Annotated in this window: 47 protein-coding genes and 2 pseudogenes (2 of these 49 cut by a window edge); 25 read left to right on the forward strand and 24 right to left on the reverse strand. The window is 67.1% G+C overall.

Annotated elements, in window-relative coordinates; genetic code table 11:
* Positions 1 to 555, reverse strand: the 5' portion of a protein-coding gene (locus LH400_RS15400) for a pyridoxamine 5'-phosphate oxidase family protein (RefSeq protein WP_229153625.1). 78 nt of this gene lie to the left of the window's left edge; 555 of the gene's 633 nt are visible here — the first part of the coding sequence; its start codon is at positions 553 to 555; its stop codon lies beyond the left edge, outside the window.
* A gap of 68 nt (positions 556 to 623) precedes the next feature.
* Positions 624 to 1169: a carboxymuconolactone decarboxylase family protein gene (locus tag LH400_RS15405; RefSeq protein WP_229153626.1), complete on the reverse strand. Its 546-nt coding sequence runs from the start codon at positions 1167 to 1169 to the stop codon at positions 624 to 626.
* 134 nt (positions 1170 to 1303) lie between these two features.
* Here LH400_RS15405 and LH400_RS15410 point away from each other — a divergent pair, with 134 nt between their 5' ends.
* The 3 genes from LH400_RS15410 (at position 1304) to LH400_RS15420 (ending at position 3420) form a co-directional block, all read left to right on the forward strand.
* The gene (locus LH400_RS15410; RefSeq protein ID WP_229153627.1) at positions 1304 to 2206 is read left to right on the forward strand and encodes a LysR family transcriptional regulator; all 903 of its coding nucleotides are present in this window, start codon (positions 1304 to 1306) and stop codon (positions 2204 to 2206) included.
* A 120-nt stretch (positions 2207 to 2326) separates the two neighbouring features.
* Positions 2327 to 2884, forward strand: coding sequence for a helix-turn-helix domain-containing protein (locus tag LH400_RS15415; RefSeq protein ID WP_370638399.1), 558 nt, complete (start codon positions 2327 to 2329; stop codon positions 2882 to 2884).
* Positions 2885 to 2889: 5 nt separating this feature from the next.
* Positions 2890 to 3420, forward strand: a complete 531-nt coding sequence (locus tag LH400_RS15420) for a GNAT family N-acetyltransferase (protein WP_229153629.1) — start codon at positions 2890 to 2892, stop codon at positions 3418 to 3420.
* Positions 3421 to 3503: 83 nt separating this feature from the next.
* Here LH400_RS15420 and meaB read toward each other — a convergent pair whose 3' ends face one another.
* Positions 3504 to 4499, reverse strand: a complete 996-nt coding sequence (meaB, locus tag LH400_RS15425) for a methylmalonyl Co-A mutase-associated GTPase MeaB (RefSeq protein ID WP_229153630.1) — start codon at positions 4497 to 4499, stop codon at positions 3504 to 3506.
* 227 nt (positions 4500 to 4726) lie between these two features.
* Between meaB and pqqA the strand changes: the two genes are divergently transcribed.
* The 4 genes and pseudogenes from pqqA to pqqE all read left to right on the forward strand — a co-directional run bounded on the left by pqqA (position 4727) and on the right by pqqE (position 7951).
* Positions 4727 to 4804: a pyrroloquinoline quinone precursor peptide PqqA gene (gene pqqA / locus LH400_RS26385; RefSeq protein ID WP_369695419.1), complete on the forward strand. Its 78-nt coding sequence runs from the start codon at positions 4727 to 4729 to the stop codon at positions 4802 to 4804.
* A 42-nt stretch (positions 4805 to 4846) separates the two neighbouring features.
* A complete protein-coding gene (pqqB, locus tag LH400_RS15430; RefSeq protein ID WP_229154406.1) occupies positions 4847 to 5761 on the forward strand; it encodes a pyrroloquinoline quinone biosynthesis protein PqqB in 915 nt (304 codons plus the stop codon).
* Positions 5758 to 6803, forward strand: a pseudogene (gene pqqC / locus LH400_RS15435) (pyrroloquinoline-quinone synthase PqqC). Before pqqB ends, pqqC begins: the two are co-directional and overlap by 4 nt.
* 44 nt (positions 6804 to 6847) lie before the next feature.
* Positions 6848 to 7951 (forward strand): pyrroloquinoline quinone biosynthesis protein PqqE, encoded by a 1104-nt coding sequence (gene pqqE / locus LH400_RS15445; protein ID WP_370638422.1) that lies wholly within the window; start codon positions 6848 to 6850, stop codon positions 7949 to 7951.
* Between the two features lie 73 nt (positions 7952 to 8024).
* Here the strand turns inward: pqqE and LH400_RS15450 are convergent, their stop codons facing one another.
* The 8 genes from LH400_RS15450 to LH400_RS15485 form a co-directional block, all read right to left on the reverse strand.
* Positions 8025 to 8789, reverse strand: a complete 765-nt coding sequence (locus tag LH400_RS15450; RefSeq protein ID WP_491014612.1) for an N-acyl amino acid synthase FeeM domain-containing protein — start codon at positions 8787 to 8789, stop codon at positions 8025 to 8027.
* Positions 8790 to 9047: 258 nt separating this feature from the next.
* Complete coding sequence (locus tag LH400_RS15455) at positions 9048 to 10985, reverse strand: putative bifunctional diguanylate cyclase/phosphodiesterase (protein ID WP_229153635.1); 1938 nt, start codon at positions 10983 to 10985, stop codon at positions 9048 to 9050.
* A 151-nt stretch (positions 10986 to 11136) separates the two neighbouring features.
* Entirely contained in the window at positions 11137 to 12189 is a 1053-nt protein-coding gene (locus LH400_RS15460; RefSeq protein ID WP_229153636.1) for a magnesium transporter CorA family protein, read from the reverse strand.
* Entirely contained in the window at positions 12186 to 12572 is a 387-nt protein-coding gene (locus LH400_RS15465; protein ID WP_229153637.1) for a type II toxin-antitoxin system death-on-curing family toxin, read from the reverse strand. The genes LH400_RS15460 and LH400_RS15465 overlap by 4 nt, the downstream gene beginning before the upstream one ends.
* Complete coding sequence (locus LH400_RS15470) at positions 12569 to 12790, reverse strand: AbrB/MazE/SpoVT family DNA-binding domain-containing protein (protein ID WP_229153638.1); 222 nt, start codon at positions 12788 to 12790, stop codon at positions 12569 to 12571. Before LH400_RS15470 ends, LH400_RS15465 begins: the two co-directional genes overlap by 4 nt.
* A gap of 77 nt (positions 12791 to 12867) precedes the next feature.
* Entirely contained in the window at positions 12868 to 15030 is a 2163-nt protein-coding gene (scpA, locus tag LH400_RS15475) for a methylmalonyl-CoA mutase (protein WP_229153639.1), read from the reverse strand.
* The gene (locus tag LH400_RS15480; RefSeq protein WP_229153641.1) at positions 15027 to 16454 is read right to left on the reverse strand and encodes a methylmalonyl-CoA mutase family protein; all 1428 of its coding nucleotides are present in this window, start codon (positions 16452 to 16454) and stop codon (positions 15027 to 15029) included. The genes scpA and LH400_RS15480 overlap by 4 nt, the downstream gene beginning before the upstream one ends.
* Before the next feature lie 158 nt (positions 16455 to 16612).
* Positions 16613 to 18370 carry a sensor histidine kinase gene (locus LH400_RS15485; protein WP_229153643.1) on the reverse strand — a complete coding sequence of 586 codons (1758 nt, stop codon included), beginning with the start codon at positions 18368 to 18370 and terminating at the stop codon, positions 16613 to 16615.
* A 492-nt stretch (positions 18371 to 18862) separates the two neighbouring features.
* Here LH400_RS15485 and LH400_RS15490 point away from each other — a divergent pair, with 492 nt between their 5' ends.
* The 4 genes from LH400_RS15490 to LH400_RS15505 all read left to right on the forward strand — a co-directional run bounded on the left by LH400_RS15490 (position 18863) and on the right by LH400_RS15505 (position 24274).
* The gene (locus LH400_RS15490) at positions 18863 to 20098 is read left to right on the forward strand and encodes a quaternary amine ABC transporter ATP-binding protein (protein WP_229153645.1); all 1236 of its coding nucleotides are present in this window, start codon (positions 18863 to 18865) and stop codon (positions 20096 to 20098) included.
* 107 nt (positions 20099 to 20205) lie between these two features.
* Positions 20206 to 21138 carry an ABC transporter permease gene (locus tag LH400_RS15495; protein WP_229153646.1) on the forward strand — a complete coding sequence of 311 codons (933 nt, stop codon included), beginning with the start codon at positions 20206 to 20208 and terminating at the stop codon, positions 21136 to 21138.
* 175 nt (positions 21139 to 21313) lie between these two features.
* Positions 21314 to 22354, forward strand: coding sequence for a glycine betaine/L-proline ABC transporter substrate-binding protein ProX (gene proX / locus LH400_RS15500; protein ID WP_229153647.1), 1041 nt, complete (start codon positions 21314 to 21316; stop codon positions 22352 to 22354).
* Positions 22355 to 22528: 174 nt separating this feature from the next.
* A complete protein-coding gene (locus tag LH400_RS15505) occupies positions 22529 to 24274 on the forward strand; it encodes a helicase HerA-like C-terminal domain-containing protein (RefSeq protein ID WP_229153648.1) in 1746 nt (581 codons plus the stop codon).
* Between the two features lie 138 nt (positions 24275 to 24412).
* Here LH400_RS15505 and LH400_RS15510 read toward each other — a convergent pair whose 3' ends face one another.
* Positions 24413 to 25051, reverse strand: a complete 639-nt coding sequence (locus tag LH400_RS15510) for a nucleoside triphosphate hydrolase (protein ID WP_255617593.1) — start codon at positions 25049 to 25051, stop codon at positions 24413 to 24415.
* Positions 25052 to 25265: 214 nt separating this feature from the next.
* Between LH400_RS15510 and LH400_RS15515 the strand changes: the two genes are divergently transcribed.
* From LH400_RS15515 to LH400_RS15550, 8 genes are all read left to right on the forward strand, one after another.
* Positions 25266 to 26213: a ring-cleaving dioxygenase gene (locus LH400_RS15515; protein ID WP_229153649.1), complete on the forward strand. Its 948-nt coding sequence runs from the start codon at positions 25266 to 25268 to the stop codon at positions 26211 to 26213.
* Positions 26214 to 26259: 46 nt separating this feature from the next.
* On the forward strand, positions 26260 to 26916 hold the full coding sequence (locus LH400_RS15520) for an alpha/beta hydrolase (RefSeq protein WP_229153650.1): 657 nt from the start codon (positions 26260 to 26262) through the stop codon (positions 26914 to 26916).
* A 251-nt stretch (positions 26917 to 27167) separates the two neighbouring features.
* Positions 27168 to 32747, forward strand: a complete 5580-nt coding sequence (locus tag LH400_RS15525) for an alpha-2-macroglobulin family protein (RefSeq protein ID WP_229154409.1) — start codon at positions 27168 to 27170, stop codon at positions 32745 to 32747.
* Between the two features lie 228 nt (positions 32748 to 32975).
* Positions 32976 to 35048 (forward strand): penicillin-binding protein 1C, encoded by a 2073-nt coding sequence (gene pbpC / locus LH400_RS15530; protein ID WP_229153651.1) that lies wholly within the window; start codon positions 32976 to 32978, stop codon positions 35046 to 35048.
* Between the two features lie 243 nt (positions 35049 to 35291).
* A complete protein-coding gene (locus LH400_RS15535) occupies positions 35292 to 36761 on the forward strand; it encodes a sensor histidine kinase (RefSeq protein WP_229153652.1) in 1470 nt (489 codons plus the stop codon).
* A 41-nt stretch (positions 36762 to 36802) separates the two neighbouring features.
* Positions 36803 to 37225, forward strand: coding sequence for a response regulator (locus LH400_RS15540; protein ID WP_255617810.1), 423 nt, complete (start codon positions 36803 to 36805; stop codon positions 37223 to 37225).
* A gap of 5 nt (positions 37226 to 37230) precedes the next feature.
* The gene (locus tag LH400_RS26390; RefSeq protein WP_229153654.1) at positions 37231 to 38250 is read left to right on the forward strand and encodes a response regulator; all 1020 of its coding nucleotides are present in this window, start codon (positions 37231 to 37233) and stop codon (positions 38248 to 38250) included.
* Positions 38251 to 38469: 219 nt separating this feature from the next.
* Positions 38470 to 39453: a CAP domain-containing protein gene (locus tag LH400_RS15550; RefSeq protein WP_229153655.1), complete on the forward strand. Its 984-nt coding sequence runs from the start codon at positions 38470 to 38472 to the stop codon at positions 39451 to 39453.
* Positions 39454 to 39487: 34 nt separating this feature from the next.
* Here the strand turns inward: LH400_RS15550 and LH400_RS15555 are convergent, their stop codons facing one another.
* From LH400_RS15555 to LH400_RS15580, 6 genes are all read right to left on the reverse strand, one after another.
* The gene (locus LH400_RS15555) at positions 39488 to 40492 is read right to left on the reverse strand and encodes a branched-chain amino acid ABC transporter permease (protein ID WP_229153656.1); all 1005 of its coding nucleotides are present in this window, start codon (positions 40490 to 40492) and stop codon (positions 39488 to 39490) included.
* A gap of 1 nt (position 40493) precedes the next feature.
* Complete coding sequence (locus LH400_RS15560) at positions 40494 to 41381, reverse strand: branched-chain amino acid ABC transporter permease (protein ID WP_229153657.1); 888 nt, start codon at positions 41379 to 41381, stop codon at positions 40494 to 40496.
* A 6-nt stretch (positions 41382 to 41387) separates the two neighbouring features.
* Positions 41388 to 42110, reverse strand: a complete 723-nt coding sequence (locus LH400_RS15565) for an ABC transporter ATP-binding protein (RefSeq protein WP_229153658.1) — start codon at positions 42108 to 42110, stop codon at positions 41388 to 41390.
* The gene (locus tag LH400_RS15570; RefSeq protein ID WP_229153659.1) at positions 42103 to 42867 is read right to left on the reverse strand and encodes an ABC transporter ATP-binding protein; all 765 of its coding nucleotides are present in this window, start codon (positions 42865 to 42867) and stop codon (positions 42103 to 42105) included. Before LH400_RS15570 ends, LH400_RS15565 begins: the two co-directional genes overlap by 8 nt.
* Positions 42868 to 43117: 250 nt before the next feature.
* Positions 43118 to 44326 carry an ABC transporter substrate-binding protein gene (locus tag LH400_RS15575; protein ID WP_370638423.1) on the reverse strand — a complete coding sequence of 403 codons (1209 nt, stop codon included), beginning with the start codon at positions 44324 to 44326 and terminating at the stop codon, positions 43118 to 43120.
* A gap of 107 nt (positions 44327 to 44433) precedes the next feature.
* Positions 44434 to 44949 (reverse strand): hypothetical protein, encoded by a 516-nt coding sequence (locus LH400_RS15580; RefSeq protein ID WP_229153662.1) that lies wholly within the window; start codon positions 44947 to 44949, stop codon positions 44434 to 44436.
* A gap of 210 nt (positions 44950 to 45159) precedes the next feature.
* Between LH400_RS15580 and LH400_RS15585 the strand changes: the two genes are divergently transcribed.
* Positions 45160 to 45645, forward strand: a complete 486-nt coding sequence (locus tag LH400_RS15585; RefSeq protein ID WP_229153663.1) for a helix-turn-helix domain-containing protein — start codon at positions 45160 to 45162, stop codon at positions 45643 to 45645.
* A gap of 32 nt (positions 45646 to 45677) precedes the next feature.
* Positions 45678 to 46166: pseudogene (locus tag LH400_RS15590) on the forward strand (DUF6456 domain-containing protein); the annotation flags it as partial.
* 60 nt (positions 46167 to 46226) lie between these two features.
* Here the strand turns inward: LH400_RS15590 and LH400_RS15595 are convergent.
* Both LH400_RS15595 and LH400_RS15600 read right to left on the reverse strand, forming a co-directional pair.
* Positions 46227 to 46649: a SufE family protein gene (locus tag LH400_RS15595; RefSeq protein ID WP_229153667.1), complete on the reverse strand. Its 423-nt coding sequence runs from the start codon at positions 46647 to 46649 to the stop codon at positions 46227 to 46229.
* 98 nt (positions 46650 to 46747) lie between these two features.
* Entirely contained in the window at positions 46748 to 47383 is a 636-nt protein-coding gene (locus tag LH400_RS15600) for a DUF5330 domain-containing protein (protein WP_229153669.1), read from the reverse strand.
* 393 nt (positions 47384 to 47776) lie between these two features.
* On the opposite strand from LH400_RS15600, the gene LH400_RS15605 reads away from it, so the two are divergent.
* From LH400_RS15605 to LH400_RS15615, 3 genes are read left to right on the forward strand one after another with little or no spacing between them, the layout of a single operon-like run.
* Positions 47777 to 49573, forward strand: coding sequence for a sensor histidine kinase (locus LH400_RS15605; RefSeq protein WP_229153671.1), 1797 nt, complete (start codon positions 47777 to 47779; stop codon positions 49571 to 49573).
* Positions 49551 to 50360: a peptidoglycan-binding domain-containing protein gene (locus tag LH400_RS15610; RefSeq protein ID WP_229153673.1), complete on the forward strand. Its 810-nt coding sequence runs from the start codon at positions 49551 to 49553 to the stop codon at positions 50358 to 50360. Before LH400_RS15605 ends, LH400_RS15610 begins: the two co-directional genes overlap by 23 nt.
* A gap of 37 nt (positions 50361 to 50397) precedes the next feature.
* Complete coding sequence (locus LH400_RS15615; RefSeq protein WP_229153674.1) at positions 50398 to 50733, forward strand: DUF1491 family protein; 336 nt, start codon at positions 50398 to 50400, stop codon at positions 50731 to 50733.
* A 61-nt stretch (positions 50734 to 50794) separates the two neighbouring features.
* On the opposite strand, the gene LH400_RS15620 is transcribed toward LH400_RS15615, so the two are convergent.
* Complete coding sequence (locus tag LH400_RS15620; RefSeq protein ID WP_229153676.1) at positions 50795 to 51400, reverse strand: LysE/ArgO family amino acid transporter; 606 nt, start codon at positions 51398 to 51400, stop codon at positions 50795 to 50797.
* 137 nt (positions 51401 to 51537) lie between these two features.
* The gene (locus LH400_RS15625; RefSeq protein ID WP_229153678.1) at positions 51538 to 54747 is read right to left on the reverse strand and encodes an EAL domain-containing protein; all 3210 of its coding nucleotides are present in this window, start codon (positions 54745 to 54747) and stop codon (positions 51538 to 51540) included.
* Between the two features lie 281 nt (positions 54748 to 55028).
* On the opposite strand from LH400_RS15625, the gene LH400_RS15630 reads away from it, so the two are divergent.
* A complete protein-coding gene (locus tag LH400_RS15630) occupies positions 55029 to 55244 on the forward strand; it encodes a hypothetical protein (protein ID WP_229153680.1) in 216 nt (71 codons plus the stop codon).
* Between the two features lie 626 nt (positions 55245 to 55870).
* Here the strand turns inward: LH400_RS15630 and LH400_RS15635 are convergent.
* Entirely contained in the window at positions 55871 to 56209 is a 339-nt protein-coding gene (locus LH400_RS15635; RefSeq protein WP_229153682.1) for a response regulator, read from the reverse strand.
* 311 nt (positions 56210 to 56520) lie between these two features.
* On the reverse strand, positions 56521 to 57671 hold the 3' portion of the coding sequence (locus tag LH400_RS15640) for a putative bifunctional diguanylate cyclase/phosphodiesterase (RefSeq protein ID WP_229153684.1). The gene runs 844 nt beyond the window's last position; 1151 of the gene's 1995 nt are visible here — the last part of the coding sequence; its start codon lies off the right edge, out of view — the gene reads right to left on this strand; it ends in the stop codon at positions 56521 to 56523.

Genomic DNA, 57671 nt, shown 5'->3' on the forward strand with positions numbered 1-57671 from the left:
GAGCACCCGAGCCGCCTCGGCGACTTCCCTTTCGCTGAATCGCCGCGTGATGTGCTGCGGGCAGTTCCAGTCGAACGCCTTGAGATGCAGCCGGAACATTCGTTCCGGTTTTGCCCGGTAGCCCGGCACGGCGACGAGGTCGGCGAGGACCGGGTCGGCATCGAGGGCGAGCGTTTCGACCTCGGCGTAGATCTTCAGGCGCATGCGCTGCGCGTAGTCCATCAGAAACAGAGACGCGCGATTGTTGGCCGAGAGATTGCCGGCGCTGATATACTGGCGATTGCCGCGATAATCGGCAAAGGCGAGGGTGCGATCGTTGACCAGGTTGAGGAAGCCGGCGGGCCCGCCGCGGTGCTGGACATAGGGCCAGCCGGTCTCCGAGACGGTCGCCAGATAGAAGCTGTCGCGCTCGGCGATGAACGCGGCTTCGGCCTCGGTGAAGCGATCGGACGGCCGGTCGCCGTCGAATGTCCGCCACATGCGATCCGCCCCCATCTGCGCCTGCACTTCGCGGACGCTGGGCGTCGTGGCGATATCGAGAAATCCGTATGACATGGCGGCTCTCCTTGGAGGGTTCTGGCGAAAAGGGCGGACCGGCGTACGACCACCGGTCCGCTTGCATGTCAGGCGGCCTCGCGCGCCGAGACGACCGGGAAGTCGATCTCGGTGGCGGCGACGGTGTTGAGGAGATTGGTGAAGACGTTCTCCGCCGCGACCGCGACGATCTCCACGATCTCGCCGTCGCTGAAGCCGGCCTGTCGGACCGCCTCGACGTCGGCGTCGGTGACATGTCCGCGCTCGCGCACGATTTTCGCCGCGAAGCTGACGGCGGCATGGGCCTTGGCGTCGCCGGATTCGCCCCGGCGATTTCGCGCGACCTCCTCCGGTGTCAGCTTGGCGAGATTGAGCGCGAGATAGCTGTGCGCCGAAAGGCAGTAGTCGCAGCCATTCGCCTCGGCGGCGGCGAGCGCGATCCGCTCGCGCGTCCTGACGTCGAGCGTCTTCGCGAGCGCTGCGTTGTTGCCGGCAAATCCCTGCAGCGCAGCCGGGCTCGTCGCGAGAAGCCGGAACATGTTCGGGACGGTGCCGAGCTGCTTGTTCATGGCGTCGAGGATGGGCTGCGATGCCTCGGGAACATCGTCGCGGGCGGGAATGGCGATACGGGACATGGGTTTTTCCTTCCGTGTTGGGGGCCGGCGATCTGGCTGGCTGGAGCCGGCTGACAGGGAGAGAGGTATTGCGTTCCGCTCTGGAAGATAATCAGCTGATTTCGGGAATGATACTTCCATAAAATGGAGCAATCATGGACAGGCTGGACTCCATGGCGATCCTGCTGCGGGTGGTCGACAGAGGCGGGTTCTCGGCCGCCGGCCGCGATCTCGGGGTGCCGCTGGCGACCGTCAGCCGCAAGGTCAGCGAGCTCGAGGCGCATCTGGGGACACGGCTTCTCGTCCGCACCACCCGCAAGGTGGCGCTGACCGATGCCGGAGCCGCCTATGTGGCCTCCGCCCGCCGCATCCTCGACGAGATCGACGAGGCGGAACGCACGGCCGCCGGCGAGTTTCACGCACCCCGCGGGGAACTGCTTCTGACCGCGCCGGTGTTCTTCGGGCGCCTGCACATCCTGCCGCTCGTCACCGAATTCCTCCGGCTCTATCCCGAGATCGACGTGCGGCTGATCCTGTCCGACCGTAACCTGCATCTGGTCGAGGACCATCTCGACGTGGCGCTGCGGATCGGCCGGTTGCCGGACAGCGCCATGGTCGCCACCCGGGTCGGCGCGATGCGCACGGTCGTCTGCGCCAGCCCGGCGCTGCTGGCGGAACGGGGCGAACCGCGCTCTCCCGAGGATCTCGCCGGCCTGCCCTGCGTGAACTTCGAATTCCTGTCGTGTGGCGCGGCCTGGACGTTCTCGGTGCCGGGCGGCATGGGAACCGCCGATGTGCCGATCCGCCCGCGCCTCTCGGTCAGCACGGCAGAAGCGGCGGTCTCGGCCGCCGCCGAAGGGGTCGGCGCGACCCGCGTGCTCCACTATCAGTGCGCCGACGCGATCGCCGCGGGATCGCTGGAGATCATCCTCGCCGGCTTCGAGGTCGACCCGCTTCCCGTCCATCTGCTTCATGGCGGCGGCACGCTCGCCTCCAAGGTGCGGGTCTTCCTGGACTTCGCGACCGGCCGGCTGAAGAGGCGGCTGAGCGCGCTCTGATCGCTCAGCGAGGGGCGGTTCAACGGACGTTCCGGTACGGGTCCGGCCGGTCTGCCCGGCGGGGGTAGTGCTTGCGCGCCTTGTCATTTCTGGGATAAATTCTCGAATATGAGAGAGATCTTGAGCGACGACAGCATCGATCAGCGCATCGCAGTCCGGCTCCGGGCCCTGCGGTCCGGCCGCGGCTGGTCGCTCGACGAGCTGGCCGGCCTGAGCGGGGTCAGCCGGGCGACGCTGTCGCGCCTGGAAAAGGCCGAGGTGAGCGCGACGGCGAGCGTCCTCGGCCGGCTCGGCGCGGCCTACGGGCTGACGACCTCGCGGCTCCTCAGCATGGTCGAGGACGATTTCACCCCGCAGCTCGATCAGGAGCAGCAGGCGGTCTGGGTCGATCCCGAGACGGGCTTTCGCCGCCGCTCCGTCTCGCCGCCGGCCGCGGCGCTGGCGGGCGAAGTGATCGAGGGCACGTTCGCGCCGGGCCGTCGCATCGCCTATGAAGCGCCGGCTCGCGGCGGCCTCGAGCATCACCTCGTTCTGATCGAGGGCCGGCTGTCGGTCACGATCGAGGATCGGGTCCATGATCTGACGCCCGGCGACTGCCTGCGCTACCGACTGTTCGGACCGTCCGCCTTCGAAACCCCCGATGATTGCGGGGCACGCTACCTCTTGTTCATGGTGTGATCGACATGCTTTCCGACGTCGTGATTTCGCAGCTTCCGGCCGAAGACCTCGACCGCCGTATTCCGGATCTTGCCGCGCTGCTGCATGCCTGCGTCCATGCGGGCGCGAGCGTCAATTTCGTCCTGCCCTTTCCCCTTGAAGAGGCGGAGGCGTTCTGGCGCTCGAAGGTCCTGCCGGCCGCGCGAGAGGGCACGCGGCTGGTGCTGATCGCCGAGGCCGGGGGCCGGATCCTCGGCACGGCGCAGCTGTCGACCGACACGCCGCCGAACCAGCCGCACCGGGCGGACGTCTCCAAGGTCCTCGTCCATCCGGAGCATCGCCGCCGTGGGATCGCGCGGGCGCTGATGGCCGCGATCGACGCGTACTCCGTGGAAATGGGCCGCCGGCTCCTGACGCTCGACACACGCACGGGCGACGCCGCCGAACCGCTCTACCGCTCTCTCGGCTTTCAGGTCGTGGGCACGATCCCCGGCTATTCACGCGCGCCGCAGGGGGATGCGCTCGAGGCGACGACCATCATGTACAAGCATCTCTGACGACACCCACGCGGGCAGAGGGCCCGTCGCGGCATGTCTGACAGCCCGCCGGCTCATACCAGTAGGCGTTGGAAATGCTGGTATCAGCCTCCCGCGGGGAGGCCGAGCGCGTCGAGCACCGCGTCCGCCATGGCCTCCGGGGCGCGGTCGCCGGAACGCACCGCAGCTTCGGCCTCGGCAAGGCTCGCGCGGGCCTCCCGGCTGCCGAGGACCCGGCGGCGCAGCTCCTCGTCGAGCCTTGCGCGGAACCAGGCGACCCGCTGCTCGGCGCGCCGCTTCTGCCAGGCGCCGTTCTCGCGGTGGATCCTGCGGAACTCTTCGACCCTTTCCCAGAGATCGGCGAGACCGCCGCCGGTCGCTCCCGAGACGCTCGTCACCGGCACCCGCCAGTCGGGGGAGGGCGGCGCGAGAATGTTCAGCGCCGAACGTAATTCGGATGCGGCCGTCTCCGCACGTGACCGGTTCTCGCCGTCCGCCTTGTTCAGCGCGACGATGTCGGCGATTTCGAGGATGCCCTTCTTGATCCCCTGCAACTCGTCGCCGCCGCCGGCGATCATCAGGAGGATCACCAGATCGACCATGCCGGCGACCGTCGTCTCGGCCTGGCCGACGCCCATCGTCTCCACGATGACGACGTCGAAGCCGGCGGCCTCGCAGAGAAGCATGGTCTCGCGGGTCTTGGCCGCGACGCCGCCGAGCGTTCCGGACGAGGGGGAGGGGCGCACGAACGCCGCCGCGTCGGTGGAAAGCCGGCCCATGCGGGTCTTGTCGCCGAGGATCGAGCCGCCGCTCCGGACTGAGGAGGGGTCGACCGCGAGGACCGCGACCTTGTGGCCGCGCGCGGTCAGGCTGGAGCCGAGCGCGTCGATCAACGTCGACTTGCCCGCTCCCGGCACGCCGCTGAGGCCGATCCGGATCGTCGAGGCCGGCGTCGGGGAAAGCCGATCGAGCACGGCGGCAGCGAGCAGGCGGTGGTCGGCGCGCGTCGATTCCACCAGCGTGATCGCGCGGCTGAGCGCCGCGCGCCCGCCGCTGCGGATCCCGGCTGCCAATGTCTCTGCGTCGGGTGCCTCTGCCATGGCCCTGCCATAGAGCCGCCGGCGGCCCCTGTCGACCGGGCGTGGTCTTGCGCGCACTGCGCGCGACGGGTCCGGGTTGGGAAACATTCCCGATATTGCGAAGAAGCAACCAAAGCGGGTCGGCCGGGGTTTTGCGACAGGGTGCCCCATGGTATCAAATCGCCTTCGTGGGCATCGAAAGCAAAGGCCGATTTATCGGTCTCGCTCAACCCTTTGGGAGAAGTACTATGGCCTGGAACAAGCCCGTCGTCACCGAAGTCTGCGTCGCCATGGAAATCAACGGCTACATGCCGGTCGAATTCTAATTGACGATGCAAGAAGACGACCGCAGGCGAGGTGATCCTCGCCTGCGGCTTTTTGTTCTTGGATCTGCGGCGGGTGGCGGCTTTCCGCAGTGGAACTGCCTTTGCCGTGTTTGCCGGCTGTACTGGGAGGGTGATGAGCGGGTCGAGGCCCGGTCGCAGTCTTCGATTGCGGTGACAGCGGACGGCCAGCACTGGCTGCTCCTCAATGCCTCCCCGGACCTGCGCCAGCAGATCCTGAATTCGCCGCCGATGATGCCGACCGCCTGCGATGCGGACGGCTCGGGGCGAGCAAGCCCGATTTCCGCGGTCCTCGTGACGAATGGCGATGTCGACCATGTGGCGGGGTTGCTGACGCTGCGCGAAAAGCAGGACTTTTCGCTGTATGGCACGGCCGGTGTCCTCGACGTGATCGCCCAGAACGACGTCTTTGCGGTCCTCGATCCAGCGCATGTCTCGCGCCAGCCTGTCGAGTTGAACCGCGCCTTCACGCCTGTGCCTGGGCTCGAAGTGGAAATATTCTCGGTGCCGGGCAAAGTGCCGCTCTATCTTGAGCGCGGCGAGGTCGATGTCGGCGAGGAGGGCGAGATGACGGTCGGTGTCCGGCTCTCCGCCCACGGGCGGACCGCCTTCTACATTCCCGGCTGTGCCCGCGTGAGCGACGCCCTGCGCGATCGTGTCAGAGGCGCCGACGCATTGTTGTTCGACGGCACGGTGTTCGAGGACGAGGAAATGAAGAATGCCGGCGTCGGTGTAAAGACCGGCCGGCGCATGGGCCACATCCCGATCTCGGGATCGGGCGGCAGCATCGACGCCTTCGATGATCTCGGCATCGGCGCGCGCGCCTATATTCATATCAACAATACGAACCCGATCCTGATCAGGGGTTCGCAGGAGCGAGACGCGGTGGAGGCCGCCGGCTGGACGGTCACCCGCGATGGGATGGAGATCGTGCCATGACGGCATCCGCACCGGCAATGATGGACAGGCAGGAATTCGAGGCGGCGCTGCGGCAGATCGGGGCCGAGCGTTATCATTCGCTGCATCCCTTCCAGATCAAGCTGCAGAACGGCGAACTGACCCGCGAGCAGGTGCAGGCCTGGGCGCTGAACCGCTACTACTACCAGGCGAACATCCCGGTGAAGGATTCCTACATCCTCGCCCGGCTCGATACGCCCGAGCTTCGGCGCGAATGGCGCCAGCGCATCATCGACCATGACGGCGAGGAAGGGCAGCGCGGCGGCATCGAGAAGTGGATCGCTCTCACCGACGGCGTCGGCCTCGATCGCGACTATGTCGTCTCGGGCCGCGGCATCCTGCCGGGAACGCGCTTCGCCGTCGACGCCTATGTCCATTTCGTGCGCGAGCGCACGCTCCTGGAAGCCATCGCCTCCTCGCTGACCGAACTGTTCTCGCCGAACGTGATCGGGGTCCGCACCAAGGGCATGCTCCAGCACTACGACTTCATATCGCGGGAGACACTGGCCTATTTCGACAAGCGTCCCGTGCAGGCCAAGCGCGACAGCGACTTCGCGCTCGAGTACTGCCTGGAACATGCCAGGCGGCCAGAGGAGCAGCAGGCGGTGCTTGCCGCCCTGCGCTTCAAGTGCCACGTCCTGTGGGCACAGCTCGATGCGCTCCATTTTTCCTATGTCGAGCCGGGTCTGATCCCGCCCGACGCCTGGCGGCCGGGAGAGGCCCTGGTCGCGGTCGGAGCGGCCGCATGACAACGATTGCCGACGGCACCGTTCCGAAACTCCCGCACGGGGTGAAGTTCCGCGAGGACAAGGCCCGCGGCGGGTTCATCCTCGTCGGGCCGGAGCGGATCTTCAATGCCGACGGCGTCGCGACCGAGATCCTCAAGCGGATCGACGGCAAGACCGACTTCGCGGGGATCGTCCGGCAGCTGACCGAGGTCTTCACCGCCGACGAGGCGACGATCCGGCCGGACGTGGAGAGCTTTCTCCTCGACCTCGCCGACAAGCAGATGGTGACGCTATGAGCGAAACCCTTCTCGACGACCGACCGGCGGCTCGCGAGGGCCCGATCGAAAGGCCGAGGCCGGCACCGCCGCTCGGCCTCCTTGCCGAGCTGACGCATCGCTGCCCCTTGCGCTGCACCTATTGCTCGAACCCGCTTCAGCTCGACCCGCGCTCCTCCGAGCTCGATACCGAGACGTGGAAGCGCGTCTTCTCCGAAGCCGCCGAGCTCGGCGTCATCCATCTGCATCTGTCCGGTGGCGAGCCGACGGCGCGCAAGGACATCGTCGAGCTGACCCGGCATGCTGCCGAGGTCGGGCTCTACACCAACCTCATCACCTCCGGCATCGGGGTCTCCGAGGCGCAGCTCGACGCCCTGTTCGATGCGGGCTGCGATCATATCCAGCTGTCGCTGCAGGGCGCCGATGCCGGGATCACCGAACTCGTCGGCGGCTATCGCGGTGGCTTCGAGAAGAAGGAAGCCTTCGCCCACGCCGTCGTGGCGCGCGGATTCCCGCTGACGCTGAACGCCGTCATCCACCGGATGAACATCCATCAGGTCCCGGCGATGATCGACAAGGCCGTCGCCTTCGGAGCCAAGCGCCTGGAGATCGCCCATACGCAATACTACGGCTGGGCGCTGAAGAACCGGGCGCAGCTGATGCCGGCGCGCGAGGATGTCGACCGCACGATCGGCGAGGTCGAGGCGGCCCGCGAACGGCTGAAGGGCAAGCTCGTCATCGACGCGGTCTTCCCCGACTATTACGCCCGCTATCCGAAGCTCTGCAACGGTGGCTGGGGGGCGCGCACCTTGAGCGTTACTCCGTCCGGCAAGGCGCTGCCCTGCCATGCCGCCGAAACGATCAAGCATCTCGATTTCTGGACGGTGCGGGAGCATTCGCTGGCCGACATCTGGCAGTCCTCGCCGGCCTTCGAGGCCTATCGCGGCACAGACTGGATGAAGGAGCCCTGCCGCTCCTGCGAGCGCAAGCACGTCGATTTCGGCGGCTGCCGCTGCCAGGCCCTGGCGCTGACCGGGGATGCGGCCAATACCGATCCGGCCTGCATCAAGTCACCGCTGCACGAGCGGCTCGGCGAGATCGCGACGACGGAAGCCTCGGCAGTCGTCGATCCCGGCGCCGCCACCTATCGCGGCTTCCGGGCCGGCTGACACATCTTCCGATTGCCGCTGCCTTCGCCCCTCGCCCCTCGCACCGGGGGGCGCGAGAGGCGGCGCTTTCGTCTCAGGCGCTGCGCGGGCTCTTGGAGTCCTGCCAGTCCTGATGCGCGCCGGACGGCGAGCCCGCGGCCGCGACCGGACGATTGCGCATCGAGCGGTCGGTGGACGGGCCGTAGAGCATGGCCCGCTCGGCCGGCGTCGACGGAAAGATCGGGACGCGGCGATACGACTTCTCGCGGATGTCGCTCATATAGCCCGCCATCATGCAGATCGGCTTCTTGAGCGAGGGATAGTCGCGTTCCCCGCACAGCATGGTCATGCCGAACAGGCGTTTGTAGAACGGCGCGTGCTCGAGCCGGACCGTCGCCAGGATCTGGTCGAGGCCGAAATGGTCGCAGGCCATGGAGCCGAGGCGCAGGCCGAAATGCGGCATCAGCGGCGTCTCGGCGCGGATCTTCGGGTCCATGACGAAGCGGGTGGGGTCGGAAAAGCTCTCGCCCGCCTCGAGCAGGGGTTCGAGAATGTCCGAAAACACCTCCAGGCCCGGCGCATAAGGCATTTCCGGCGAGCAGACGTGAACGCGGATCGAGCCGGCCAGCCAGCCGTCGAACTCGATGCCGAAGATGAAAGCGTTCGGGTCCTCGTCATGCGCATCGTAGAACATACGCTCGGGATTGGGATCGATTGCGCCTTCCGCTAGGTAGGCATCATATCGAAGTCTGAAAATCCTCTCGCGGTCTAGCGCGTCATCTGCCCGGAAATATCGCACACGAGAAGCAATATCGGTGAGATGTGTTTGGAATGAACTCGGTTTAACCTGCATGTTCATCAGCGCGCCCCTATCGCTTATGCACAAACAGACTGGACGAGCATCGCAACAATTTCAAGAAAGTTTGACTTAAATTGTATAGGAATTAGGGTTAATCAATCCCTATAGTTAATTGCAATTATCCTCTCCCGGCTGTCAGGCGCGCGAGAGACGTCGGGAAAGCCTGGCGATACCAGCATGTATGGCCGCCGGAGATGTCCGGGCCTTCGAGATGAGGGAAAAGCCTTGAGCGGCGCTGGAGAGGCGGTCGTGCCGCTCTCAGCGGCTCCGCGCGTCGGCCGAGGTCGAGGCGCGCAGGCGCGGTTCCAGGTCGTTCCGGCCGGTTCGGCCCTCGGCCTTCGCGAGCAGCGCGGCGATCCCTTGCGCGGGTAGCGGAAAGCCGTAGACGAAGCCTTGGATGGCGGTCACCGCCTTCTCGCGATGCAGCATCTCCAGCTGGCCGACCGTCTCGACCCCCTCGACGACGATGTCGAGGCCGAGCGAGGCAATGAAGCCGATCGCGCCCTTCAACAAGGCGTGCTGGCGCTCGTCCATCTCGATCTGGGTCACGAAGCTGCGGTCGATCTTGATCTTGTCGATCGGCAGTCGGCCGATGCGGCCGAGATTGGAGTAGCCCGTCCCGAAATCGTCGAGCGACAGCCGAATACCCAGCGCTTTCAGCCGCATCAGGCTTTCGAGCACGCAGCCGTCGAAATTGACCGTCGACTCCTCGGTGATCTCGATCTCCAGCCGCGACAGCGGAAGCCCGGCCTTGCGGCAGACGCGCTCGACCATGTCGACGAGGTCGATGCGGTGAAGCTGTCCCGGCGACAGATTGACCGCGACGCCGACATTGCCCGGCCAGCTTGCGGCCGTTTCGCAGGCCAGTGCGAAGACATGGTCGGTGAGAAGGGTCATCAGACCGGCTTCCTCGGCGACCGGGAGGAACTTGGCGGGTGAAACGGCGCCCTTGCCGGGGATCGTCCAGCGCGCGAGCGCCTCGCATGTCACGATGGTGCCGTCCGGCGCCAGCATCGGCTGGAAGGCGAGGCCGAGCTCGCCCCGCGCCAGCGCCGCCCGCAGATCGGTCTCCAGCGACAGTCGCTCCTCCTCCATCTCCGCCATCTGGGTGGAGAAGGCGCTGTGGTGGCCCTTGCCGATCCGCTTGGCAGCAAACAGCGCCGTGTCCGCGCGCTGGGTGAGGATCGCCGCGTCGGCGCCGTCGCGCGGGTAGAGCGCCGTGCCGACGCAGCAGTCGATCACCACGGCGATGCCGCCGAGCTCGATCGGCGTGGCAAGCGACTCAATCAGCCGGGCGGCGAAGGCTTCGGCCTCGGCGAGCGTTCCGACCCCCCGGTGCAGGATCACGAACTCGTCGCCGGCAAAGCGGGAGACGACTGCGCGGTCCCCGGCGACCGCCGTGAACCGCCGGGACACCTCGATCAGCATGCGGTCGCCCGCGGCATGGCCGAGCGAATCGTTGATGTGCTTGAAGCGGTCGAGATCGACGAAATGCAGGGCGAAGGGCATGCCGCGGTCGGCAGTCGCCTCCTCGATGATGAAGCGCATGGCCGCCCGGTTCGGCAGGCCGGTGAGAAGATCGGTCTCGGCCAGCTTCTTGTTGGCTCTGGCGGCGCTGACCGCCGCCGAGAAGGTCTCGTTCATGCGCTGCGACGTGCGCAGGATCGACAGGACGAAGAGCAGGAAGAAGAGGGCGAGCGCCGCGTAGGCCAGCGATCCCTTGACCATCAGCGCGAGAACCATCGGCACCGCGGCGGCGATCAATTGCAGCCGCACGATGATCTCGCTGGAGAAATTGCGCCCCTGGACGCCGACCAGATAGCCGACGCAGATCGCGAACGACATCAGCTCGGAGAACTGGCTGTCGGCGGACCAGAAGATCGAAAGGGCCCAGCATCCGAGCACCAGGACATGCGCGGTTCCGACGATCGCATAGACCTGCCGCCAGTACCGCGTGTCGAGGCTGCCCCGGCCTGCGCGCTTCAGGAAGGACGCCATCGTGGCGAAGCGGACGAGTGTGACGGCTGCGACGGCGATCCAGACCCAGAGCGTGTCGGAGTAGAATCCGGTCAGCACGGCGCCGGCCAGCGCCGAAATGGCGCCTAGCGTAAAAGAGGGAAGATCCCCGAAGAGCGAGCGGACGACAGCCTCGTCGTCCATGTCTTCGGCGGGATCTGTCGCGCCATATTCCGTCATTCAGCCAACTTGTCGCAGGCGAGAGTCAGAGCACCCTACGACGCTGGCGATAACGAAGTCTTACCTTCGGCTAATATGAGCACGCGTGTCAGCATTGAAGGCGCGCTCCCGCCTTAAGTGTCTACCTCGACAGTCCTGATTATTCCTTAATTCACAACCAATGTTTGTATCGGAAGAAGATAAGCGGGACGATTGCCGAAAAGACCATCAGGACCAGTGCGTAAGGATAGCCATAGGCCCAGTTCAACTCAGGCATGTCCTTGAAGTTCATGCCGTAGATCGAGGCGATCAGGGTCGGTGGCAGGAAGGCCACTGCGGCGACGGAGAAGATCTTGATGATCGCGTTCTGCTCGATCGAGATCATGCCGACCGTGGTGTCGAGCAGGAAGGTCGTCTTGTTGGAGAGGAACGAGACGAAGTCGTTGAGCGAATGCACGTCGCGGATCATCGCCTTGACCCGCAGCTTGGCGTCCTTCGTCGGCTTGCGCCGGTCAAGCACCAATTGCATGAAGGGCAGGAGCCGGTCGATCGTCGCAAGGCTTTCGCGAACCCTCGAGGTGAGGTCGCCGGCCGCGCCGATCCGCCGCAGCAGCGACTTGAAATCGTCGGTCTCTGTCGGCCGCTTCTGCTTCGAGGAGTTGAAGACGTCGTCGCCGATCCGGTCGAGATCCGCCGAGATCGCCTCCAGAAGATCCGCGACGCGGTCGATCACCGTTTCGAGGAGGCCGATCAGGATCGCCTGGGCGTTCGTCGGGCGTTCCTCGGAAGCGTTGATCGCCGGGCCGAGCGGGGGTGGCGTCACCCCGCCATTGCCGTTTGCCCGGGCGACCGATGCCGTGTCGCGGCACAGCTTCGCCGAGAAGATCGCGAAGCTCTTGGGTTCGCTGTAGCGCAGGGTGATCAGGCGCCCGTGCACCAGGATGAAGGTCACCGGCGCGAAGGAGGGCTTGCCGCTGTCGAGGCCGTAGACGACGGCGGCGGTCATGAAATCGGCGCCGTCCTCCGAATAGAGCCGGCTCGAGACCTCGATCTCGCGCATCTCCTCGCGCGTCGGCACGTCGATGCCGCATAGCGCCTCGATCGCCGCGACCTCCTCCACAGAGGGATCGAGGAGGTCTAGCCAGATGGCGGTCTCTGGGATGTCGCCGGGCGCAACCTTGCGGCGGCGGGCGCGCACGCCCTCGGGCTCATAGGCTTCGATCAAGCCGCTTTCTCCGTGAAATCCCTGAACCAGCGCGCCGCGCTTTCTTCGCTCACCGCGCCCGCGGCAACGTCCATGACGAACTGGTAGACCATCCCGTTGTCGGCGGTGATCCGATAGTCGTGCTTCATCAGGAAAACAGCCGCGACGACGATCGCGGTTCGCTTGTTGCCGTCGACGAACGGATGGTTGCGCGCGATGCCATAGAGGTAGGCAGCGGCGAGATCGAAGGCGTCCGGCTCGCCATAGGCGGCCTTGTTCTGCGGCCAGTCGAGCGCCGATTGTAGCATGCCGAGGTCCCGTAGGCCGCGGGCTCCGCCAAACCGCTCGATCTGTTCGCTATGGAAAACCTCGACGCTCGCCTGCGAAATCCAGCGCCAGGTCATTTGGCGAGTTTGCTGAGCGCGTCGCGGTACTTGTCCATGAAGGTCCGCGCATGGGCCAGTTCCTCATCGAAGTCCGAATCGGCCTTGACCAGCCGGATCTCCTGTTCGGACACGATCGCGGTCAACCGGTCTCCGGTGACCAGCCCGGCCTGCTCGAGGATCTCCTTCGGCAGGATGACGCCCTCGGAATTGCCGATCTTGCGCACGACGGTGTTCATGCCTGGAGCCCTCATGACGATGCGGACGCGGTCCGCATCGTTATAACTAGCGTTCCATCATGACTCCCGCAAGACGCTCACTCGGCCGCGAGCTTGTCATGGCCGAGGCGGCGCGACAAATCGCGGATCAGGCTTTCCGCGGCCTCCGCGATGACCGTGCCCGGAAAGAAGATCGCCGCGGCGCCGGCCTTCTTCAGCGCCTCGACATCCTGGGGCGGGATGACGCCGCCGACGACGATCATGATGTCGCCGCGCCCCTCCGCTTCGAGCGCGGCCTTCAGTTCGGGCACGAGCGTCAGATGGCCGGCGGCGAGCGAGGAGGCGCCGACGATGTGCACGTCGTTCTCCACGGCCTGGCGCGCCACTTCCTCCGGCGTCTGGAAGAGCGGACCGATATCGACGTCGAAGCCGAGATCGGCGAAGGCGGAGGCGATGACCTTCTGGCCACGGTCGTGGCCGTCCTGCCCCATCTTGGCGACGAGGATGCGCGGGCGACGCCCTTCTGCCTCGGCGAAGGCCTCGCTCAGCGCCTGCACTTTCTCGATCCGATCCGACATCGTGCCGGCCTCCCGCTTGTAGACGCCGGAAACGATCTGGCTCGTCGCCACATGGCGGCCGAACACGGTCTCCAGCGCCGCCGAGATTTCGCCGACGGTCGCCTTGGCCCTCGCGGCCGCGATCGAGAGCTCCAGGAGATTGCCGTCTCCCCTCGCGCCGTCGGTGAGGGCGGCGAGCGCCCGTTCCGTCTCGGCCGGGTCGCGCTCGCGCTTCAGCCGGTCGAGCTTGGCGATCTGCTGGCGACGCACGTCGGCATTGTCGACGCGCAGGACGTCGATCTCGCTCATGTCGTCGCTGACGAACTTGTTCACCCCGACGACCGTCTGCGCGCCGGAATCGATGCGGGCCTGGGTGCGGGCGGCAGCCTCCTCGATTCTGAGCTTCGGCAGGCCGCGTTCGATCGCCCGGGCCATGCCGCCCATCGCCTCGACCTCCTCGATGTGAGCCATCGCCTTTTCGGCGAGCACATGGGTCAGGCGCTCGACATGGGCCGATCCGCCCCAGGGATCGATCAGCCGCGTCGTCGCCGTCTCGTGCGCGAGGATGAGCTGGGTGTTGCGGGCGATCCGGGCGGAGAAGTCCGTCGGCAGCGCCAGGGCCTCGTCGAAGGAATTGGTGTGCAGCGACTGGGTATGTCCCTGCGTCGCCGCCATCGCCTCGACGCATGTCCTGACGACGTTGTTCATCACGTCCTGCGCGGTCAGCGACCAGCCGGAGGTCTGGCTGTGCGTGCGCAGTGACAGCGAGCGCGGATCCTGCGGCGAGAAGTGCTTCTGCATGAGCTTCGCCCAGACGAGGCGCGCGGCGCGAAGCTTGGCCACCTCCATGAAGAAGTTCATGCCGATCGCCCAGAAGAAGGACAGGCGCGGCGCGAACTTGTCGATCGCAAGGCCGCTGGCGACACCCGCCCGGGCGTATTCGATGCCGTCGGCGATCGTATAGGCGAGTTCGAGATCCGCCGTCGCTCCCGCCTCCTGCATGTGGTAGCCGGAGATCGAGATCGAGTTGTATTTCGGCATGTGCTTCGAGGTATAGGCGAAGATGTCCGAAATGATCCGCATCGATTGCTTCGGCGGATAGATGTAGGTGTTGCGGACCATGAACTCCTTCAGGATGTCGTTCTGAATGGTCCCGGCAAGATCGGCCTCGGCGACGCCCTGTTCCTCGGCGGCGGCGATGTAGAGCGCGAGCACCGGCAGGACCGCGCCGTTCATGGTCATCGACACCGTCATCTCGGCGAGCGGGATGCCGTCGAAGAGTTCGCGCATGTCGATGATGGAGTCGATCGCGACACCGGCCATGCCGACATCGCCGGCAACCCGGGGATGGTCGCTGTCATAGCCGCGATGGGTGGCGAGGTCGAAGGCGATCGACAGGCCCTTCTGCCCGGCCGCGAGGTTGCGGCGGTAGAAGGCATTGGACTCCGCCGCCGTGGAGTAGCCGGCATATTGCCGGATCGTCCAGGGCTTCTCGACATACATCGTCGGATAGGGCCCGCGAATATAGGGGGCGATGCCGGGAAAGGTGCCGAGATGGGGCAGATCGGCGAGGTCGGCGCCGAAGCTCGCCCGCGGCACTTCGATGCCTTCGGGCGTCTCGACGACCTCGCGCCGCGAGGGGTCGGCGAAGCCTGTCGCCGGACGCTTCCAGGCGAGGGCGGCGAAATCCGGAATGGCGCTCATCGGGCGGTCTCCAGACTGGCGGCAAGGCGGCAAGGACGGAGCGGCTCCAGCGACACGCCGCCGCCCCCGGTCGTCGTTTCCACGACCGGCTCGGCCTCGAGGAGCGGATGGGATCGCTCGTCCTTCGGCGGATAGAGATTGGTGCCGACGATCGGCGGCTGGCCGGCCTCGAGACGATGTTCGGCGGCAAGGCGCGCATCCGCGATGCGGCTCTGCAGGGCGCCGGACACAAGGCTTGCCGCAAGGCCGCCTTCGGCCTCGATCTTCTGGAACTCGCTCCAGGCGACCTCGGCGGTGAGCTCGGTCAGCGTCTCGATGGCGCCCGAGCCGGCGGCCGGATCGAGCACCCGCGCAAGCCCGGTCTCCTCCTGCAGGATGACCTGCACATTCCGGGCGAGCCGACGCGCCGCCGGGTCGGCAAGGCCGAGCGCCAGGGTGTGCGGCAGGACCGTCAGGCTGTCGGCACCGGCCGCCCCCGCCGAAAAGGCTGCGATCGTCGCCCGCAGGACGTTGGTGTGCGGGTCCATCGCCGCCATCATGCGGAACGAAGTCTCGGCGTGGATGCGGGCTGGCGCCGGCCGGGCCTCGCCGCAGGCCTCGAGGACGCGCGCCCACAAGAGGCGCAAGGCCCGCAGCTTGGCGATCTGCTCGAACTGGGTCTGGTCGACGGAAAGGGTGAATCCGATCGCCGCGGCGGCCTCGGCAACGGACCATCCGGCCGCTTCGCCCGAGCGCAAATGCTCGACGGCCGCGGCGAGGACGGCGCCGAGTTCCTGGCCCGCTGTCGCGCCTGCATCGTGGAAGATGCGGGCGTCGGCCTCGGCGAGCCGACCGGAAAAGCCGATCTCCCGCCACCTGCGGAAGTGCTGGGCAGCCGCGCTGCGGACGCTCGCCCCGTCGCCGGAAAGGTGCCCGGTGAAGGCCGCGACCCCCAGCGGATCGTGGCAGAGATCGATCGCCAGATTTGGAAGTGCCTGGCCGCGCGCCTCGACGAGCTTGGCGATGGCCTCGGCCGCAGCCTCCGTGTCGCGGCAGGGCTCGAGGCGCAGCGTGACGAGATCGAGCGCGACGCCTTCCAGCGCCTTGGCCACCGTATCGGCGTCGGGGGAGAGGCCGAAGCCCCGCGCGGCGAGCGACCCCGCAAAGCACAGCGACAGGGCACCGGCGCCGCCTTCGAGATCCGTCCGGGCCTGCCGGCCGGCGCGCTCCGCATCGGGATCGTCGACCCGCTGGTGGATGATCCAGGGCCCGTCGCTGCAGTGGGCGAGGGGAGACGCTTCCGCCATGCGAGGATAGAGTGGTCCGTAGACGAAGCCGTCGGCGGCGCGCGTCGAGAGCGTCTCGAAACTCCGTCCCTTCAGCGACCGCTCGACGAGAGTGCGCCACGCCGCCTCGTCCGCGCTCGGAAAAGCCTCGTCATCCATGCCGAATCCGCCCTCCCGACGCGTTCACGATCCGTCCGCGGAAATCGCGACTGCGGGCTTCGCCGCCGCGCGTCGCGGTTCGCGGATGATCTGCATAGGACACATTGCGGCGAGAGAAAATGCCGCCTTCGGATGAGGCAGCGACAGAACCGCCGCCGTCAGCTGTGCTCCGGCTGCGGCCGGATGGCGTCGGAGGGTGCCGTCAGCGTCCAGACGACGCCGTCCCGCGCATAGTTCATATCCACTTGGCCGCCGAGCCCGCGCGCGGTCATCTTCTGCGTCACCAGCGTGCCGAATCCGGAGCTCTTCGGCTCGATCACCGGCGGCCCGCCACTTTCGCGCCAGACCAGGGTGAATTCGTCGCCGAGCGACCAGGAGATGCGCACCCGTCCCTCGGAGCTGGACAAAGCGCCGTATTTGGCGGCGTTGGTGGCGAGTTCGTGCAGGGCAAGGCCGATCGTCTGCGCCGCTGCCGCATTCAGGGGCGTGTGTGGTCCGCAGCTTTCGATCTGATCGGTATCGGCGCCGAAGGGCTTCAGCTGCATCGCGACGAGATCGTCCATGTCGACGCTCTGCCAGCCACGGCCCGCCAGGAGATCGGCCGAACGTGCCAGCGATGCGAGGGCGTCGGACAGGGTCGCCAGGAACTTGTTGGTGTCCGAGCTTTCCTTGGCGGCGCGGCGCGCAATCGCCGCGACCAGCGCATACTGGTTCTTGGCCCGGTGCGTCATCTCGCGCATCAGGAAGCGGTTCTGCTCCTCCGCCTCGCGGCGCTCGCGGGAGGCCTGGGCGAGGACCTTGGAGACCTGTCCGACTTCCGCGATGTCGGTCGAGATGGTCGTCGCGGGCAGGCCCTTACCGATCAGCTCCGCCTGCTGGGCGAGCGACAGGATCGGCTCGGCGATGCGCCGGCCGAAGATGATGCCGAGCGCGACGCTGAAGGCGAGGAGCAGGAAGCCGGCGCCGAAGAGGAGGATCCAGGAGCGGTAGGTCGGGCCGTCGATGACCGCGCTCGGAACCGCGACCGTCGTCGTCCAGCCGGACAGGCTCGACACGGTCGATGCCTCGATGAGGTCGGTGCGGGTGCCGGAGCCGATCGCCTCGATGATCGAGGGATTGTCGTAGGAAATCCCCTGCCGCGATTGCATCTTGCCGCCGCTGGTCACCGCGGCGAAGACCCGATGGCCCTCGGAATCCTTGATGATCGCCGACCATTCCCGCGGCAGGTTGCGGTCGGCGATGACCGCCTCGAAGGAGGTCGCGGCCTTGGTCAGGGCGAGCACGTAGCGGGCGGTCGAGCCTTCGACCACCGGCACGGCGACGTGATAGACGAAATTGCCGCTTTCCTTCCGGAACGAGACGCCGGAGACCACCGGCCGCATGGTCGAGAAGGCCCGCTCGATTGTCGCGGAATCGTCGAAGGTCGGCGGGACGCTCGACTGTGCCGGCTGGGTGGCGACCACGACCTGCATCGACCGGTCGACCAACTCGGCGCTGGTCTGCGTATTGCGCAGCGCCGCCGCCGTCCGCTCCTGAAAGGCGTCGAGGCGTTCGTTCGGAATGGCCGGGGACGCCGCCAGGACGCGGCCCATCGTGATCAGCCCGTAGATTTCCCGGTCGACCGCATTCGAGACGATCTCCGCCGTGTCGTTCACCTGCGCTGCCGCGATCTGCTGCTGCTGCTCGGAGAATTGCAGGATCAGGAAGGCGCTGAACAGCAGTGCCGGCACGAGAACCGTCAGCGCGAAGAGAACGAGATGGGCGATGAGCGGCGGCCGCCGCAGGAGGCGCGAAAGCGTCGCCGAGCGGATCTTCGCCCTGCCGCCCTCGTCCCGCTCGCCAGGTGCTGCATGCACCGCATCCGCCTCGAACGCCATCGCCTCACCGCCTTCCGCAATGCCCTGCCTCGTCGGCATCGCGGCTCCCGTCGGTTCGATCCTCGTTACTTTCTGGGGCCACCTTATGACAGCGCCCGACGTTTTTCCATCATTGACCGTAAATGAAACAGTTTGATGCCGAATTGGTCTGCGGTGACGCAGGACGGAGCGCCCGGCCGCTCCAGGGCGGTCATTTCCGGACACCCGTTTCCCATAATCTGGCGCCGCGGTAGCCGTCGCCGGCCTTTGGCCGCCGGAGCCGCGACGATGCCGCACGTCCTGGCGGGGGCTGTATCGGCACCTTCTGTCCGCGATGTCGCTAACCCTCCGGTGTGAAAGGCATTCGTGTCGGTAAACTGGCGAATATCGCCGCTGGAACGCAGAAAATGGCGAAATTTAGGTAGCCATGGGGGTTGCCATACCCGGTTGGATCGTCAAGTTTGGGGCTAGCTGCCGAGCCGGACGCACAGTTCTGGCTCGTGCAGATCGTAGCGCTTGGCTTTCGCGACGTGTCGCAGGCTCAGTGCTCAGATGAAATCCAGATTTCACGGGTCCATGGAAGCCAAGCTCAGCATTCGAAACCTGTACAAGATCTTCGGGGATTCTCCGGACGAGGCGCTGCGACTTCTGAACGCGGGCCGTACGAAGGAGGAAATCCTTGCCGAGACCGGTAATACGGTCGGCGTGCAGGACGTCAATTTCGACATCGAGCCAGGCAAGATCTTCGTGGTGATGGGACTGTCTGGTTCCGGCAAGTCGACCCTGATCCGGATGCTGAACGGACTGATCCCGCCGACGTCGGGAGACATTTTGATCGACGGCGCCAATGTGGCGAAGGCCTCGGATGAGGAGATCCGGTCGATCCGCCGCGAGAAGATCGCGATGGTCTTCCAGCATTTCGCGCTGTTTCCCCACAAGAGCGTCATCGACAACGTCGCCTTCGGCTTGAAGATCAAGGGCGTCGGCGCCAGTGAGCGGCACGAGCGCTCGATGCGGGCGCTGGAGCAGGTCGGGCTCGGCGCTTATGCCGACAGCTATCCCGAACAGCTTTCGGGCGGCATGCAGCAGCGCGTCGGCCTGGCGCGCGGCCTTGCCGCGGAGCCGGAAGTCCTGTTGATGGACGAGCCCTTCGGCGCGCTCGACCCGCTGATCCGCCGCGACATGCAGGACGAGCTGGTCCAGCTGCAGAAGACGCTGAACAAGACCATCGTCTTCATCACCCACGACCTCAACGAGGCGCTGATCCTCGGCGACAAGATCGCCATCATGAAGGGTGGGCGCTTCGTCCAGGTCGGCACCGCCGAGGACATCGTCGGCAACCCGGCCGACGGCTATGTCGCGGCCTTCACCAAGGACATCGACCGCTCGCGCGTCTTCAAGGCACGTCGCGTCGCGCGCCCTGCCAATCCGGTGGAGCGCGCGAGCCTGACCCGGTCTTCGGCGCTGTCGGCGATGGATGCGGCGGGCCGCGACGCCGTCTATGTGGTCGAGGACGGCAAGCCCGTCGGCATCCTCACCTATCGCGACCTTGCCGGTCTCGAACCCTCCGCGGACGTCTCGGGCGCGATGATAGCCAATTTCCCCTCGACCCGCGAGACGACGCCGATCAGCGATCTTTATCCGCTGGCGAAATCGGGCCTGCCGATCGCGGTCCTGTCCGAGGACGGAAGGCTGGCGGGTGTCGTCGAAAGCAAGGCGATCTTCGCCGAGCTCGGCCGCGGGCCGAACGAGGACGAGGTGGAAGACACACCGGTGGCGGCCGAATAGGCGCCGCGAAGAAGACCGGCCGGCCCGACCGGCCATTGCCGCCGCGCCCCTGTCGGCGCGGCCGCCCAATGACCTGACACGTTCCGACACGGAGAGCGACGATAGCGATGTTCAGTCCTTCGGACTACGTCCATATTCCTTTCGACGACTGGGTGCAGAGTTTCGTGCGAGGCTTCCTCGTGCCGAATTTCCGACCGTTCTTCCGCGCGGCGCAGGAACCGGTCCACATCGTGATGAACAATCTCGACTGGTTGCTCAACACCGTCCCGATGCTGCTCATCACCGCGATCTTCGCCTTCATCGCCTGGCGCGCCGCCAGCCGCGGCGTCGCGATCTTCACCGTGCTGGCCTTCTTCTTCGTCGACATGATCGGCCTGTGGTCGGACATGATGACGACGCTTTCGATGATCGTCACCTCGGTGGTGTTCTGCGTCATCATCGGCGTGCCGGTCGGAATCGCCGCGGCCGGCAGCGATCGGTTCCTGGCGGTCATCCGGCCGGTCCTCGATGTGATGCAGACGATCCCCTCCTTCGTCTATCTCGTGCCGATCGTGATGCTCTTCGGCGTCGGCATGGTGCCGGGCGTCATCGCGACCATCATCTTCGCCCTCCCGCCGATCATCCGCCTCACCAATCTCGGCATCCGCAATGTACGCGGCGATCTGATCGAGGCGGCCAATTCCTTCGGTGCGACGCGGAGCCAGACGCTCTGGGAGGTCCAGCTTCCGCTGGCGCTGAGAACCATCATGGCCGGCCTCAACCAGACCCTGATGCTGGCGCTCTCGATGTCGGTGATCGCCGCGCTGATCGGCGCCGGCGGGCTCGGCCTCGTCGTCAACACCGGCCTCGGCCGTCTCGACGTCGGCACGGCGACGGCCGGCGGCGTCGGCATCGTCCTCCTCGCCATCGTGCTCGACCGAATCACGCAGGGGCTCGGCGAGAAGAAGCCGATCGGTGCCCGGACCTCGGTGCGCGAGACGCTCGGCAAGCTGTTCCGGCCGATGGCGGTCGGCTCCCGCCGCGCCGAGCCTGCCGAATAGGCCGATGGCACAAGGTTTCACGCGCGCGCCCCGCTTGCGGCAGGCGCCGTCGTGATCACCGGCGCGGCTGCCGCGCCGATCAGGCGCGTTCGCCGCGCCATGAGCGTTCCGCCACCCGGCGGAACGAGAGACCTCGGAAGACAATCCGAACCTCGATAAAAGGAGTCCGTTCTTGATGTCCGGAAAGACCACATTCCTCGCGACCGCAGCGGCCATCGGCCTCGCCTTCGCCAGCCCTCTCGCTGCCAGCGCACAGGACATGCCCGGCGAGGGCGTTTCGGTGAAGATGGCGCGCGCCACCTGGGACACCGGCTGGTTCACCGCCGAGATCTACACGCAGCTTCTCGAAAAGCTCGGCTACGACGTCTCCGATCCGGTGACGCTCGACGCACCGGCCTTCTACCAGGCCGTCGGCCAGGGCGACGTCACCATGTGGGTGAACGGCTGGTTCCCGCTGCACAACACCTATGAGGACGCCTTCTCGCAGGGTGCCGAGAAGCTCGGCTACGTCGCCAAGGGCGGCGCGCTGCAGGGCTATCTCGTCGACAAGGCCTCGGCCGAAAAGTACGACATCAAGACCCTCGACGACTTCAAGAAGCCGGAGATTCAGAAGGCCTTCGACCGCAATGGCGACGGCAAGGCCGACATGGTCGCCTGCCCTCCGGGTTGGGGCTGCGAGGAGGTGATCAGCCACCAGCTCGACGCCTACAAGCTGCGCGACAACATCAACCCGATCAAGGCCGCCTATTCGGCCTCGATGGCCGATGCGATCGCCGCCTACGGCCAGGGCAATCCGATCCTGTTCTACACCTGGACGCCGAACTGGACGGTGAACGAGCTGAAGCCGGGCAAGGACGTCGTCTGGATCGAGACGCCGGAGAAGATCGCGCTGCCCGAGAACCAGATGAATCTCGCCGACGCCGCCACGGTGAAGGGCGTCGACGGCTGCGTCGAGGATCCGTGCCGCCTCGGCTGGCCGGCCAACGACATCCAGCCGGTGGTCAATTCCGACTTCCTGAAGAACAACCCCGCGGCCAAGACGCTGATCGAGGAAGTCTCGGTCCCGCTGGCGGACATCTTCTCGCAGAACGCGCAGATGAACAAAGGCGCCGACAAGGCCGAAGACATCAAGAAGCAGGCGACCCAGTGGATCTCCGACCATCAGGACGAGGTCGACGGCTGGCTGAAGAACGCGCGCGACGCGGCCAAGGGCTGATTGCAGCGCCGGACATCCGGCGACGAACCGACTGAGCTGAGAGCGGGCGGGCCTCCGGGTCCGCCCGCCTTGCGTTTGGAGGGAACGTGGAGAGCGCGCCGCCGCGGCGCGAAGTCCGCTTGTTCCGGCCGATCCCCGCCGTATAGTGGCTCGCCGACAAGGGGAGGGCCTGGCATGGCGGACGAGTTGCGGATCTATCTCGGCTCAAGCCGCGGCCCGGACGACGCGGTGAAACAGGGCGAATATCTGGCCCTGAAGCTCGCCAACCGGCACGGCCTCGTCACCGGGGCGACCGGCACCGGCAAGACGGTGACGCTGCAGATCCTCGCCGAGGGTTTTTCGGAAGCCGGCATTCCGGTCTTCTGCGCCGACATCAAGGGCGATCTCTCCGGCATTTCCCGGCGCGGCGAGGCAAAGGAATTCCTCGTCAAGCGCGCCGCCGAGATCGGCCTCGACCCCTATTACAACGACTTCTTCCCGACCGTCTTCTGGGACATCTTCGGCGAGAAGGGCCATCCCGTGCGGTCCACCATCTCGGAAATGGGTCCGCTGCTGCTCGCCCGGCTGATGAACCTCACCGATGCGCAGGAGGGCGTTCTCAACATCGCCTTCAAGATCGCTGACGAGGAGGGGCTGCTCCTCCTCGACCTGAAGGACCTGCAGGCGATGCTCGCCCATCTCGCGGAGAATTCCGCCGAGATTTCCAAGCTCTACGGAAACGTCGCCAAGGCGTCGGTCGGCGCCATCCAGCGCTCGCTCCTCGTCCTCGAACAGCAGGGGGCGGCAAGCTTCTTCGGCGAGCCGGCGCTGCAGATATCGGACCTGATGAAGACCGACCGGGACGGGCGCGGCGTCGTCAACGTGCTCGCCGCCGACAAGCTCATGCTCAACCCGCGGCTCTACGCGACCTTCCTGCTCTGGCTGCTCTCGGAACTCTTCGAGGAACTGCCCGAAGTCGGCGATCCCGAGAAGCCGAAGCTCGTCCTCTTCTTCGACGAGGCGCATCTCCTGTTCGACGGCGCGCCTCAGATCCTGCTCGAACGGGTCGAACAGGTGGTGAAGCTGATCCGCTCCAAGGGCGTCGGCGTCTATTTCGTCACCCAGAACCCGCTCGACGTGCCCGACGGCGTCCTCGCCCAGCTCGGCAACCGCGTCCAGCATGCGCTGCGTGCCTATACGCCGCGCGAGCAGAAGGCTGTGAAGGCCGCCGCCGAGACCTTCCGCCCGAATCCGGATTTCGACGCCTATGAGACGATCACCAGGCTCGGCGTCGGCGAGGCGCTGGTCTCGACACTTCAGAAGGGCGGCGTGCCCTCGGTGGTCGAGCGCACGCTGATCCGTCCGCCGGCGGCACGGCTCGGCCCGGTCACCGACGAGGAGCGGGCCGAGACGATGCGCCAGAGCCCGGTCGCCGGCCAGTACGACCACGCGATCGACCGGGAATCGGCCTATGAGATCCTGATCGGCCGCGCCGATGCGGAGTTGAAGCGCGAGGAGGAGGAGCGCCGACGCGAAGCGGAAGCCGCCGAGCGGCGCCGCAACGACGACCTCGCCGCGAAGGCCGAAGCCGCCCGGCGAAGAGCAGCGGAACCCGAGAATGATGGGCGCGGGCCCTGGGGCGGCGCCAGCGGCGGCGGGGGAGGCGGCACCGTCAGACGCACACGCACCGGCTTCCAGATCCCCGATTTCGGCCTCGGCGGCGGCGGGCGCGACGATACGGAGGACGTTGAGGAGTATGACGCGGCGCCCCGTCGCAGAACCGCGCCGCGCCGGCGCTCGACCCGCTCCTCGGGATCGTCAGGCTATCAGCGCCAGACGGTCACCGAGACGATCATGAAACAGGTCGGCCGCACCGTCGCCTCGACGGTGACGACGGCGATCGTGCGGGGGATCCTGGGGAGCTTGAAGCGGGGACGGTGAGGGAAGCGGCCGACGCTTGCAGCCGGCCGCTGATCCTGCTGCGCGAGAGATCATCGCCGCGTGTCATACTCTCTCGCCAACGGAGCAGAGGGGGGAGCCGAAGGTTGCCTTGCCGATCCGAGCGAACGGACCGTCGCCTCACCCCGCATTCGCCAGCCTCACATCCGCCGGCACGCTCTTTTCCAGCACCAGCCGCACATTCGGCAGGTCGTTGCCTTCCATCTTCGTGCGGAGTGCTTCGCCGGACAGGCCGTAGCCGGTCCAGCGCTCGGTCAGCCGGCGGGTCAGCACCTCTTCCGGCACGTCCAGCATGACGGTGAGGGCGAAGTGGTCGCGAAGCTCCGCCCAGGCGGGATCGTCGAGGAGGAGGTAGTTGCCCTCGACGAGGATCACGCGCGCCTGCGGCCCGATGATCCGGGCGCCGGCGCGGGCGATCTCGATCGACCGGTCGAAGACCGGAACGGCGACCTCGCGGCCGTTATCGGCGAGGAGCCGTCCGAGCGTCGCGGCCAAGCCGTCGACGTCGAATGTGTGCGGCGCGCCCTTGCGGGGCCGGTGCCCGCGCGCCTCCAGCACCATGTCGTCATAGTGGAAGCCGTCCATTGGCAGGATCTCGGCGAGGCCCGGTGCGGCGGCGTTGATCTCATCGCGCAGGTGCTCGGAGACCGTGCTCTTGCCGGAACCCGGCGCGCCGGCGATCGCGACGGCGATGCGGCCTGAGGCCGCGCGATCGACGATCCTTCGGGCGAGGGCTTCCATCGTTATGGTCTCGGTCATCGGATCTCTCTCCCCTCCGCGCTTCGTCCCGGATTTACCTGGCCCATGCCGTGCCAGGGAGTCGGCCGGTACGCCCGGGTGAGGGGCGTTCGTCACGAAATGCGCAACGGCCGTTCACAAAAGGAAGACGATTCGTCACGAACCGGCGTCTTCCAATCTGCCCCGCAAATTCGCTTATTTCGCTCCAGACATCGAAGGGCAAGGAGCGACATCAATGACCCTGTCACTGACCGGCATCCATCACCTCACGGCGATCACCGCCGACGCACCGGGGAACGTGAAGTTCTACACCGACGTCCTCGGCCTGCGCCTCGTCAAGAAGACGGTGAACCAGGACGACACCAGCGCCTACCACCTGTTCTACGCCGACGGCAAAGCCTCGCCGGGTACCGACATCACCTTCTTCGACTGGCCGGCCCCGCGCGAGACGCGCGGCACGCATTCGATCTCGCGCACCGGCCTGCGGGTGGCGGGTCCCGAAAGCCTCGCCTATTGGCACGACAGGCTGGCGAAGGCCGACGTGACGCTCGGCGAGATCCGCGAACTCGACGGGCGGCAGAGCCTCGACTTCGAGGATCCGGAGGGCCAGCGGCTGCGGCTGGTGGTCGACGGCGGCGCCGGCGAGGCCAATCCCTGGGATGCGAGCACCGTTCCGGCCGAGCACCAGATCCGCGGCCTCGGGCCGATCACCATCTCGGTGCCGGATCTCGCGCGCACCGAGCCGGTGCTGACGGTGCTGATGAACATGCGTCAGGCGCGGACCTATGAGGCGGCGGGCGCCACCGTCCACGTCTTCGAGATGGGCGAGGGCGGCCCGGCGGCCGAACTCCACGTCGCGGTCGAGCCGCATCTTTCGCCTGCAAGCCAGGGCGCCGGCGGCGTCCACCATGTCGCCTTCCGCACGCCGAGCGTCGAGGCGCTGCACGAGTGGACCGAGCGGGTGAAGAGCTACCGCGTGCCGTCGAGCGGCGAGGTCGAGCGCTACTATTTCCGCTCGCTCTATTTCCGCGAGCCGAACGGCGTGCTCTTCGAGATCGCGACCGACGGGCCGGGCTTCGCCGTCGACGAGCCGATGGAGAGCCTCGGCCAGTCGCTGTCCCTGCCGCCGTTCCTGGAAGGCCGGCGCGCTTCGATCGAGGCAAAGCTGAAGCCGCTCGACTGAGCGGCGGAAATTTCGCAAAGACGCCTATTCGCAAAGGAGGATCACCATGGCCATGACCGACGCCCTGACCCGCATGCTCGCCGCCCAGAAACTGCGGCTTGCCGGCGCGCCGCTGGAAACGGCGAAACTGGCGGTCCTCTGCCTCCACGGGCGCGGCGCGAGCGCCGAGGACATCCTCGGCATCGCCCAGGTGCTGCGGGTGCCGGACATCGCCTATGTGGCGCCGCAGGCAGATGGCGGCGCCTGGTATCCGCGGCCCTTCACCGAGCCGGTGGAGGCCAACGAGCCCTATCTGTCGGAGGCGCTGAAGCGGATCGACAAGATCCTCACCGGCCTCGGCGACGGCGGCTTCGGCCGCGACAGGGTGGCGATCGCCGGCTTCTCGCAGGGCGCCTGCCTGTCGCTCGAATATGTCGCGCGCAATGCCGGACGCGTCGCCGGCGCGATCGGCTTTTCCGGCGGGTTGATCGGCACTGATGCTGCGAACCGGCCGGAGACGTCGCGCCTCGACGGGCTCGCCGTCTTCCTCGGCTGCAGCGCCGAGGACCCGTTCATCCCGGCGCTTCGGGTGCGCGAGACGGCGGCGCATCTGGAAGATCGCGGCGCGAAGGTGAAGACGACGCTCTATCCGCAGGCCGGGCACGGTATCAATGCCGACGAGATCGCAGAGGCTGAGGCGCTTCTTGCCGGTCTGACGGCCTGATCCCGCAGAACAATAGCTCGTCGGCGGCGCGTCCGCCGGTGGTGCGGGGACGGCTTCACGACTTCGAGAAGCAAGCCGCCGGACCGCCGGGCCCGGCCGTCGGCCCGGCCCGGCGATCGCGCCAAGCCCTTGCAGAATCACAGGATCGCGCCCTCTCGGCGAACAAGCTGTGACGTATCGTCATTTCGCTGGCGAACGGCATTGAGACGGCGTAAGTTCCGGCCGGGGCGAGGCTGGACAAGGTGCGATCTATGACGTGGCTCGGCAAGTTTCGTGCCGTCGGTGCGGCGGCGATTTTCGCCTTGGCGGTCTTGTCCGCGCCGACGCTCGCGGCGGAGAAGAAGTCGGGACCGGGACCCGAGGGGTCCGCCGGCGCCCAGGTCGAGACCGTCACGCCCGAGGCCGCCCAAGGCGGCGCGCTTGCGACAGGTGCGGGCACCCGCCAGATCGTCGTGACCAAGGGCGCGGATTATTTCGGGCGCGACTACGACGTTCTGAAGGATGTGGGCGTCGACCAATGCTCCGCCGCCTGCGTCGCCGACAAGCGCTGCCTGGCCTTCACCCTTAACGAACGCACCGGCTGGTGCTTCATGAAGGAAGGATTGGGTGAGCTGCGCACCGTCGCCGGCGCCACGTCCGGCCGGATCGTCGAGGCGCCCGCGATCGACGAGACCAGCGTCGAGACGCGGGTCGCCGATCTCGACTTTCTGGCGCGTGCGGCGCTAGACGAAGCCAAGCGGCGGCGGCTGGCGCTCGCCAGCGCCGATCGCGATCCGAATGCCGCGTCGCTGACGGTCCAGGATCTCGCCGCCAAGGCAGGAGCCGCGCTCACCTACCAGTCGGCGATCGAGTACTACAGCGAAGTTCTGAAACACGAGCCGCTCAACCACCGTGCCTGGAACGGACTGGCGCAGGCGGCGCTGAACTACTCGCCCGACGATTACCAGAAGCGGATGGAGAACGCGCAGCTGCGGTCGGACGCGGCGATCAACGCCTATCTGACCTCGGCCAGCGACGCGGAGCGGGCCGCCGCGCTCGCCAAGCTCGGCGACGGCTTCGCCTCGGCCAGCGACTGGAAGCAGGCGATCCGGAGCTACCGGAAGAGCTTGGCGCTCGCCGAGGAGCCCACGGTGGTCGCCCAGCTCGATTCCGTCGTTGCCGCCCACGGCTTCCGGATCGTCGACCACACGATCGACAACAACGCCGCCAATCCGCGTATCTGCCTGACCTTCTCGGACGCGCTTTCGGCCAAGCTGACCAGCGCCGAGAACCCCGGCGACTATCTCGGCGTCGAGGGCGGCGACACGCTGCCGGTGACGGCCAGCGGCACGCAGATGTGCGTCGAGGGCGTCAAGCACGGCGAGCGCTATCATATCGTCGCGCGGCCGGGCATCACCTCGGTCGACGGCGAGACGCTGCCCAAGCAGGCCGTCCTCGACATCTACGTCAAGGATCGCGATCCCTCGGTGCGGTTCGCGACCAACGCCTATGTCCTGCCGGCCGGCGGCAACGCCACCATTCCGGTCACCACGATCAACACCGCCGAGCTGGAAGCCAAGCTGCAGCGGATCGACGAGCGCGGCCTCACCGACGCGATCGGCGGCGAGCGCTTCCTGCGCGAGCTTTCCCAATACCAGGTGCAGGACATCACCGACCAGTCCGGCGAGGACGTCTGGCAGGGCAGGGTCGACGTCGTGCGCGACCTCAACCGGGAAGTGGTGACGGCGATCCCCGTCTCGGCGATCGCGCCGGATCTGAAGCCGGGCGTCTACGTCCTGACGGCGACGGCCAAGAATGGCCCGAAATACCAGGACACCTCGGCGACGCAGTGGTTCGTCGTCTCCGACATCGGCCTGACCACCTTCTCGGCCTCGGACGGCTTTCATGTCGTCGCCCGCTCGCTCGGCAGCGCCGCCCCCTTGGGCGAGGTCGATCTCGGCCTCGTCGCCGCCAACAATCAGGTGCTCGGCACGGCCAGGACCGACGCGTCCGGCCATGCGCGCTTTCCCGCGGGCCTTCTGCGCGGCACCGGCGGCGAACGGCCGGCGGTGCTGACGGCGAACCGTCAGAAGTCTGACTTCGTCTTCCTGGATCTCACCGCCTCGCCCTTCGACCTCACCGACAGAGGCGTCGACGGGCGGGCGCCGGCCGGGCCGCTCGACGTGTTCATCACGCCCGAGCGCGGCATCTACCGCGCCGGCGACACCGCCTATCTGACGGCGATGACGCGGGATTCTCAAGGGATCGCGATCACCGGCCTGACCCTGACCGAGATCGTCACCCGGCCGGATGGCGTCGAGCACGCTCGATCGCAGGTCTCGGACTTCGGCGCGGGCGGCTATTCCTTTCCCGTCGCCTTGCCGCCGAGCGCCCAGCGCGGCGTGTGGAAGGTCGCACTCCACACAGATCCCAAGCAGCCGGCGCTCGCCGAGGCCAGCTTCCTCGTCGAGGATTTCGAGCCCCAGAAGATCGATTTCGACCTGACGATCGACGCCAAGGTGCTCGACCCCGCGTCGCCGCCGGTGATCGACGTATCCGCGCGCTATCTCTTCGGCGCACCGGCGGGCGGTCTGGAAGTGAACGGCGAGGCGGTGCTGACCTCGACCTCCTCGATCGACGGCTTCCCGGGCTATTCCTTCGGACTTGCCACCGACGAGACGACGGCGACGCGCCAGCCCTTCGACGTCGCCACCACCGACGAGACCGGTGCAGCCGAGATCGCACCGGTCGCCTTCGATCCGCCGGTGACCACGCGGCCGCTCTCTGCCTCGCTGCAGGTGCGCGTCGTCGATGCCGGCGGGCGGCCGGTGGAAAAGACGACCGAATTGCCGCTTGCAGGTTCCAAGCCGCGTCTCGGCATCAAGCCGCGCGTCGACGGCGACGTCGCCGAGAATTCGCTCGCCGCCTTCGACGTCATCGCCATCGGTGCCGACCGCATGCGCATGGCGCTGCCAAAGGCCGACTGGGTTTTGAAGAAGGTGACGACCCGCTTCCAGTGGTACTCGACCGGCAGCGGCTGGAACTACGAGCCGATCCGTTCGACGGCCCGGGTCGCCAGCGGCACCGTCGAGATCTCCCCCGACCAGCCGGCTGCCATCGAGGCGCCGGTGGAATGGGGCGAGTACGAGCTGACGCTGAGCGACCCGTCGGACGAAGCGGTGCCGGCCAGCGTGACCTTCTACGCCGGCTGGTATGTCGCGGCGGCCTCCCTGGACACGCCCGATACCGCCCGGGTCTCGCTCGACAAGCCGCAGTACAAGGTCGGCGACACCGCCACGGTTCACATCGAGCCGCGCTTTGCCGGCAAGGCCGAAGTCTTCGTCATGGACGAACGCGTCGTCGCCTCCAAGACCGCCGATATCGGCGAGAACGGCGGCGACGTGACGCTCGAGGTCACCCGCGACTGGGGGCCGGGCGTCTATATCGCGGCGGTCGTCTACCGTCCGATGGATCTCGACGAAAAGCGCATGCCCGGCCGGGCGATCGGTCTCGCCCATGCCAGCGTCGATCCCGGCGACCGAGCCCTGTCGGTGTCGATCGCGGCGCCGGACAAGATCGCGCCGCGCCAGAGCATCAACGTCTCGCTCGACGTCGGCGGCGTGAAGCCCGGCGAGACCGCCTATGTGACGCTCGCCGCCGTCGATGTCGGCATCCTCAACGTCACCCGGTTCGATCCGCCCTCGCCGAAGGGGTTCTACTTCGGCAAGCGGCGTCTGGGCGTCGAGATCCGCGACCTCTATTCGAAGCTGATCGACCGCACCCAGGGCGCCCCCGGCACCGTCCGCTCCGGCGGCGATGCCGGCGCGAGCTATGAATCGCCGCCGCCGATGGACGACCTCGTCGCCCGCTATTCCGGCCCGGTCACCGTCGGCGACGACGGCAAGGTGGTGATCCCGCTCGACGTGCCCGACTTCAACGGCACCTTGAAGCTGATGGCGATGGCCTGGTCGAAGACCGGGGTCGGCGAGGCCAGTGCCGACATGATCGTCCGCGACCCGATCGTCATGGCGGTCAGCCGTCCGCGCTTCCTCTCGCCCGGCGACACTTCGCGGATCGCCATCGATCTTACCCATGTCGAGGGTCCGACCGGCCGCACCCATGTGGTCCTGTCGGGCGGCGCCGGGATCGCCAGCCTCGGCGGCGAGGCCGACCGGACGATCGAAATCGCCGACGGCGGCCATGAGCGCATGCTCGTGCCGGTGAAGGCCGAGGCGATCGGCGACGCCGCCTTCGACCTGGCCCTGACCATGCCGAACGGCGAGACGCTTAGAAAGAACTTCCGGCTTCCCGTTCGCTCGATCGCGCCGGAAACCGTCGACAAGAGCGTCGTGACGGTGGCGGCCAATGGCGGACGGCTGGCCCTCTCGCCGGATCTCTTCGCCGGCTATGTTCCCGGCACCGGCAAGGCGACGCTGTCGATCGCCGGGGCGACCGAGTTCGACGTCGCCGGGGTCGTCCGGGCGCTCGACCGCTATCCCTATGGCTGTACCGAACAGCTGACGTCGCGGGCTTTGCCGCTCGTCTATCTCGACAAGACCATCCTCGCCGCCGGGCTCGGCGCCACCGAGGACGTGACGAAGCGGGTGGAGGACGCGGTGACCGCCGTTCTCGCCAACCAGTCCTCGTCCGGCAGCTTCGGGTTGTGGCAGCCCGATTCCGGCGATCTCTGGCTCGACGCCTATGTCACCGACTTTCTGACGAGGGCGCGCGAAACCGGCTACAAGGTTCCGGAGGAAGGCTTCTCCCTCGCCATCGACAATCTGCGCAACAGCCTCGCCTATCTGCCGGACCAGCCGGACTGGGGCCCGGTCGCCTATGCCTATTACGTCCTCGCCCGCAACGGCCGGGCCGCGATCGGTGACCTGCGCTATTATGTCGACAATCAGGTGGACAGCCTGCCGACACCGCTCGCCAAGGCCCAGATGGCGGCCGCGCTGGCGCTCTATGGCGACCGGACGCGGGCCGAGACCGTGTTCCGGAGGGCGGTCGATCAGGCGACCAACGGCTACACGTCAAACCGTCTGCGGACGGACTACGGCACGGCGCTGCGCGACGACGCCGCGGTGCTGACGCTGGGCCTGGAGACGGCGATCGACGGCGTCGCCTTCGACGGCCTCGTGCGGCAGGTCAATGCCGAGCGCCAGAGCAAGCGCTATACATCCACCCAGGAGGACGTCTGGTCGCTGCTTGCCGCCCATGCCCTCCTCACCCGCCAGCCGCCGCAATTGACCGTCGCCGGCAAGAATGTCGACGGGCCCTATGCCGCCGCCTTCGACGCGCAGTCGCTCGCCGCCGGCCTCGACATCGCCAATCGCGGCCCGGCGCCGCTGTCGGCTCGGGTGACGCTGAGGGGCGTGCCGGAGGTGACGCCTCCGGCCTCGGTCGACGGCTATGCGATCAGCCGCAGCTACTACACGCTCGAGGGGACGCAGGCCGATCCTTCGCAGATCGGACAGGGCGACCGTCTGGTCGCCGTCGTCGAAGTCACGCCGATCGACACCGGGCCTGCCCGGCTGATGATCAACGATCCGCTGCCGGCGGGCCTCGAGATCGACAATCCCGCGATCCTCAAGGGCGGCGACGTCGCCGCGCTCGACTGGCTGGAACTGTCCGGAGAGGCCGCTCATACGGAGTTCCGCGCCGACCGCTTCCTCGCCGCCGTCAACCAGGGCGACGGCGACACGGCGACGCGCCGCTTCGCCTATATCGTGCGGGCGGTCTCGCCGGGCACCTTCGACCATCCGGCCGCCGTCGTGGAAAACATGTACGACCCGACCCGGCGCGGACGCACCGATGCCGGCGGGGTCGAGGTGATCGGGCCGCTCAAATGAGACAAGTGCGCAGGCGGGCGCTCGCAAGGTGCGCCCGCTTCACCCTCGCGGCGGGCTTGCCCTGCCGTGAAGCGACGGGAGCCGGTCGCCGCCAGAGCCCTACGAGCCGCTTCCGGACCGACGGTGGTCGGTCGATCATCCGTCGTTCGGTGTTGCGCCACCACACTTGCAGCGATCAGGGGACGCTTGTCCTGACCTTCGCCCGGACAGGGTCGAGGTTCCGCTGACATGTCCGCACTGCGCCGCTCGGCCCAGGCGGGTCTCCTGGGGCTTCTCCTTCTTCTCGTCGCTGTGCTCTGGAGCTATTCGGCCTTCGAGGCGGCGGTCGCGCGACGGCTCGCCGCGTTCCAGCCACCCGAGGTCGGGGTGGAGGTGGTCGCGCGGGACGGCGCGCTCCTGCGCCCGTTCCCAGTCTCCGACGGGCGCTGGCGGCTCGCGGCGACTGCGGGATCGGTCGATCCGCGCTTCCTGACAATGCTGCTCGCCTGGGAGGACAAGCGCTTCGCCGAGCATGGCGGCATCGACGGCCTCGCGCTCCTGCGCGCCGTCTTTCAGTCCGTATCCAGCGGCCATATCGTCTCCGGCGGCTCGACCCTGACCATGCAGGTCGCGCGCATCCTGAAGTCCTTGCCGACGGGGAGCTTTGCGGCGAAGGGCGAGCAGATGCTGACGGCGATCGCGCTGGAGCGGCGCCTGTCCAAGGCCGAGATCCTCGCGCTCTATCTTCAGCTGGCGCCCTATGGCGGCAATGTCGAAGGCGTGCGGGCCGCGAGCCTGACCCTGTTCGGCAAGGAACCGCGACGGCTGACCGCGGCGGAGGCGGCGCTTCTCGTCGCGCTGCCGCAATCGCCGGAGCGCTACCGGCCGGATCGCTTTCCCGAACGCGCCAGGGCCGCCCGCGACCGTGTCCTGACCCGCATGGCGGACCTTGGCATTCTCGACGCCAGGGAGGCCGGGCGGGCGAGGCGGGAGCGCATTCCGTCCGGGCGTCTCGACATGCCCATGGCCGTCGCCCATGCAGCCGAGCGGCTGCATGCCGCCTCGCCGGATGCGATGCGGATCGATCTCACCATCGACGCCGGCCTGCAGACGCGGCTCGAGACCTATGCGCGCGAGAAGGCGAAGACGCTCAAGAAGCCCGTCAGCCTCGGCCTCGTCGTCGCCGACTACACGACCGGGGAAATCCTCGCCGAAGTCGGATCGCCCGATTATTTCGACCGCGAGCGGCAGGGCTTCGTCGATCTGACCCAGGCGCTTCGTTCGCCCGGCTCGACCCTGAAGCCGCTGATCTACGGGCTAGCCTTCGAACGCGGCGTCGCCCATCCCGAAAGCCTTGTCGACGATTCGCCCGGCGATTTTGCCGGCTATACGCCGCAGAATTTCGACGGCAGCTTCGCCGGCGTCATCACCGCGCGCCGCGCCCTGCAGCTGTCGCGCAACCTGCCGGCGGTCGAGCTTCTCAGCCGCGTCGGTCCGAGCCGTCTCGTCCACCGCATGCGCCGCGCGGGCGCGACGCCGGAACTCGGCGACCGGTCGCTGCCGGGCCTCGCCATCGGCCTCGGCGGCATCGGGCTCACGCTCGAGGACCTCGTGCGGATCTATGCCGGCATCGCCAATGGCGGCGTCGCCATGCCGCTGCAAATCGAACAGTCGGCGGCCGCCGGGACAATCGGTAAGCGCATCCTGTCGGAACAGGCGGCCTGGTACGTGACCTCGATCCTCGCCGGTGCGACCACCACCACCAAGGGATCGCCCGGCGACATCGCCCACAAGACCGGGACCTCCTATGGCTACCGCGACGCCTGGACCATCGGCTATGACGGCCGCCACGTCGTCGGCGTCTGGCTGGGGCGGCCGGACGGCGCGCCGGTCGCAGGCCTCGTCGGTCAGGATTCGGCCGTTCCGGTGATGCATGACGTCTTCGCTCGGATCGGCAAGGTAGAGCGGCTTTTGGGCCCGCCGCCGGGGATCCTCGCCTCGGCGGGTGCCGGCCTGCCGCCGCCGCTGCGCCGCGTCGGGCGCGCTGCCGAGCAGAAGCTCTCGGGCCTTGCCCCGGAGATCGTGTTCCCGCCCAATGCCGCTCATGTCGAACTCGGGCTTCGCGACGGCAGCGCGGCCGAACTCGCCCTCAAGGTTCGCAATGGCCGACCGCCTTTCACCTGGTATGTCGACGGCCTGCCGGTCGGCCGCAACGAGGTAAGGCGCCAGTCTCACTGGCGGGCGAGCGAACCGGGCTTCGTGGATATCTCCGTCGTCGACGCGGCCGGCGCGGCGGCTTCGAGCCGGGTCTTCGTCGAATAGGCCGCCGCTTTGCCGCGCGAACATTTGGGCCGCGTGATTCGCGAGACGAGCGAACGCACGGGCACCCTTGTTTGTCGCTGCGCGCCGGCGATGTCCGGCCATTGAGCCGCTGCGCCCGCCGCGCTACAGAGCCGTTCGATACTGAACCGGACGGTGCCTGCAAACGATGCGCGACGAATGCCTTGAACCGCGTCTTTGGCGCCGGACTACCCTTCTGCCGATCCCGATCGGCCGGCTCGCCTGATGCAGACCGTCCGGCGCACCATCCAGCGATCCGCTACCGCCGTCATCGCGGGCTTCGCCATTCTCGTCGTCGCGGCGGTGACCGCCGGCTGGATCCTGGTGAGGACCCAGGACGTCACCGAGCTCGTCGCGCACACCTTCGAGGTCGAGGCCGCGCTCGCCGATCTGAGGTCGCTGTCGGAGCGGATCGAGACGGCGCGCCGCGGCTATCTGATCGAGCCCGATTCCCGTTTCCTCGCCACGTTCGAGGAAACGGCCGCCGAACTGCCGAGGCAGCTGGAGCGGATCTCGGCGCTTGTGTCGGACAATCCCAGCCAGATCGGGCGGCTGGCCGAGCTGAAGCGGCTGAATGCGGAGCATCTGAGGCTGTTGCGGGACTCGATTTCTGACCGGAGCGGCGGCGGCAGCGGCGTCAGCGCCGCCACCATTCTCGACGAGGAGGATGTCTCGATCGTCTCGCGGATCCGCGAACTGTCGCGCGAGATGACCGGGGAGGAGCGAACGCTCCTTGCCGAACGCGAGACGGCCCAGCGTCGCGGCGTGATCGCCTCCTACATCATCCTCGTCGTCGCTTTCGTCCTGCTCATCGCCGTTGCCGCGGGGACCATTGCGGCGACCCGGCGCAACATGCGAGAGCTTGCCCTCTCGCGCGATCAGCTGCGGTTGCTCAACACCGATCTGGAATCGGCGGTCGCCGTCCGCACGTCGGAATTGCAGCGCGCCAATGACGAGATCCAGCGCTTCGCCTACATCGTCTCGCACGATCTGAGATCTCCGCTGGTCAACGTCATGGGCTTCACCAGCGAGCTGGAGGCGGCGACGCGACCGCTGAGCGAGATGATCGACCGGGCGGAGGAGGAGGCGCCGGACATCGTCACCGAAGAGGCCCGGCTCGCCGTCCGGGAGGACCTGCCGGAATCGATCGGCTTCATCCGCTCCTCGACCCAGAAGATGGACCGGCTGATCAATGCCATCCTCAGGCTGTCGCGCGAGGGGCGCCGGGTGCTGACGCCGGAACCGGTCGATATGAACGAGATCGTCCGACAGATCGCCGACACCATGCAGCACCGCGTCGACGAGATGGGGGCCGAGATCCGCGTCGAGCCGCTGCCGACGCTCGTCACCGACCGGCTGGCGATCGAACAGATCGTCTCCAACCTCGTGGAGAACGCGGTGAAGTACCTGAAGCCCGGGCGTGCCGGCGTGGTGACGGTTCGCGGCACCGCACAGCGCGACCGCGCGATCATCGAGATCGAGGACAATGGCCGCGGCATCGATCCCAAGGATCATGAACGCATTTTTGACCTATTTCGGCGATCTGGAGCGCAAGATCAGCCGGGCGAAGGAATTGGACTGGCGCATGTGCGCGCGCTGGCCTATCGCCTAGGCGGTGTGATCTCGTGCGAGTCGACGCTTGACCAGGGGGCGACTTTCCGGATTTCAATGCCGCTCGAGATCAAATCTGCCTGAGGACGAACGCCGTGACCAGCCACCAGACCGTCAGCATCGTGATGATCGAGGATGACGAGGGGCATGCGCGTCTGATCGAGAAGAATATCCGCCGCGCGGGCGTCTCCAACGAGATCAATCATTTTGCCGACGGCACATCGGCGCTGGACTTCCTGTTCAACCACCACCAGGGCCCGGCCCGCAACGGCCCGGCCCTCGTGCTTCTCGACCTCAACCTTCCGGACATGAGCGGGACCGACATCCTGGTCAAGATGAAGGCCGAGGGAAGCCCCCTGCGGCGGACGCCCGTCGTCGTGCTGACGACCACGGACGACAAGGTGGAGATCGAGCGCTGCTACGATCTCGGCGCCAATGTCTACATCACCAAGCCGGTGAACTATGAATCCTTTGCACAGGCGATCCGCCAGCTCGGCCTGTTCATCTCCGTGATTCAGCTTCCCGACCAGGAGAAGGACGCATCGTAGCTTCCGTGCCCCGGGTTCTCTACATCGACGATGACGAGGGTCTGCGCACGCTGACGCGGCGCGCGCTGCGCCGCCGCGGCTATGAGGTCGTGACGGCGGAAGGGGCCGATGCGGGCATGGCGCTGCTTGCCGCCGAACCCTTCGACCTCGTCGCGATCGACCACTACATGCCGGGCAAGGACGGGCTGGAGACGCTGGCGATGATCGGCGCGCTCGAGGCGCCGCCGCCGGTCGTCTATGTCACCGGGTCCGAGGAGACGCGGGTCGCCGTCGCCGCGCTGAAGGCGGGTGCTGCGGACTATGTCGTGAAGGCCGTCGGCGAGGATTTCTTCGACCTTCTGGCCTCGAGCTTCGACCAGGCGCTGGACCGCCGGGCGCTGCTTGCCGCCAAGACGGAGGCGGAACGGGCGCTGCTGGCGAGCAACGAGCGGCTCGCCGCGCTCCTGAAGGAGGCCAATCACCGCGTCGCCAATTCGCTCCAGATCGTCGGTGCCTTCGTGCAGCTCCAGGCCTCGAGCGTCCAGAGCGAGGAGGCCAAGGTCGCGCTGAAGGACACCCATCAGCGGATCGCAGCGATCGGCCAGGTGCATCGGCGGCTCTATACCTCCGACGACATCGAGACGGTGGACATGGCCGAATATCTCGGCTCCTTCATCGCCGAGCTGGAATCGACCTGGTCGACGCCGGCCTCGCCGCGGCTGATCCGCCTCGTCGCCGACAATATCCGGCTGGCGACGGACAAGGCGGTCTCGGTCGGCGTGATCGTCAACGAACTGGTCGGCAATGCCTGCAAATACGCCTATGCGAACGGCCAGAGCGGCGAGGTCCGGGTGTCGCTGCTGCGCGAAAACGGCTCGTTCCGGCTGAAGGTCGAGGATGACGGCAAGGGCTTCGACCCCGCGAACTCGCCCAAGGGAACCGGCATCGGCACCAAGCTGATCCGGGCGATGGCTATGAGCCTCAAGGCGGAGCTGGACTATGGCGCCGGCCCCGCCATGCAGGTGAGCATCAAGGCGCCGCTCTAGAATCCTCATCGCCGCGACGGCGCAACCCGCAGAAGGCGCAGCGGACGGTCAAGCCCGCGCTGCGTGAACCGGTTGCGTGCAAGGTCCGCCCGATCCCGGAAGCGGAGACGGCGAAAGACTTGCCTGCTTGGCGTGTTCCTCCCGCAACCCAGTTTAGAGGAGACCCGCCGCCGGAATTCGGCGGGCGAGAATTTTTCTCGAGGCGGTGATGGATCGATGATGCGCAGTATTTTCGGACGGCGAGCCGGCCCCGGCCGGTTGCTCCTCTTCCCGGCACTTTGCCTCGCACTGGCGCTCGTCGGCGTCGGCGCCGGCCCGGCCCGGGCCGAACCGGACCAGCTCGGCAAATGGCGAAGCCAAGCGCTTTCGGCCGTCAACGCGGACCGGCAGAAGCACGGGCGCGAGCCGCTCGAACTGACCGGCCCGTTGAACGAGGCTGCGCAGCGGCACGCCGAGGACATGGCCCAGCGCAACTACTATTCCCACACTTCTCCCGAGGGCAATGATGTGCAGGATCGCTTCATCGATGCTGGCGGTAGCCGCTGGAAGCTCGTGGAGGAGAACATTGCGCGCTGCGCCGGGTGCCGTCCGCCAATCAACGCCAACCGCATCGAGAAGCTTGAGACCGGCTGGATGAACAGCCCGCACCATCGCGAGAATATCCTGCGCGAGGGCCTCGAAGGCTTCGGCTACGGGATCGTGCTCACGGCCGATGACGGCCTCTACGCCGTGCAGACCTTTTCCGGGCCCGGGACGTCCAATGGAGGCGAGGAGGCGCAGGCTGCCAAGCCGCTCGATCCGGCAGAGGTGCCGGAGCGCGCCGCCGAACTCATGAGCGCGGCGCGCAAGCGCCATGACGCGGGGCCCGTCGAGACCGACGACGCCCTGATCAAGGCCGCGCGGTCCTTCCTGCCGGCGCCGGGCTCCGATGATGCTTCGTTGAAATCGATCGATCTCGCCGACGCCCTGCCGGCCGGCGAGCGTGGCCGTTGGCGGTCGCTGTCGGTGCTCTCGGCGGCCTGCGGCGGCTGCGGGACGAAGCCGACCGCGGCCGACATCCGGTCCTTCCGCGAGCAGTGGCTCGGCAATGCGCGGTACCGCAAGCAGCTACTCGATCCCGATGTCACGGATATCGGCTTCGCGCTTCAGGCCAATGGGGGAGGCCGCAAGGTGGCGATCATGCTCATGGGGACGAGGCGGTAGGGGGTTGCCGCCCGCCACCTCCGACTCTGCTCTCCTATCGCCGCATCAGCCGGATCGCCTCGCCGACGATGCCGCGGCGGAAGAGGAGGACGCAGAGGACGAAGATGATGCCGATCACGACGGTGACCGGAAATCCTGATGTCGCGAAATAGTTCTGCATGGTGACGACCAGCGCCGCGCCGACGCTCGGGCCGAAGATCGTGCCCATGCCGCCGAGGAGGGTCATCAGCACGACCTCGCCGGACATCTGCCAGGCGACGTCGGTCAGCGTCGCGATCTGCAGGACGATCGCCTTCATCGAGCCGGCGACGCCGGCGATCGCCGCCGACATGACGAAGGCGCCGAGCTTGTAGCGCTCGACCCGGTAGCCGAGCGAGATCGCCCGGTTCTCGTTCTCGCGGATCGCCTTCAGGACATGGCCGAAGGGCGAGTTGACGATCCGCCAGACGGCGAAGAAGCCGAGGACGAAGATCGCCAGTACCAGATAGTAGATGTTGAGCGGCTGGTTGAGGTCGAGGATGCCGAGGAGATTGCCGCGCGGCACGCCCTGGATGCCGTCCTCGCCATGGGTGAAGGGCGCCTGCAGGAAGATGAAGAAGATCATCTGCGACAGGGCCAGCGTCACCATGGCGAAATAGATGCCCTGGCGCCGGATGGCGATGAAGCCGACGACGAGGCCCATCAGCCCGGCGCCGACGAAGCCGAGGGCGATCGCGGCCAGGGGATCCCAATGCCAGACCTTGACGGCATGGGCGGTGAAATAGGCCGCGCCCCCGAAGAAGGCGGCATGGCCGAAGGACAGGAGGCCGACATAGCCGAGGAGAAGGTTGAAGGCGGTGGCGAACAGCGCGAAGCACATCACCGTCATCAGGAAGACCGGATAGACGAAGAAGGGGGCGGCGATCAGCCCGGCGAGTGCGATCACGGCGACGACGAGGCCGGCGGTCGAAAGCCCGCGCTGACCGGTCCTGCGGCGCGGCGAGGCTTCCTGCGATCCCTCGCCGTCGCGAATGGCGGACGTCTCCTGAAGGCTCGCCATGTCAGATCTCCTTGCCGAAGAGGCCGGCCGGTCGCACCATCAGGACGACGGCCATGATGACGAAGACGACGATGTTGGAGGCCTCCGGATAGAACACCTTGGTCAGGCCTTCCAGAATGCCGAGCATGTAGCCGGACAGGATCGCGCCGACGATGGAGCCCATGCCGCCGATGACCACGACCGCGAAGACGATGATGATGAGGTTCGAGCCCATCAGCGGCGAGACCTGGTAGATCGGCGCGGCGAGGACGCCCGCGAGACCGGCAAGGCCGGCGCCCAGCGCATAGGTGAGGGTGAGGAGCAGCGGCACGTTGACGCCGAAGGCCTGGACCAGCTGCGGATTTTCCGTCGCGGCCCTGAGATAGGAGCCGAGCCGGGTCTTCTCGATCAGGAGCCAGGTGGCGAGGCAGATGACCATCGAGGCGACGACGACGAAGCCGCGATAGTTGGGCAGGAACATGAAGCCGAGATTGGTGCCGCCCGAGAGCAGTTGCGGCGTCTGGTAGGGCTGGCCGGCCGAGCCGAAATAATAGCGGAACGTCCCCTCGATGATCAGCGCCAGGCCGAAGGTGAAGAGAAGGCCGTAGAGATGGTCGAGGTCGTAGAGCCGCGAGAGCATGGTGCGTTCGATCGCCGCCGAGACGGCCGCCACGATCAGCGGCGCGACGATCAGCGCCGGCCAGAAGCCGAGGCCGGTATAGGCGAGGGTGAGATAGGCGACGAAGGCGCCGAGCATGTACTGCGCGCCATGGGCGAAGTTGATGACCCTGAGGAGCCCGAAGATCACGGCGAGGCCGAGCGACAGGATCGCGTAGAACGACCCGTTGATGAAGCCGATCAGGAGCTGGCCGAGGAGCGCGGGCAGCGGGATTCCGAACACCATGGTCATGTCAGGTCAGACTCCCACGACTTCGTGCAGGCGATCCATCTTCGCATCGAGCTCCGATGTCGGGAAGCTCTCGAGGATATGGCCGTCCTCCATCAGGTAGAAACGGTCTGCGACCTTTCTGGCGAAGCGGAAGTTCTGTTCGACGAGAAGCAGCGTCATGCCCTTCTTCTTCAGCTCGATGAGCACGTCGCCGATGCGCTGGATGATCACCGGCGCAAGCCCCTCGGTCGGCTCGTCGAGGAGGATGATCCGGGCGCCGGTCCGAAGGATCCGGGCGATCGCCAGCATCTGCTGTTCGCCGCCGGAGAGCTTCGTGCCGGGAGAGTTCCGCCGTTCGGCAAGGTTCGGGAAGAGGTCGTAGATCTCCTCGACGCTCATCCCGCCGGCGGCGACGCGCGGCGGCAGCATCAAATTCTCCGAGACCGAGAGGGAGGCGAAGATGCCGCGCTCCTCCGGCACATAGCCGATGCCGGCATAGGCGGTCTTGTGGACCTTGACCTTCATCATGTCCTCGCCGGCGATGCGGATCTCGCCGGAGCGGCGCGGCAGAAGGTTCATGATGGCGCGCAGGGTCGTCGTCTTGCCGGCGCCGTTGCGCCCGACGAGGGTGATCGTCTCGCCCTCGTGGAGATCGAGCGAGACGCCGTGCAGGACGTGGCTCTCGCCATACCAGCCATTGAGGTCGCGGACCTTCAGCAACGGCGCTTGTGCGGAGGGCCGGTCAAGCATCCTCGGTTCCCATATAGGCCTCGCGCACGCGGGCGTCCGTCGAGACGGTTTCATAATCGCCTTCGGCAAGGATCTCGCCGCGCGCGAGCACCGTCACCTGGTCGCAGAGATCGGCGACGACGGAGAGGTTGTGCTCGACCATGACGACGGTCCGGCCCTTGGCGATGCGCTTGATCAGGGCCGAGATGCGGCCGATGTCCTCGACGCCCATGCCGGCCATCGGCTCGTCGAAAAGCAGGACCGGCGGGTCGAGGGCGAGAGTCGTCGCAATTTCCAGCGCGCGCTTGCGGCCATAGGGCAGTTCCGCCGCGTCGATCTCGGCATAGGCCGTCAACCCCACCGCCTCGATCAGCCGGTTCGCCTCACCGTTCAGCCGGTCGAGCACGCGGTTCGAGCGCCAGAACTGCGTCGCCAGATGGTCCTTGCGCTGCAGCGCCACGCGGACATTGTCGAGAACGGTGAGATGCGGGAAGACCGCGGAGATCTGGAACGAGCGGACGAGACCCATGCGGGCGACGTCGGCCGGCTTCACCCCGGTGATGTCGCGGCCGCGAAAGACGATCTTGCCGGCGCTCGGCGTCAGGAATTTGGTGAGGAGGTTGAACACCGTCGTCTTGCCGGCGCCGTTCGGCCCGATCAGCGCGTGGATCGTGCCCTCGCGGACGTCGAGATCGACATCGTTCACAGCCTTGAAGCCGAAGAACTCCTTGGTCAGCCCACGGGCGGAGAGGATCGCGTCGGACGCGGATGCAGTCATCGGCGGTGAAGTCTCCCTATGGCGCGAAGCGCCGGCCGGCCATCCGGCGGATCAGGCGGGGGCAATACGAGTCGCCACACCCGAAGCACCGTTTGGCGCGCCGCGAGGCTCTCGGCTGGCCCTCGGACATTGAGCCCGTACGCTGCGTTACTGGCAAGTCGGCAATTGCGCCGGTCCGGCGGCGGCCGGACCGGCAAAGGCGCGCAAGCCGGGGCGCCGAGGACGCATCGCGCCCCGGCTCCCGAACCCCTCACTTCGGGAAGCTGGAGACGTCGCAGCCCGAATCTTCGACCGAGAGGAAGGCCTCCTTGCCCGGCACGACCGAGACCTGCTTGTAGACGTCCCAAGGATCCTTCGACTCCTCCGGCGTCTTCACCTGGAAGAGGTACATGTCGTAGACCATGCTGCCGTTTTCCTGGACCGTGCCGTTCTTGGCGAAGAGGTCCTTCACCGGCATTTCGTGCAGCTTCTTGGCGACCGGCTCGGTGGCGTCGGTGCCGGCTTCCTTCACCGCCTTCAGATATTGCAGCACCGCCGAATAGGTGCCGGCCTGGATCATGTTCGGCATGCGGCCGGTCTTTTCCATGAAGCGCTTGGCGAAGGCGCGGTTCTCGTCGTCCTGGTCCCAGTACCAGCCCTCGGTGAGGTTCAGACCCTGCGCCGCCTCGACGCCGAGGCCGTGGACTTCGGCGAGGGTGAAGAGCAGCGCGGCGAGCTTCTGCCCGCCCTGGGTGATGCCGAACTCGGCGGCCTGCTTGATCGCATTGGCCGTGTCGAGGCCGGCATTGGCGAGGCCGATCACCTTGGCGCCGGAAGACTGCGCCTGCAGGAGGAAGGAGGAGAAGTCGTTGGTCGACAGCGGATGCTTGACGTCGCCGAGCACCTTGCCGCCATTCGCCTTGACGAAGCTCGCGGTCTGGTCCTCCAGCGAATAGCCGAAGGCGTAGTCGGCGGTCAGGAAGAACCAGGTGTCGCCGCCGGCCTTGACAAGCGCGCCGCCTGTGCCGACCGCCAGCGCATGGGTGTCGTAGGCCCAGTGGAAGCCGTAGGGGCTGCACTGCTTGCCGGTCAGATCCGTCGTCGCCGCGCCGGTGACGATGTCGATCTTCTTCTTCTCCTTGGAAAGGCCCTGCACGGCCAGCGCCACCGAGGAGGTGGTCAGTTCCATGATCGCGTCGACGTTCTGGGTGTCGTACCACTCGCGGGCGATGTTGGAGGCGATGTCCGGCTTGTTCTGGTGGTCGGCGTCGATGATCTCGATCGGCTTGCCCAGAACCGTGCCGCCGAAGTCCTCGGCCGCCATCTTGGCGGCTTCCACCGACCATTTGCCGCCGAAGTCGGCATAGACGCCGGACTGGTCGTTCAGGATGCCGATCTTGACGACGTCGTCGGAAACCTCCTGCGCCTGCGATGCCACGGGATAAAGGGCTGCCGCCGCGACGCCCGCGGCGCACAGGATTTTGTTCAAACGCATGAATCACTCCTCCCAAAGGTCGATGCGGCCTTGCTTGTCCTCCCGCAGGGCCGCACGATCGGCTGCGATGTGAGACCGCCGGCCCGGACCTGTCAAGCGAAGGGCCATGAAACCTTCGTCGGTGGTGACGCGCGCTGGCGCGGCGCGCGATCGCGGTTGCCCGGCAGCATCTTATCGCCCGCATCGGCCCTCCTGGCCGGGGATTTGCCGCGAAAGCGGTTGTTCAGTTCTCGGCCCGAGCGCACGTCCTCTTCGTCATGGGACCATGGACGCTCGCCATTCAGCCAGCGTTGAAGACGCGAGACGGCGACATGGCGGTTGATGTCGTAGCGCGGGTCGCGAATCCGGGCCCGCCGGGCGAGTCGGGCCGCCTCGGCTGCAAGCCGGGACCGCAGGTGCTCGCGGGCCGCCTCCGGCAGGCGCAGCGGGTCGTCTGCGGCCACCGCCGCGTCGATCTGGCGCGCATCGGCGCCGAATCGCAGGAGAAGCCCGCGCAGCTCCAGCCGCGACAGCCCTGCGGCGTCGGCCGCGCGGCGCGCCTCGGCGTTGCGCTTCGCCTCGGCGGAAAGACGGCGAAGAAGCGGGGCGAGGCTGGCGGGTGACATCATGGGCTGGCTCCGAAAGACATCGCAGGAGCCTGGGCCGGATGGAGAGGGGAGGGGATAAATTCCTTGCGGACTCCGCCGAAGGCAGTCAGACCAAAGCCTTCGCTCTCGGTTCTGGAGGGAGTGGGCGTGAGTCAGAGATAGGAAGATATTCACATACTGATCTGATCGGGCTATCACCGGAGTTATCGTCCAGTGTCAGAGGTTCCCGTCATGCATATCGCATCAGTTGCAGGCCCCGACGCCGCCCGGGGGAGGTCAGGCGCCGATTCCCTGCCGAGAAGCACGACCAAACTCCTCTCGCCGAAGTCGGGCGAGGCGGGCGGGCGCCGCGGCACGACACGCCTTGCCTGCCGCCTGTCGCGCGAAATCGCCAGCGCCTTCTTCGACATCCCGCTCGCCGAGATCGAGCGGCCGAACCGGGCGGTCGTCCCGGTCTGCGACGCGCGCCACGTCGCGATCTATCTCGCCCATGTGGTCTTCCAGATCTCGCTCAACGCCATGGCCGGAGAGTTCGGCCGCGATCGCACGACGGTCGCCCATGCGGTCCGCCGCATCGAGGACCGCCGGGACGATGCCGCCTTCGATGCGTTGCTCGGCCGTCTGGAACGTCTGGCGCATGCAGTGCATGCCGCCATGCAGCGCGAGGCGGCGGAAGCGAAGGATGGCGGCGGCCAGGCCGTCCGGAGGGACGTGTGATGGTGGCGGCGGGCCCGGGTTTCGATCTCGACGAATCGCCTTTGACGCGGCTTGCCAGCCGCCGCGGGCGGGGCGGCACGCCGTTTTTGAGCGAGGCGGAGGCGATGGCGGGCGAGCGCCTGCGCGTCGATTTCACGCGAGGCAATCTGACGCCGTCGGTCAGCCAGCGCTGGGACGGCGAGCCACGGCAGGCCGGCTCGCGCGCCGGTGCGCGGGCCGGGGCCGGCGACCTCTCCGATTCCGCGATCGACGCGCGCCGGCGCGTATCGGATGCGATGACGGTGGTCGGGCCGGAGCTATCCGGCGTCCTCCTTGACGTCTGCTGCTTCCTGAAAGGGCTGGAGACCGTGGAGCGCGAGCGCCAGTGGCCGGCGCGCTCGGCCAAGCTGATGCTGAAGGCCGGCCTCGGCATGCTCTCGCGGCATTACGGCTTCGCGTCGGTCGCGGCGCCGGGCGGCGCGTCGCGGATCAGGCGCTGGCGCGACGAGGATGCGCGCCCGACGATCGGCGGACGGTCGTGAGGGGAGCCGGCTGTCGGGGCGGCGACCGTGTGGGGCGGGGACGCGCCCGGTTCGTCAACGTCAGGCGGTGGCGAGGGCCTGCCGGGCGTCGTCCTTGATCCGGTTGACCATGGAGCGCAGGCCGTTGGAGCGCTGCGGGGTCAGGTGATCCTGCAGGCCGAGCCGCGTAAACGCCGCCTCGGCGTCGATATCGAGGATTTCCGGCGCCGCGCGGCCGGAGAACAGGGCGAGCGCAATGGCGACGAGGCCGCGGACGATATGGGCGTCGGATTCGCCGCGGAACGTCAGATGCGGCGGGCTTGCGGCATCATGCTCGCTGGTCAGCCAGACCTGGCTGACGCAGCCGCGCACCTTGTTCGCGTCGGACAGATCGTCCGCCGGCATGTCGGGCAGCGTCCGGCCGAGCTCGATGAGATAGCGGTAGCGATCTTCCCAGTCGTCGAGAAGTTCGAAATCGGCCTCGATCTCTTCGATCGTCTGCATCCCGTCTCCGCCCGGATACGTGTTCCTCTGCCGGCTCTTCGCTGGCCGCTGCGCCTTCCTCGGCACTCGTCCCGATATAGGAAAGCCGGGGCAAAATGTCAGGTGCGCGGAGCCGGCTGCGGGATCGGCAGGTTCGCGGGCGGAACCGTTGACGGGGGCATTGGTGCCTTCGGGGCGGGCCGGTCTCCGATAAGGCTCGGCATCGCCATGAGAAGCGCCTGTCCGACGGCTCCGGTCATGGTCGGATCCGGATCCGAGGGCGCGGCGCCCGCCTTTGCCCGGTCTTCCAACGGGCGGGCCCGGACCGCCGCCTCGATGATCGCCGCGCCCGGAATCACAACAGCACTCGGGATCGCAGCAGGGACCGTCTCGCTCGCCTTCGCCGCATGGGCTCCGGCGGCTGCCGGATGCATGGCCGCAACGCGGCCGCCCGGCGCGGCCGTCTGGGCGTGCCGCGGTTCGGCCGTCTGTGGCCCGTCGACCATGCTGTAGGCGAGGGAGAGTCCGTCGCCGACCCGCTCCCCGGCGAACCGCATCAGGCTGCCGCCGGCATTGCAGGCCGCGGGCGCGCGCTCGCAGAAGCCCGACAGGTCGGAGATCGCGGCTTGCGCCCCGGCGAGCGTCCCGAAGACGTCGAGGCCTCCGTCGGCGTTGCCGTCGCCGCCCGAATGGCTCGGCAGGACCATCGCGGCAAGACCCAGAAAGAACGCCGACTTCACGAAGAATCGTATCATGTTCCCCGCTCCCGATGCGCGGTGGGGTCGTGCCCACCGACGAGGCCGGATCGCTTCGTCCGGCTTGCCGCGACCATGGCAGACGGATCGAAAGGTCACGTTGAAACTGTGAGCCAAATTTAGCGCGAATTCGAACGATTCGGAGGCCCGACCGGTGGGGAGGGTTAACGGCCCAAAGGAGAGCGGGGTCTGGTGAAACCGTTAACCATGACGGCAAAGGTTCGGCTCCCATATCGCCGGATTTCCGGGGGATCGGCGATTGGATCGGGCCGCATCTCTCCCCTGCTTATGGCTTCCTTAAACCAGCCGCCCCATCATCGCTTCCAAAGGCCGAAGCCGTCGTTGGCGACCGGCTGCGTGGCGTGAGTTTCGAGTGTTGGAATGGACAGAGTGATGGAAGGAGAGCGAGGCCGGCCATCGGCATGCGCCGGCGCCATCCGGTCCCTGCCGAGGCATCTCGACGCCTTCGTCTCGCCCGCCGTGACGGAGCCCGCCGAGCGCGGGCTGCATGCGGCCGCGATCGGAGGCCTCGTCGGAATCGGTCTTGCCGCGGCCCTGGCCTATCCGAGCCTCGTCATCCTCGGTGCTCCGGCGATCATGGCGGCCTTCCCGCTGGTGCTGGCCGGCCTGGCGCTGGGCACGGCCTGGCTCGTGGCGGCCACCGGCGCGCTCGACCAGGTGCTCTGGCTCGCCGGGACGGTTCTGTTCGGCGTGCTTTCGGCCGGAGCTCTCTTCGACGGGGCGGTTCTCGCGCTGATTCTGCCCGTGCTCGTCATCCTGCCGGCTGAGGCGCTCCTCCTGTCGCGCCGACGGCTTGCGGCCGCTCTCGCCGCCTCGGCGCTCGCCGCTGCGGGAGCGGCGATTGCCCTTGCCGATGGTCCGCTCGATCTCGGCCTCGCCCATCTCCTGCCGCTCGCGGCGATGCTCGCCTATGCGGCGCGGATCCTGCGCCATCGCGGGGCGCACACTCCGTTCTCCGCCGCCTCGCCCGTGGCGGTCCGCCAGCGCGCTCTGGCCGATTTCTGCGGCGCGGCTCTGGTCCTTCTCGACGGGCGCGGGCGCATCCTCTCGGCCTCGGCTGCCGCGAGCGCCATGCTGGGGATGCGCGACGAGGATAATACGGGCACGCTCTTTGCCGAATGCGTCCATGTCGCCGACCGCGTCGAGGTCCTGCGGGCGCTGGGCGAAGCGGTGCGGCTCCAGCCGCAGCGCCGGATCGCCGCCCGGCTCGGCGGGCCGGGCGCCGGTCATCGCCAGGTGGTGCTGACGATCGGGCCGGAGCCGGCGGCAAACCCGCCGGGCATGGTCTTCGTCGCGATCGCGGTGCCGGAGGTCGCGGCCGGCCAGGCGGAGGCGCTCGAGGCCGCGCTCGACGCCGCCAATCATGCTTCGGCCGCCAAGAGCCAGTTCCTCGCCGCGATGAGCCATGAGCTTCGCACGCCGCTCAACGCCATCATCGGCTTTTCCGACATCCTCGACCAGGAGTTCTTCGGCGGCTTCGAGAGTGCAAGGCAGAAGGAATATGTCGGGCTGATCCGCCAGTCGGGCCAGCACCTCCTGTCCGTCGTCAACACGCTGCTCGACGTCTCCAAGATCGAGGCCGGCCGCTACGAGCTCTCACCCGAACCCTTCCGGCTTGCCGAGGCGGTGACGGAGGCCGGCGAGCTGATGCGCGACGAGGCGCAGCGCAAGGGGCTGAGGATCGACATCCGCAGCGCCTGCGGGGACGCCATGCTGGTTGCCGACCGCCGCGCGCTGCAGCAGGTCCTCCTCAACCTTCTCTCCAACGCGGTGAAGTTCACCGACGACGGCATCGTCACCGTGGAGTCGCGTGTCGATGGCGAGGTGATCGAACTCGACGTCAGCGATACCGGCATCGGCATCGCCGAGGACGACCTGAAGCGGCTGGGTCAGCCTTTCGTCCAGGTTTCGACCGGGACCGCCCGGCGCTATCCGGGCACCGGCCTCGGCCTGTCGCTGGTCAAGGGACTGGTCGAACTGCATGGCGGGACCGTGACGGTGACGAGCGACCCGGGGATCGGTACAATGGTGAGCGTCAGGCTGCCGCGCGACGGCCGGCCGGCGCCCGCCACACCCAGTAGCAGCCAGGAAAATATCATAGCGTTCAGCGATGTCCGGACAAAGACGACCAACCAAACGCAAGCCCATGAAACGCGCCGCTCGGCCTAGCCCCGCCTTCCGCGCCGTGGCGCTGGCCGGGCGCGGTGCGGCCCTGGCGGGTCGCGGCGCACGGGCCGGCGGCCTCGTTTTGGCGCGACGGCCGATCCTGTCGGCAGGGCTGACGGCCTTCGTCGTGCTGTTCGGCAGCGTCGCGGCGAATGCGCTCTACGGCCAGCATGCGCGCCACAACAATCCGATCCTGATAACGCGCGGACCGGCGACCGGCAGCCAGCTCGCCGCGCGCCAGCCTGGGCCATCCGGCGTCCAGCCGGTTCCGCTCGTGCGCGAAGTGCAGGAAGCGCTCGCCGGCAAGGGCTATTATTCCGCGGCGATCGACGGCCTGCCTGGCAAGGCGACCTCCGACGCGATCCGTGCCTTCCAGGCGGCGAACGGCCTTGCCGTCGACGGCGCGCCGACGCCTCTGCTCCTGTCGCAGCTGCGACAGCTCTCGGGCAGCGCGCCGTCGCCCTCGCCGCGGCCGGATCCGCGCCAGACGGCCTCCATCTCGGAGCGCATGCACGTCCCTGCGGCCAAGGCGCCGGACAATTCGACCGATCAGGCGGAACCTGGTGAGGTCGAGGAGCGGTTCGCCGAACTCAGCCAGGGCGAGCTGGTGAAGAAGATCCAGACGGCGCTGACCAATGCGCAGGTGGCAAAGCTCCAGGCCGACGGAATCCCGGGCGAGAAGACCCGTGCGGCGATCCGGACCTTTCAGGCGCTGGAGGGAATGAAGGTCACCGGCGAACCCGATGCCGAGCTTCTGGAGCATCTCGCCGAGGTCGGGATCGTCCATTAGGGCGTGGACGTGGCGTTCACGCGAAGGAAGACCGGGCATGCGGATCACCAGCGACCTCTTCGTCGCACAGCTCGTGCGGCGGCTCTTTGCGGCCGGCGACTTCGCCGCCGTGGTGCGCCGCGGGGCGGAGGCTGCCGGCGCGATCTTCGTCGTCGCAAGGGGCCGGAGCGGCGAGATCACGCTCTTCGGTCCCGCCGTCCAGAGCCTCTCGGCCGAGACGGGCGGCCGGCAGTTCATGCGCGAGCGGGCCGAGGACGAGGCCGCGCTCGAAAAGCGGTTCGAGAGCGAGGCGCGCTTCGATCCGGACTTCTGGGTCGTCGAGATCGAGACCGAGCGGCCGGCGGACTTCCTCGACATCGTCGAGGAGGAATAGGCGGCAGGCGAGGGAAGAGCCCCGCCACGGCTCGGAGCGGCCGTCGGCGCCCGGGGAGGCGCTAGAGGCCGAGCACCAGCTTGGCCGCGATCGACCACATCGTCACGCCGACCACGAATTCCAGCACCCGCCAGGACGACGCCTTGGCAAAGAGCGGCCGCAGGAGCGCGGAGCCGTAGCCGAGGGAGAAGAAGAAGAGGAATGACGCGGTCATCGCGCCGAGCGCGAAGGCCGGCGCCTGACCCGGAAAGCGCGTCGAGATCGTCCCGATCAGGACGACGGTATCAAGATAGACATGCGGATTGAGCCAGGTGAGCGCGAGGCACATGAGAAGCGTCCGCCTCGCGCTGTTCGGCACGGATTCGGCCGGCATGAGCACCTCGCTCGACGACAGCGCGGCGATGAAGCTGCGGGCGCCGTACCAGAGAAGGAAGGCGGCGCCGGCATAGCGCAGCGCCGGATCGAGCATCGGAAAGCGGTCGATGACCACGCTGAAGCCGCCGACGCCGGCGAGAATCAGGATCGCGTCGGACAGCGCGCAGGTCAGGCATACCAACAGGAGATGTTCGCCGCGCAGACCCTGGCGCAGGACGAAGGCGTTCTGCGCACCGATCGCCAGAATGAGGCCAAGCCCGACCGCGAGGCCCGTCGCAAAGGCTTCGGTCATGTCGCGTATCCGTCCCGATGCTGCAAGGGGGGAGAGCGCGATCTAGCCGAGCCGCCGGGGACTGTCGAGGCCGGCGCCGCCGCCTCCCGCCGGCCCGCCGCTCGCCGGCCGCGCGTCACCGGGAGCCGCGCTGCCGATCAGGTGCCGCTGGCGCGAAGGGTTCCGCCGCTCTGGCGCATTCGGTCGGCGACCGCTCGCAGACTTGCGGCAAGGCCGGTGCTTTCGCTTTCCCGGCACAGCGTACCGAAATCCTCGTCCAGCACCCGCATCACATTCACGGCGGGCTGCGGCCTGGAGAACAGGAAACCCTGGATCTGGTCGCAGCGCCGTGCCGCCAGGATCTGCAGCTGCTCCTCCGTCTCGACGCCCTCGGCGACGATGGCGAGGTTCAGTGCCCGGCCGAGGTCCATCACCGCCTCGGCGATGGCAAGCGAGCTCGTGTCGAGGGCGAGATTGCTGATGAAGCTGCGATCGATCTTGATCGAATCGAAGGGGAAGGTCCTGAGATAGCTGAGCGAGGAATAGCCGGTGCCGAAATCGTCGAGCGCGAGGCCGATGCCTTGGCGCTTCAGGGCGCGCAGGATGGAGAGAGCCCGGTCGCGGTCCTCGACCAGTATGCTCTCGGTCAGTTCGAGTTCCAGCCGGCCGGGTTCGAAGCCGATCTCCGCCAGGATCGACAGGACGCTGTCGACGAAGTTGCGGCTGCGCAGCTGATAGGCGCTGACATTGACGCTGATCCTGGAGCCGCCGAGATGTTCCAGCGACTGCCGACAGGCCTCGCGCAGCACCCATTCGCCGATCTCGACGATCTTGCCGGCCTGCTCGGCGATCGGGATGAAGACCACGGGGCTGATGCGGCCGCGCACCGGGTGGTTCCAGCGCACCAGCGCCTCGTAGCTGGCGATGGTCGCGCTGCGGATGTCGATGCGCGGCTGGAATTCGAGGCTGAGTTCGCCGCGGCTCGCGGCCTGGCCGAGATCGGCTTCCAGCTCGCGGCGCAGCCTCAGCTCGGCGTCCATGCCCGTCTCGAAGCCCGAGAAGGTGTTCCGGCCGCTCCGCTTGGCATGGTAGAGCGCCACGTCGGCGCGTGAGATCACGAGTTCCGGGTCGCGGCCGTCTCGCGGCGCCAGCGCGTAGCCGACACTTGCGCCCGGGCGCAATCGCACGCCGTTGCCGACGTCGACCGGCTCGCCCAGGAGGCTGACGATCCGGAAGGCAAGATCGGCGACCTGATTGGCGAAGGCGATGTCGGTGAGGATCACGGCGAATTCGTCGCCGCCGAGCCGTGCGACATGGCCGCCATCGCCCAGCAGCGTCCGCAGTCTGTCGGCCGCTGTGCGGATGACGATGTCGCCGGCGGGGTGGCCGTAGAGGTCGTTGATGTCCTTGAAGCGGTCGAGATCGATCGACAGGAGCGCGGCCATGCGGTCGCCCGACTGAAGGGCGGACAGGGTCTCTTCGAGCCGCCGCTGGAAGAGCAGCCGGTTCGGCAGTTGGGTCAGCGGATCGTGGAGTGCGGTGAAGCGCAGCCGTTCCTCGGCGGCCTTGCGCTCGCGAAGATCGACGAAGGCGCTGACGCGAGTCTCGACGCCGCGGAAGATGATGGTGCGCGAGCGCAGCTCGACGGGAATGAGTGTGCCGTCGGTATGCCGTAGCGAGACCTCGTGGACGCTCGTTTCTCCGGTTGCGAGCTTGTCGGTCAGGCCGGCTCGATCCTCGACGGCCACGAGTTCGCCGAGTGCGGTCTTTCCGACCTTTGCGCTCGGCATTCCGACGAGCCGCGTGAAGGCGGCATTCGCGTCGACGATAACGCCGTCGACCGTGACCGCGATCCCCTCGAAGGCGGCGTTCGCCAAGGCGGAGAGCCGCTCGGCCTCCTGCGAGGCCGAGTGAACCTCCACCTGGGCGCGCCTGGCGATCTCCGAACCCTCCACCCGGTCGAGAAAGGCGTTGAACAGCCGGGTTACGCGCTCGGATTCGTCGCCGGTCTCCACCGGGATGCGATGCGACAGGTCGGCCCGCCCGGCGATGATCTGGTCGAGCGCAGTCTCCATCGTGCCGAGGCCGAGACTGGTCTGGTGCTCGCACTGGTTCAGGCCGCGCTCTTCGTCCTGCGGGCTCACGCGGATCGGCCGGATCCGGTCGGCGATGCGAAAGAAGGCATAGGCGATCGGGAAGCACCAGAGGAAATTGACGCCGGCGCCCGCCGCCTGGACGGCGAGCTGTTCGAGGCGGCTGCCGGCGCTGAGAAGATCCGCAGGGGCAAGCAGGGCAAGGCCGAGGGTTCCGACGATCCCGGAAAAGCCGTGGCAGCCGATCGCGCCGACCGCATCGTCGATCCGGCAGCGCTTCTCGATGAAGCCGTTGCCCCAGATCGCCGCGGCGCCGCCGGCGCAGCCGATCGCCAGCGCACCTGAGCCGTTGAGGATGTGGCACCCCGCGGTGACCGCGACGAGACCGCCGATGACGCCGCAGATCGGCTTTTCCGGCAGGACCACTTCGTCCTGCCAAAGCCCCAGGAGATAGCCGACGACGCCGCCTGCGCCAGCGGCGAGCACCGTGTTGGCGACGATATGGGCGATAGCGGGAGAGGCGACGATGGTCGAGCCGCCGTTGAACCCGATCCAGCCGACGAAGATGATCATGGTGCCGGCCATGGCGAGGACCGCGGAATGGCCGGGAATGCGGCGCACGCTGCCGTCCGGTCCAAAGCGCCCGAGGCGGGGGCCGAGCACCAGGCAGGCGGCGAGCGAAACCCAGGCGCCGGTCGAGTGGACGACGGTCGAGCCGGCGAAATCGATGAAGCCGAGATTGGCGAGGAAGGCCGACTGGCTGTGCGCCAGGCCGTTACCCCAGGCCCAGTGGACGAAGACCGGGTAGATCAGCGCCGAGACCAGCACCGAGGAGGCGACGTAGACCGCCAGCCGCAAGCGCTCGGCGGCCGCGCCGGACACGATGGTCGCGGCCGTGCCGCAGAACATCACCTGGAAGGCGAAGAAGGCGTATTCGCGGGAGCTCACATCGTGAAGAAAGGTGAGGCGCGGCTCGAAGCCCACGCCGAAGCCGGAATCGGGGCCGAATGCGAGGCTGAAGCCAATCGCCGCGAAGGCGACGATCGAAAACAGCAGATCGAGGAGGTTCTTCTGTGCGACGTTGATCGAGTTCTTCGAACGTACCAGGCCCGCCTCCAGCAGCAGGAACCCGACCTGCATCAGGAGCACGAGCGCCGCAGACATCAGCAGCCAGACGAATTCATCGCCGTTCGGCAAGGCGGTCTCGCTCGCCATTGCCTTGGCCGGCAGGCATGCGAGGATGACGACGAGGAGGGAGACGCAGGCTGAACGCATTCTGACACCAACTGCAGATACGCAGTATCAGAATGCAACTTTATTAATGTTACCTGAAATTCTGTCGACCCGGCATATTCAACGGGTCGGCCGCGCGCCGTCGAGCGGCAACGGGTTTCACCGTTTGTCCGCTCCTGCCGCCGCGACCTGCTCTCGCTCCCGGCCGCAGGGGAAAAAGGGGCGCAAGCTTGGCGACAGGCTTCTGGCCTTTCCTGACGGTACGGCATCGCGGAAAGCCCGGTCCTACCGACGGCAGTTTCCGCTGAACTCCGGGAGGCGACATGATGTTCGACTACTCACCGAAGCGTCTGGAGGATCCCCAACTCGTCCTAGACGTCGTACAGGCACTTCTGGATTCCGGCTATGACCGGACCACGATCGAGGAAGCCCTCATCCGCCAGGCGCCGGTCGATCTCGATCTTCTCGCCGAATGCTATGAAAAGCTGACCAACACGCTGGAACGGGTCTACGAACTCGACATGGAAAGAGCCGCCTGAGGCGGAAACCATGGCTCGATCGCCGCTCGGTTTGTCCGGCCGATGGGACGTCGGGCTCTGAACCGAGGTCACGGCCTCCGGAGAACTCTTTGTCGTGGCATCGGGTCCGGAACCAGCCGTGATTCCTTTCGGTCCGATACTCGGCAATCCGACTCCGGCAACTTCGTCCCAAAGTATCCAACTCTGGTCCAGACACAGATGTTCTCCATGACTTCGAAGGTGGGGCCGTGCCGCCAGATTCCGGCCTGACATCTGCCTGCGTTAGGTGGATGCAGCCCGCTCGCCAAGCCGGCAGTGTTGCCTGAGGCTCGCGGATATCGGGCATGGGCAGGCGCCTAAGCTCGGGCGAAGTCGTCCGCGACATCTGCCGCGCTGTCCCCCCGGATCCGTCCGGCCTTGCGCCTGCTAACCGAACAGTAACCAAGCTCCGATATCACTGTTCTCGACGCCAACAGCGTCGCGAGCCCGGCAAAGGTACTGCGTTCCGGGCGCCCGCGGCGGCGCGTTCAACACAAAACCGCGCCCGGATACCGGCGCGGTTTTGGCGCTTCTTCGAAGATTGGCGACGGCGCTTCGGGTGCGGGATCCCCTGCAGAGGGAACGCCCGTCCAAGCGGCGTCACACGGTCAAGCCGCCAGGGGAAGGACGTTCTCCACTTCGCGCGCCTCGAACGGCTTGTTGATCTGCGGAATGGCGCCAAAGCTCTCCGGCAGACGGTCGAGACTGCTGGAGACGAAGCAGAACGGCACCTGGTCACGAAGAAGGCGCTGGGCGAGCGGTAGCGAAGTCTCTTCCGGGCATCCGAGATTGATATCCAGAAGCGCGAAATCGACACCCTCATCGAGCATCTGAAAAGCTTCGAGCAGATTTGACGCGAGAAGCACCTCGGCCTTCGAGCGATTCTGGACGATTTCCTCCAGATCGAGAGCGATGATCGGCTCGTCTTCCACGATGAGTATCTTCATGACACTGACCCTTCTGTTGATGGTGCAATGCCGCAGCGACAAGAAAGGTTGCAAGGGTCGATCGAATTTTCCAGTAATTTTCGGAATTCTTTGTCCTTCGCAATAATCGCATAAAGCAACTGTTAACTATCCCACGGTTGGCAGATCGAATCATTCTCCCTGGAGGTGCAGCGAGAGGATCTGGCGGGAGGAGATTCGACGGAGCGCGCGCGCGGCATAGGCCGCAACCCGCCGGTTCGTCGCATGGAGAGCAAGCAAATTAGCGGCGACGCACCCATGCGCGGCCCCGCCATTCTTCGCGCGTCTACCGCCTACGCGATGCGGCGGATCTTCTGCAGCCGTTCGGCGTAGCTCGACGGGGTGCTGCGCGAGATGGCGAATTTCGTCAGGACCTCGGCCTCGGTCTGGGAGGCGGGAACCGGCCGGCCGTAATAATAACCCTGGATCTGATCGCAGCCGAGTTTGCGCAGGAGGTCGACCTGTTCCTGCGTCTCCACGCCCTCGGTCGTCACCTTCATTCCCATGTGATGGGCCATGGAGATAATCGTCTCGACGATCTGCGGCACCTTCTGCTCGCCGTTTTCCATCGCCTTCATGAAGCTCTGGTCGATCTTCAGCTTGTCGAACGGGAACCGCCAGAGATAGCCGAGCGAGGAATAGCCGGTGCCGAAATCGTCCATGTCGACGGAAATGCCGAGGTCGGAGAGCTCGCGCAGCTGGTCGAGAATGGCGTCGGAGCGGTCGAGGACGAGCGACTCCACGACCTCGGTTTCGAGCCGGCTGCCGTCGATTCCGGCGTCGCGCATGGCCGAGCGGATGATGTCGAGAAGGTCGCCGTCGGCGAACTGGACGGCGCTGAGATTGACCGAGACGAAGAGCGGCTTCGGCCAGAGCGCGATCTGGCGGCAGGCCTCGCGGATGACCCATGTCCCGATTGTCTTGATGTAGCCGCGAGCTTCGGCGATCGGCACGAACACCGTGGGCGAGATGTAGCTCCCGTCCGGCGCGCGAAGTCGAAGCAGTGCCTCGAACCCGACCAGCGTCTCGTCGCGCCCGTTGATCAGCGGCTGGTAGAAGAGCTCGAACCCGTCGCGTTCGATCGCCTTGCGCAAGAGCTGCTCCACCTCCCGGCGGCGATGCATCTCCTCGTCCATCCAGCTTTCGAAGAAGACGAGCGGGTTCGCCTTGTCGGTCTTGTGGTGATAGTGCGCCATCTCGGCGTGCTTGACGAGTTCGGAATGGGTGCGCCCGGCTTCCGGAACCATGGCACAGCCGATCGAAATGCGCGGGATCACGGTGCTGCTGCACAGGCTGACCGGCTCGCAGATTGCGTCCGCGATCCGGCGGCAGAGGGCCGAGACGGTCTCGACCGAGGTGACCCGGCGATGCAGGACGACAAAATCGTCCGCGCCGATCCGCCCGACGATGTCGTCAGTCCCGACCGCGGCCGTCAGCCGCGTCG

The sequence above is a fragment of the Jiella soli genome (genome assembly GCF_020615385.1).
Lineage (GTDB): Bacteria > Pseudomonadota > Alphaproteobacteria > Rhizobiales > Rhizobiaceae > VKMB-3413.

Bases quoted from the DNA above. Each gene is read 5' to 3' on its own strand.
- LH400_RS15405 (WP_229153626.1), bottom strand. From the start codon at position 1,169: ATGTCCCGTATCGCCATTCCCGCCCGCGACGATGTTCCCGAGGCATCG.
- LH400_RS15410 (WP_229153627.1), top strand. From the start codon at position 1,304: ATGGACAGGCTGGACTCCATGGCGATCCTGCTGCGGGTGGTCGACAGA.
- LH400_RS15420 (WP_229153629.1), top strand. From the start codon at position 2,890: ATGCTTTCCGACGTCGTGATTTCGCAGCTTCCGGCCGAAGACCTCGAC.
- meaB (WP_229153630.1), bottom strand. From the start codon at position 4,499: ATGGCAGAGGCACCCGACGCAGAGACATTGGCAGCCGGGATCCGCAGC.
- pqqA (WP_369695419.1), top strand. From the start codon at position 4,727: ATGGCCTGGAACAAGCCCGTCGTCACCGAAGTCTGCGTCGCCATGGAA.
- LH400_RS15450 (WP_491014612.1), bottom strand. From the start codon at position 8,789: ATGAACATGCAGGTTAAACCGAGTTCATTCCAAACACATCTCACCGAT.
- LH400_RS15455 (WP_229153635.1), bottom strand. From the start codon at position 10,985: ATGACGGAATATGGCGCGACAGATCCCGCCGAAGACATGGACGACGAG.
- LH400_RS15465 (WP_229153637.1), bottom strand. From the start codon at position 12,572: ATGACCTGGCGCTGGATTTCGCAGGCGAGCGTCGAGGTTTTCCATAGC.
- LH400_RS15470 (WP_229153638.1), bottom strand. From the start codon at position 12,790: ATGAACACCGTCGTGCGCAAGATCGGCAATTCCGAGGGCGTCATCCTG.
- scpA (WP_229153639.1), bottom strand. From the start codon at position 15,030: ATGAGCGCCATTCCGGATTTCGCCGCCCTCGCCTGGAAGCGTCCGGCG.
- LH400_RS15480 (WP_229153641.1), bottom strand. From the start codon at position 16,454: ATGGATGACGAGGCTTTTCCGAGCGCGGACGAGGCGGCGTGGCGCACT.
- LH400_RS15485 (WP_229153643.1), bottom strand. From the start codon at position 18,370: ATGCCGACGAGGCAGGGCATTGCGGAAGGCGGTGAGGCGATGGCGTTC.
- LH400_RS15490 (WP_229153645.1), top strand. From the start codon at position 18,863: ATGAAATCCAGATTTCACGGGTCCATGGAAGCCAAGCTCAGCATTCGA.
- LH400_RS15495 (WP_229153646.1), top strand. From the start codon at position 20,206: ATGTTCAGTCCTTCGGACTACGTCCATATTCCTTTCGACGACTGGGTG.
- proX (WP_229153647.1), top strand. From the start codon at position 21,314: ATGTCCGGAAAGACCACATTCCTCGCGACCGCAGCGGCCATCGGCCTC.
- LH400_RS15505 (WP_229153648.1), top strand. From the start codon at position 22,529: ATGGCGGACGAGTTGCGGATCTATCTCGGCTCAAGCCGCGGCCCGGAC.
- LH400_RS15510 (WP_255617593.1), bottom strand. From the start codon at position 25,051: ATGACCGAGACCATAACGATGGAAGCCCTCGCCCGAAGGATCGTCGAT.
- LH400_RS15515 (WP_229153649.1), top strand. From the start codon at position 25,266: ATGACCCTGTCACTGACCGGCATCCATCACCTCACGGCGATCACCGCC.
- LH400_RS15520 (WP_229153650.1), top strand. From the start codon at position 26,260: ATGGCCATGACCGACGCCCTGACCCGCATGCTCGCCGCCCAGAAACTG.
- LH400_RS15525 (WP_229154409.1), top strand. From the start codon at position 27,168: ATGACGTGGCTCGGCAAGTTTCGTGCCGTCGGTGCGGCGGCGATTTTC.
- pbpC (WP_229153651.1), top strand. From the start codon at position 32,976: ATGTCCGCACTGCGCCGCTCGGCCCAGGCGGGTCTCCTGGGGCTTCTC.
- LH400_RS15535 (WP_229153652.1), top strand. From the start codon at position 35,292: ATGCAGACCGTCCGGCGCACCATCCAGCGATCCGCTACCGCCGTCATC.
- LH400_RS15540 (WP_255617810.1), top strand. From the start codon at position 36,803: ATGATCGAGGATGACGAGGGGCATGCGCGTCTGATCGAGAAGAATATC.
- LH400_RS15550 (WP_229153655.1), top strand. From the start codon at position 38,470: ATGCGCAGTATTTTCGGACGGCGAGCCGGCCCCGGCCGGTTGCTCCTC.
- LH400_RS15555 (WP_229153656.1), bottom strand. From the start codon at position 40,492: ATGGCGAGCCTTCAGGAGACGTCCGCCATTCGCGACGGCGAGGGATCG.
- LH400_RS15560 (WP_229153657.1), bottom strand. From the start codon at position 41,381: ATGACCATGGTGTTCGGAATCCCGCTGCCCGCGCTCCTCGGCCAGCTC.
- LH400_RS15565 (WP_229153658.1), bottom strand. From the start codon at position 42,110: ATGCTTGACCGGCCCTCCGCACAAGCGCCGTTGCTGAAGGTCCGCGAC.
- LH400_RS15570 (WP_229153659.1), bottom strand. From the start codon at position 42,867: ATGACTGCATCCGCGTCCGACGCGATCCTCTCCGCCCGTGGGCTGACC.
- LH400_RS15580 (WP_229153662.1), bottom strand. From the start codon at position 44,949: ATGATGTCACCCGCCAGCCTCGCCCCGCTTCTTCGCCGTCTTTCCGCC.
- LH400_RS15585 (WP_229153663.1), top strand. From the start codon at position 45,160: ATGCATATCGCATCAGTTGCAGGCCCCGACGCCGCCCGGGGGAGGTCA.
- LH400_RS15595 (WP_229153667.1), bottom strand. From the start codon at position 46,649: ATGCAGACGATCGAAGAGATCGAGGCCGATTTCGAACTTCTCGACGAC.
- LH400_RS15600 (WP_229153669.1), bottom strand. From the start codon at position 47,383: ATGATACGATTCTTCGTGAAGTCGGCGTTCTTTCTGGGTCTTGCCGCG.
- LH400_RS15605 (WP_229153671.1), top strand. From the start codon at position 47,777: ATGGAAGGAGAGCGAGGCCGGCCATCGGCATGCGCCGGCGCCATCCGG.
- LH400_RS15610 (WP_229153673.1), top strand. From the start codon at position 49,551: ATGAAACGCGCCGCTCGGCCTAGCCCCGCCTTCCGCGCCGTGGCGCTG.
- LH400_RS15615 (WP_229153674.1), top strand. From the start codon at position 50,398: ATGCGGATCACCAGCGACCTCTTCGTCGCACAGCTCGTGCGGCGGCTC.
- LH400_RS15620 (WP_229153676.1), bottom strand. From the start codon at position 51,400: ATGACCGAAGCCTTTGCGACGGGCCTCGCGGTCGGGCTTGGCCTCATT.
- LH400_RS15625 (WP_229153678.1), bottom strand. From the start codon at position 54,747: ATGCGTTCAGCCTGCGTCTCCCTCCTCGTCGTCATCCTCGCATGCCTG.
- LH400_RS15630 (WP_229153680.1), top strand. From the start codon at position 55,029: ATGATGTTCGACTACTCACCGAAGCGTCTGGAGGATCCCCAACTCGTC.
- LH400_RS15635 (WP_229153682.1), bottom strand. From the start codon at position 56,209: ATGAAGATACTCATCGTGGAAGACGAGCCGATCATCGCTCTCGATCTG.